Origin of the sequence: Streptomonospora salina, from assembly GCF_014204715.1 — a bacterium.
GTDB classification, from domain to species: Bacteria; Actinomycetota; Actinomycetes; order Streptosporangiales; family Streptosporangiaceae; genus Streptomonospora; species Streptomonospora salina.
Window position 1 is genome coordinate 564,872 of sequence record NZ_JACHLY010000001.1, and the last position, 57,671, is coordinate 622,542.

A 57,671-nucleotide genomic window follows, 5' to 3' on the forward strand; every position below is an offset into this window, starting at 1 on the left:
TCGGCTTCGTGCGGAAGCGGCAGGTTTCCGCGCCGACCGCGCGTCACCGCCCGGAGCCGGGTTCTTCGGCTTCACCGCGGGTGCGCAGGAGCAGCCGGAAGTCGTCCAGGGCCCTGCGGGCGCGCTCGCCGTCACTGCTCTGGACACCCATGACCGCCAGGGTGGAGCCGTCGGCGAGGTCGACGGTGGGCCAGGGCTCGCCCACCGGCATGCGGGCGTCGATGATCTCGGGCCACTCCAGCACATAGGTGCGGACGCTGTTGACCACGGTCACGCGGGTTTCGGTGGCCTGCAGGCGCGGTCGGGCCAGCAGGTGCAGCACGGCGGCGCCGACGGCCCCGATGGCGACCAGGCCCAGCCGGTCCGAGAGCCGCCAGTCGGGCGGCAGCACGGCGGCCAGCGCCGCCATCGTCACCACGACGAGCACGGCCAGCGTGTAGCCGACGATGCGGATGTTGCGCGGCCGCCAGGTCACCGGCAGCGGGGGCGGCTGCCGGTGCGGCGCGTCGTCGTCCACGGTGTCTGCGTCTCCTCGCGTCACGTCGTCGGTTCCGGCCCGGGCCGCGGTGCGGCGCCCGCCGCGCGGCCGCTACGCCCGAACCCGCCGGTCGGCGGCGCGCAGGTCGCGCAGGACGGCTGCGGTGTCGGCGGCCGCGGTGGCGGCCTCCCAGCCCTTGTCCTCGCGGCTGCCGGGCAGACCGGCGCGGTCGCGGGCCTGCTCTTGGGTATCACAGGTGAGTACGCCGTTGGCGACGGGGGTGGATTCCGCCAGCGCCACCTCGGTCAGGCCCTGGGTCAGCGACTGGCAGACGTAGTCGAAGTGCGGTGTGCCGCCGCGGATCACCGCGCCCAGTGCCACGACGGCGTCGTGGGTGCGGGCGAACTGCTGGGCGACGACGGCGAGCTCGATCGCCCCGGCCACGTGCACGACGTCGGGCTCCTCGGCGCCCCAGTGCGCCAGGGCCTCGCGGGCGCGCGCCAGCATGGGGTCGACGACGTCGGCGTTCCAGCGGGTGGCGACGACGCCCACGCGCATACCGGCGGCGTCGACGGGGTGGTCGTCGGGACGTCCTGTTCCGCTCATCGGGTTCGGGTTCCTTCCTGCTGCGGCGGTGCGGCGGGTCCGGGGGCCGCGCCGGGAGCGGGGCGCGGCCCGCCCGGCGCTTCGGGGCGGCCGTTCAGGTGACGGCGACGATGCCCGGCAGGTCGTGGCCCATCCGGTCGCGCTTGGTCTGCAGGTAGTGCAGGTTGTCGGTGGTGACGGCGCTGGGCATGGGGATGCGCTCGGTGACGGCGATGCCGTGCTCGCTGAGGCCGTCGGTCTTTTTCGGGTTGTTGCTGAGCAGCCGCACCGCAGAGGTTCCCAGGTCGGCGAGGATGGCCGCACCGGCGCTGAAGTCGCGGGCGTCGGCGGGCAGGCCCAGTTCCAGGTTCGCGTCGACGGTGTCGGCGCCGGAGTCCTGCAGCCGGTAGGCCTGCAGCTTGTGCAGCAGCCCGATTCCGCGGCCCTCGTGGCCGCGCAGGTAGACGATGACACCGTGTCCTTCGGCGGCGACGGCGGCCATGGCGGCCTCCAGTTGGGCGCCGCAGTCGCAGCGGTGGGAGCCGAAGGCGTCGCCGGTCAGGCACTCCGAGTGCAGGCGCACCAGCGGGTGCGGGGCTTGGGCGGGGTCCCCGAGGACGAGGGCGACGTGCTCGGCACCGTCGGCGGCGCGGTAGCCCACGGCCCGCCATTGGCCGTGGCTGTTGGGGATGCGGGTCTCGACCACGCGTTCGACCGGCGCGGGCCGGCCGGCGGCGGGCGCGGGCGCGGGCGCGGCGCCGGACGTCCCGACCGCCTCGACGCGGTGCACGAGCTGGTCGATGGAGACCACGCGCAGACCGTGCTCGTCGGCGAACGCGCGCAGCCGCGGCAGTCGGGCCATGGTGCCGTCGTCCTCGACGACCTCGGCGATGACGGCGGCGGGCCGCATCCCCGCCATCCGGGCCAGGTCCACCGAGGCCTCGGTGTGGCCGCGGCGGGTGAGCACGCCGCCCGGCCGGTAGCGCAGCGGCAGGACGTGGCCGGGCCGCGCGAGGTCGCCGGGCACGGTGCGGTCGCCGGCCAGCAGGCCGATGGTGCGGGCCCGGTCGGCGGCGGAGATGCCGGTGGTGACGCCGGTACGCGCGTCCACGGTGACGGTGTAGGCCGTGCCCAGGCCGTCCTGGTTTTCGGCCGTCATCATCGGGAGGCCGAGCCGGTCCAAGTCCTCGCCGAGCATGGGCACGCAGACCAGCCCCGAGGTGTGGCGGACGGTGAACGCCAGCAGCTCGGGGGTGGCGGCCTCGGCCGCGAAGACGAGGTCGCCTTCGTTCTCGCGGTCCTCGTCGTCGACGACGATCACCGGGCGCCCGGCGGCGATGTCGGCGACGGCTCCGGCGACGTCGTCCAGCGGCGAAGCGCCGGCGCCGGGCGCGGCTGCGGGGTCCGGTGCGGATACGGGCTGCTCTGTGGTGATTCCGGTCATCGCTGCGGGAACTCCTCGACCGTTGCCTGCGGAGCGGGTGGCGGCTGCGGGATCGGGCGGAGGGGGCGCCGCGCCCTGCGCGGGCCCGGCGCCGGCCGGCCCGCGCATCAGGCACCCGCCTGTGCGTGGGTCACCAGGCGCTCGACGTACTTGGCGATGACGTCGGCCTCCAGGTTCACGGGCGCCCCGATGCCCTTGGCGCCCAGCGTGGTGAGGTCGAGCGTGGTGGGGACGAGGCCGACGGTGAAACTGTCGGCGCTCACCGAGGCGACCGTGAGGCTGACGCCGTCGACGGTGATGGACCCCTTCTCCACGACGTAGCGCGCCAGGTCGGCCGGCAGCGAGAACCGCACCGTTTCCCAGCGGGATCCGCTGACGCGCTCGACGACCTCGGCTTTGGCGTCGACGTGTCCCTGCACGATGTGGCCGCCCAAGCGGTCGGAGACCTTCGCGGCACGCTCCAGATTGACCGGCGATCCGACGGTGAGTGCGCCGAGACCGGAACGGTCCAGCGTCTCCTTCATCACATCGGCGTCGAAGCTGTCGCCGGAGACGGCGGTGACGGTCAGGCAGACCCCGTTGACGGCGACGGAGTCGCCGCGGTCCGCGTCGGCGGTGACGACCGGGCCCCGCACGGTCAGCCGCGCGGCGTCGCCCGCGAAGTCGCCCGCCTGCTCGATCCCGGTGACTTCACCGAGTTCCTCGACGATTCCGGTGAACACGTCCCATCCATCCCCTTACCCGGATCAAGGCTCCGGGGATGGTCTTCAGGCGGTCAGCTCCGCCCGGGGAGAACCGGGTACGCGGGCGCGGGGCCCGCGGTCCGATCGATCCCACGCGTACTGCCTCCCATCCGGACTCTCACCGTCGGCACCGGAATTCCACCGGTTCAACCGGCCGATGGCATCGGTCGGGTCGCGGACTGTCACCGCCGGTTCGGACTTTCACCGACCCCGGAGCACGCGTTGTGTCAACGTTTCTGTCTAACAGTGTGCCACGCCCGCTCATTCCCGGGCGGCAGAGGGGCCCTCCGACGGCGCGCCCGCGGAGCGGCCGTCGCCGGTGCGGCCCTGCGCGGCGGGCCGGTCGGCCAGCCCCATCCGCACGAACAGCTCGGGCGCGCCCAGCGCCGACCAGGCGCCCAGCAGCGCGAAGACCGCGTACTCGCGCACCGCGCCCGCGGCGCCGGCGGCCTGGGGAACGGCCACGTCCGCTGCGGCGAGGATCAGGAAGATCCCCGAGATTCCGATCACATAGCGCGCCGCGCGGGACACCACCGGGCCCGCGGCGCTGTACCAGCCGCGCGCGGCCAGCGCGGAGAGACCGGCCACACCGCCGAACAGGCCGCCGGCGACACCGGCCGCATGCGCCAGCGACGCGCCTTGCACACCGGGCGGCACCGACCCGGTCCACTCCTCGGGCGGGTTCCAGCCGGAGTGCAGGAGTGCTTGGAGGCCGGCGGCGAGCAGCACCGGAAGCGCGGAGGCGGCCAGCGCCAGGCCCGCCTGCGCCGGCAGGCCCAAGCGGCGCCAGCGCACCAGCACCGCGTCCTCATACCGCAGGGCCGCCCACAGCAGCGCGGCGGCGACGAGCCAGCCGGCCACCAGGTCGGTGACGAAGTGCGCGCCGAGGTAGAGGCGCGAAACACCCACCGCGACGACGATCGCCGCGCAGGCGCCCCACACCTGCCGCCGGCGGAACCGCAGCGCGGCGTAGCCCCACAGCACCAGGGAGGTGACGGAGTGGGCGGACGGGCCGCCGAAGGTCGCCGGGGCGACGAGCGGGCGCGCGGAGTGGTGGTACCACGAGGGCCGCGGGGCGTGCAGGACGGTTCTGAGCAGGTCGGTGACCACGCCGGCGCCGGCGGCGAGCACGAACAAGCGTGCGCCGATCCCCGCGTGCAGGCTCCAGAAGACGAGCGTGACCAGAACCGGCAGCACCGCCTGGGAGCCCAGGAAGCCGATCGCCTCCATCCCGGGCGCGATCCACCCGCCCAGGCTCTGGAGCCACTCCACGACGCCGATCTCGACGTCCCACACCGCGTCCATGCACACCTCGCCCGGATCCAGAGCCTGGAGCGCGCCTTACCGGTGCGTTCCGACACCGAATTCCAGACCTCGGTTAGGGGTGATCGTAGACGCCCGACCGGCCCGATCCCAACCCGAGGCCGCCCGCCTCCCCGGAGACGATTCGGGCCGGGTGCGGATCCCGTGCCTCCGGGCGGATCCCGAGGTCCGCCCGCCCGACACCCGGGAGGGTGCCTGCGGCGCGGCCGGCGCCGCAGCTCCGCGGCCGCCGCGCGGGCGACCGCGGGACGGTCACCCCGCGGCCTTCTCGGCCTGCGTGCGCAGCGCCCGCACCGCCGCCGCGGGGTCGTCCGCCGTGTACACCGCCGAACCGGCGACGAAGACGTCGGCTCCGGCTTCGGCGGCGCGCTCCACCGTCTCTTCGGTGATGCCGCCGTCCACTTGGAGCCAGACCGACCCGCCGCGGGCCCCGGCCAGTTCGCGAGCGCGGCGGATCTTCGGCAGCACGAGGTCGAGGAACCGCTGACCGCCGAATCCGGGCTCGACGGTCATCATCAGCAGCATGTCGACCTCGGGAAGCAGGTCGGCGTAGGAGTCCAGCGCGGTGGCGGGGTTCAGCGCCAGCCCGGCCCGCGCGCCCTGCCCGCGGATCTCGCGCAGGGTGCGCACCGGGGAGCGGGCCGCCTCGGCGTGCACGGTGACGCTGCCGGCCCCGGCTTCGGCGTAGGCGGGCGCCCACCGGTCGGGGTCCTCGATCATCAGGTGGCAGTCCATCGGCACGGGCACCGACCTGAGCAGCGATTCCACAACCGGCAGGCCCAGGGTCAGGTTGGGCACGAAGTGGTTGTCCATCACGTCGACGTGCAGCCAGTCGGCCGCGCCGGAGACCGCAGCGGCTTCGTCGGCCAGGCGAGCGAAGTCGGCGGAGAGGATGCTGGGTGAGATTTGGATGGCCACGCCGCCGATTCTATTAGCGGGCCGGAGCCCGGCACGGCACCGCTCCGCCCTGCGGGGCGGGGGTGCCGGGGCCGCGGCGGTCCCCGGCGGTCCCCGGAACGGGAGTCAGCGTTTGCGCACCAGCGCCAGGAACATCGCGTCGGTGCCGTGGCGGTGCGGCCAGAACTGCACGTATTCGCCGGAAGGGCCCGCCGCGACGTCGGGCACGCCGTCGAGGTAGTCGGCGGCGCGCAGCACCTCGGCGTCGCCGCGTTCGGCCAGGACCGCCTCGACGACACCGCGTGTCTCGTCCGGGTGCGGCGAGCAGGTCACGTAGGCGGCCACACCGCCGGCGCGGGTCGAATCCAGCGCGCTGCGCAACAGGTCGCGCTGGAGCGGCGCCAGCGCCTCCGCGGTCTCGGGGGTGCGCCGCCAGCGCGCCTCCGGCCGGCGCCGGAGCGCGCCGAGACCGGTGCAGGGAGCGTCGACGACCACCCGGTCGAACACGCCCGCGCCCCAGGGTGGGCGGGTGGCGTCGGCGACGACGGTGCGGGCCGCGTCCCGCGGCGAGCGCTCCACCGCACCGGCGACGAGCCCGGCGCGTGCGGGCTGGGCTTCGGCCGCCAGCAGGCGGGCGTCGCGCGCGCCGGCGAGGCCGGCCAGCAGAGCGGCCTTGCCGCCGGGTCCCGCGCATGCGTCGAGCCAGCGGGCGTCGGGGCCGTCGACACCGACACGGGTCAGCGCCAGCGCGACGAGTTGGCTCGCTTCGTCCTGGACGGCGGCGCGGCGCTGGCGCACTTCGCGCAGCAGCGCCGGATCGCCTTCGGGCAGGTAGGCGGCGTAGGGCGAGAACCGGGCCGCAGTGGCGCCGCCGGCGAGGAGGTCGTCGACGGCGGCGCGCCCGGGCTTGGCGACCAGCGTGACCCGCGGCCGCTCGTTGTCGGCGGCCAGCAGCCGCTCGGTCTCGGCGAGGGGCGCGCCGGGGTCGGCTCCGGCGGCGCCGGCCGCCGCTTCAGGCTCCGGGGCTCCGCCGTGCGCGGGGGCCTCGCCCAGGGCCGCCGCGAAAGCGTCGACGATCCAGCGCGGGTGGCTGTGGACCACGCTGAGGTGGCCGGCGGGATCGGCGGCGCGGTCGGGGGCCACGACCGCGGTCCACTCGTCCAGGCTGCGGCGGCCGACCTTGCGCAGCACGGCGTTGGCGAACCGCCCGCGGTGGTGGCCGACCACCCGCCGGGCCAGGTCGACCGTGGCGCTGACGGCGGCGTGCGGCGGGATCGCCGTAGCCAGCAACTGGTGGGCGCCCAGCCGCAGGACGGGCAGCACCTCGCTGTCGACCGACTCCAGGGAGCGGTCGATGCAGGCGTCGAGGATCGCGTCGTAGGTGCCCTGGCGGCGCAGCGCACCGTAGGTGAGTTCGGTCGCCAGCGCGGCGTCGCGCCCGTGGACGGAGCGCTCCCGCAGCAGCGACGGCAGGAGAAGGTTGGCGTAGGCGTCGCGGTCCTGCACCGCCCGCAGTACGTCATAGGCGGCCCGGCGCGCGGGGTCCTTGGGCGCGGGCGGCGTGTTCCTGCCGCTTTTCTCCCCGTTCTTGCGGGGCGCGCGGGAGGACGGACGGGAGCGGTCACTCACAGGGATCTGCCTTCAGCCTCGCCGGAGGGGTCTGGGACCGGCCCGCGCGCTGCGCCCCCGGACACGACGGCGCAATCGCCGGTCTGGCGCAGGAAGCGGGAACGGGCCGGACTCCGAGGATACTCACTGTGCGTACCCGGCGGCGGGCGTACTCCTCTGCGCCGGGCGTCCGGTGCGCGGGCGGGTCGGATCAGCTGCGGGTCACGTGGCGCCCAGCACGTCCTCGTCGGTGGGGCGCACGCCGCGTGCCCAATCGACGGCCGCCATGCTGCGCTTGCCCTGGGGCTGGACTTCGCCCAGTTCCACCGGGTGGGTAGCGGTACCGGCGAACACGCGGTCCTTGGCGACGCCGAGGCGGCCGGGCGGCAGGGCGTCGGCGTCGGTGACCGGGCGGACGGGGCCGAACTTCAGGCGCTCGCCGCGGAAGGTCGACCACGCGCCGGGGGCGGGTGTGCAGGCGCGGATCAGCCGGTCGACGTGCATGGCCGGAGCGGTGAAGTCGACCTCGGCGTCGGCGGGGACGAGTTTGGGCGCGAAGGAGGCGGCGTCCGCTCCTTGGGGGCGCGGCTCCAGCTCACCGGCCTCGATTCCGTCCAGCGTCCGCAGCAGCAGGCCCGCTCCCGACTCGGCCAGCCGGGCGAGCAGATCGCCGCCGGTGTCGCGCGGGCCGACGGGTTCGACCACGGTGCCGAACACCGGACCGGAGTCCAGGTCGGGCTCGATGCGGAAGGTCGCCGCACCGGTGAGGTCGTCGCCGTGCAGCACCGCGTGCTGGACCGGCGCCGCGCCCCGCCACTGCGGCAGCAGCGAGAAGTGCAGGTTCACCCAGCCGTGCCGCGGGATGTCGAGCGCGTCCTGGCGCAGTAGCGCGCCGTAGGCCACCACGGGGCAGCAGTCGGGCGCGATCGCCCGCAGCCGGTCGAGGAACTCGGGGTCGCTCGCCTTCTCCGGTTTGAGCACCTCGGCACCCGCGTCCTCGGCCACCCGGGCGACCGGGCTCGGCGCGAGGCGACGCCCCCGCCCGGCGCGGGCGTCGGGCCGGGTCACGACCGCCGCCACCTCGTGGCGGGACTCCAGCAGCGCCTTGAGCGAGGGCACCGCCGCGTCGGGGGTTCCCGCGAAGACCAGTTTCATCCGACCGCTCTTCCTCACCTGGTTGTCTTCCACCTGCCGCGTGCCACCTTGTCTACCAGCCTGCCCGCGGCCGCGGGCGTGGCGCGCCGATCCCGGCGGGTCCGGCGCAGCACCGCAGGGGTGTCGCCGGGCTCTGGTAGACCTGTTGTCCGATGACTCCGCTGCCCGACCCCGACGACGGGGCCCTGTTCGACGTGTCGCCCTCCGGCGCGGGATCCGGGCCGGCCGACGCGGGCGAGGCGGGTACGGAGGACACCGGTCGGCCCGCGAAACGGGCTCCCGGGGGCACCGCGGCCGCCGCGAAGGCCAAGCGGCCCCAACCCCGGCGCCCCGCCGAGCGCGACCCGATCGCCCGCGTCGCGGTCGACACCCCGCTCCCCCATCTCGACCGGCTGTTCGACTACCGGGTTCCCGCGAGCATGGACGCCGACGCGGTGCCGGGCTGCCGGGTGCGCGTGCGCTTCAACGGGCAACTGCTCTCCGGCTTCCTGATCGAGCGGTGCGCCGCGTCCGAGTTCCAGGGCAGGTTGGCCTACCTGCACCAGGTGGTCTCGCCCGAGCCGGTCCTCACCCCCGAGATCGGCGGGCTCGCCCGCGCGGTGGCCGACCGCTACGCGGGCACCCTCAGCGACGTACTCCGGTTGGCGGTACCGCCGCGGCACGCCCGCGTGGAGAAGGAGGGCGGCCCGGATGCGGGCGGGGACGCGGGCGGCGCCGGGGAGGCCGCAGGGCAGGAGCCCGCGGACGGCGCGGCCCCGGCGCCTGCCCCGGCCGGTGCCGGAGCCGCCCCTCCCGTCCCCGGACCGGGCCCCTGGGCGGACTACCCCGCAGGCCGCTCCTTCCTCGCCGCGCTGCACTCGGGCCAGGCCCCGCGCGCGGTGTGGAACGCGCTTCCCGGCCCCGACTGGGCCGACGCGATCGCCGTGGCCGCCGCCACCGCCCGCGCGGCGGGGCGGGGCGCGGTCGTGGTCGTCCCCGACGGCCGCGACGTCGAGGCCGTCGACGCGGCCCTGGCCCGGCGCCTGGGCGAGGGCCGCCACGTCGCGCTGACGGCCGGTCTGGGCCCGGCCGAGCGCTACCGCCGGTGGTTGTCGGTGCTGCGCGGCCGCACCCGCGTCGTCGTGGGCACCCGCGCCGCCGCGTTCGCTCCGGTTCCCGACGTGGGTCTGGTCGTCCTGTGGGACGACGGCGACGACGTCCACGCCGATCCGCACGCGCCCTACCCGCACGCGCGCACGGTTCTGGCCATGCGCGCGCACCGGGCGGGGGCGGCGGCGCTGATCGGCGGCTTCACCCGCACGAGCGAGGCCGCGCAGCTCGCCGAGTCCGGCTGGGCGCACCCGCTCGCGGCCGACCGCGCCGCGGTGCGCGAGCGGGCTCCGCGGGTGCAGGCCTCGGGCGACGACAGCGAGATGGCGCGCGACGAGGCGGCCCGCTCCGCGCGGATCCCCAGCCTCGCGCTGCGCGTCGCCCGCGAGGCCGCCCACAGCGGTCCGGTGCTGATCCAGGTGCCCCGGCGGGGCTATCTGGCCTCCCTTGCCTGCGCGTCGTGCCGCACCCCGGCGCGGTGCGGCTCCTGCCGGGGCCCGCTGGCCGTGCGCGGGGCCCATGCGATGCCCTACTGCCGCTGGTGCGGCCGGATCACGGGCGAGTGGAGCTGCGGTGCGTGCGGCGGCACCCGCCTGCGCGCCACGGTGGTGGGCGCCCGGCGGACCGCCGAAGAGATGGGTCGTGCGTTTCCCGCCCTGACCGTGCGCACCTCCGGGCGCGAGGACGTACTGACCGAGGTCGGCGAGGGCCCCGCGCTGGTGGTGGCCACACCCGGCGCCGAACCCGCGGCCAAGGGCGGCTATGCGGCTGCGGTGCTGCTGGACGGCTGGGCCCTGCTGGGCCGCGCGGACCTGCGCGCCTCCGAGGAGGCGCTGCGGCGCTGGTGCAACGCCGCGGCGCTGGTGCGCCCGGCGGCCGAGGACGGCCGGGTGGTGGTGGTCGCCGACGCCCAGCTGGCGGCCACCCAGGCGCTGGTGCGCTGGGATCCCGCCGGCTTCGCCGAGCGGGAGCTGGCCGAGCGGCGGGAACTGGGATTCCCGCCCGCGGTGACGATGGCCGCGGTCACCGGCGCCCCCGCGCACGTGCGCGAACTGCTGGACCGGGTCGAACAGCCCGGGTCCGCCGAACTCCTGGGGCCGGTTCCGGTGGGCGGCGCCGGCGGCGACTCCGGCGACACGGCCACCGAGCGCGCCCTGCTGCGCGTGCCGCGCACCGACACCCTCGCCTTGGCCGCCGCCCTCAAGGCCGCGGCCGCGGCCCGCAGCGCCCGCAAGGACGAGCACCACGCACAGATCCGCATGGACCCGCTGCAGGTGGTGTAGGAAACTCCAGCCCGCCGAGCGGATTCTCCGGGCCGATCGCCGTATTCGGGATCATCCGCATCGGCGGAATTTCCCGTACTCATCCGTAACCGGACACGGATCCGAATACTGGTCCCCATGAACGCGAGGAGGCATGATGGTCGTCATGAGCATCGGCGAAACGGATCCGCATCCGCGCCCCCTGACGGTGGAGGACCTGGAGCGCATGCCGGAGGACGGCAGCCGCTACGAGCTGGTCGACGGGCGGCTTGACGTGTCGCCTTCTCCGACGTCGCCGCATTCGCTGATCGACACGAGGCTGAGTCACGTACTTACCGGCCAGGCCCCCGAGGACTACATCGTCCTTTCCGGCCCGGGCATCAACTTCGATGCGGACCGTACACACCACCGCATTCCCGACCTGGCAGTCATTCGCTACGAGGACTACGAGGCGCCGTACCTGACACGGCCGCCGGTTCTCGCCGTCGAGATCGTCTCGCCGAGCAGCGTGTTCCGCGATCACCACACCAAACGCGTGGAGTACGCGAAATTCGGCATCGAGTCCTACTGGATCGTCAGCCCCGACGCCGACGATCCCGGCGTACTCGAACTCCGCCTGAAGGACGGCCAGTACCGCGAAACCGCACAGGTATTCGGCGAAGCGGTGTTCGAGACCGACGCTCCGTTCCCTGCCGCATTCGTTCCGCACTGGCTGATGGCGCCGGACCGCACCTGGCGCCGACACGTCTACGGCGGTGATGCCGGGGGCCGCTCTTGACCGATGCCTCCTGGGATCCGTGCCGCCCCCGCTGCGCGCCGGCTCAGCCGCGCCGGCCCAGCCCCGCGAGCACGCCGGTGGGCTCCCCGCTCACCTCCTCGTCGGGGTAGGGCCACCAGGCTATGTCGGCGAGCCCGGGCTCGATGAGGGTGAAGGGGTCGAACGCCGCGGCGGCGAACTCCCGGCAGTGCGGGTCGCGCGCGTCGGGCACCGGCTGGGCGACGGCGATGTGCCCGCCGGGGCCCAGCCGCGGGTGCAGGGCGCGGACCAGGTCCTGGATGAGGACTCCGTCGCGGCGCAGCGCCGTGGTGTCGGTGAGCAGCACCCCCAGCGGCTCTGCGACGTCGACCAGGCCGCAGCCGGCGATCCGGTCGATCAGCGTGTCGGGGTCCATACGCTCTACGGGGAGCACGGCCGCCGACGTGTCGGCGTCGCCGGCGCGGCCGCCCCGCAGGGCCGCCGAAGACTCGGCGTCGACGTAGACGACCCGGGAACCGGGGGCGTACTCGCGCGCCGCCCGGCCGATCCCCGCGCCCGCGGGCAGGCGCGATCCCAGGTCGACGAACTGGCGGACGCCGGCGTCGGCCGCCAGATAGCCCACGGCCCGGCGCAGGAACCCGCGCCGGGCCTCGATCCGCGATCCGCCGACCTGCGTCGGCACGCTCGCGTACGGATGCGCCGCACCCGGATCGCCGGATGCCCCCGCCTCGTCCGAGCCGTCCGGATCGCCGGGGGTCCGGGCGGGCTGCGCGGAGGAGCGGCCCCGGCGCCGGCCGATATGCACGACGCGCTGATCGGGGACCTCGGCCACGGGCCGGTCGTCGTCGATGTGCACCGCTCGCCAGTGGTCAGTCACGATCGCGCTCCCCCGAGCCGTCGGCCCCTTCGTTAGCGATCGATGTTACCGGTTGTGAGTCACATCATTCACCCGTGGAAAACTTCACTGATCTTTTCCCACTCGCCAGCGGGACGGCGGGGGCGCCGGTGCGTCATCCTCGGCGGCGGAACCGGCTGCCGGGCAACCGCGCCGAGCCAAGCGGCGGCGACCGGTACCGGGCGGCACTCCGTCCGCCCGTCCGGCCGGCCGGGAACGCTCCGGCTTCCTCCCTGCGCCCGGCCCCGGGCAGGACCGCAGATCCGCGGTCCGCTCCGCCCCGGTCGGCAGCGCGCCGGTCCGCTCACCGGAGACGGCCTCACCCTGCCGACGACCGGCGGCGGGGCGCTGTGCGGGGGCGGTGCTCGCCCGCCGGACCGGGGAAGGACCACCGGGAGCGGCCTCCCGGGACCGCGGTGAGATCGTTGGCCGTGAGCGGCTCCGCCGCAGCGGGGCGTCCGCCGGCGTGCCGCGCCCCCGGCGCCGGGGGCGCGGCCGGGGCGAGCGAACACGGGATCGGGAAGGGAGCGGACGTGACCGAGAAGGCCCACAGCGGAGAGCGCGCACAGACCGGTGCCGGCGCCGCGTCCGGTGCGGCGCCCGGCACGTCCGGCCGCCCCCTGGAAGGGGTGCGGGTGGCGGACCTGTCACGGGTCCTGGCCGGCCCCTACGCCACGATGCTGCTGGCCGACATGGGCGCCGACGTGGTCAAGGTCGAGCACCCCGGCCACGGCGACGACACCCGCTCCTGGGGCCCGCCGTGGGCGGGCGAAGAAGCGAGTTACTTCCTGTCGGTCAACCGCGGCAAGCGCAGCCTGGCGGTGGACCTGAAAGATCCCGAAGGGCTGGCGGCCGTCCAGGACATCTGCGCGAGCGCCGACATCGTGGTGCAGAATTTCCGGCCCGGCGTGATCGACCGCCTGGGCCTGGGATACGGCGACGTCAGCGCACGCAACCCCGCCGTCGTCTACTGTTCGATCAGCGGTTTCGGCCCCGAGCACGAGCCCGCCGAGCGCCCGGGCTTCGACCTGATCGTCCAGGCCGAGAGCGGGTTCATGGCCGCCACCGGGGATCCCGACGGCCCGCCGGCCAAAGCCGGGGTGGCCATCACCGACGTACTGACCGGTCTCAACGCGGCGGTGTCGGTGCTGGGCGCGCTCGTACGGGCGCGCGTAGCCGGGCGGGGCGAGCACGTCAGCGTGTCCCTGGTCAACTCGGCGCTGTCGGGCCTGGCCAACGTCACCCAACAGGCGCTGGTCACCGGCGCCGAACCCGAGCGGGTGGGCAACACCCACGGTTCGATCGTCCCGTACCAGGCGTTTCCCACCGCAGATTCCGACATCGTGGTCGCGGCCGGCAACGACGCGCTCTACCGGAAGCTGTGCGCGGTGCTGGGGCGCGACGACCTCGCGTCCCACCCGCGGTTCGCGACCAACCCGGACCGGGTGGCCCACCGCAGGGAACTGGTCGGCGAGATCTCGGCGGAGCTGCGCACCCGCCCGGCCGGGGAGTGGCTGGAGCTGCTGCTGGATGCGGGCGTCCCGGTCGGCCGGGTCCGCGGGGTCCTCGACGCCGTACGCAGCGCCGAGCGGGCCGGCGACGACGTGCTGCTCGGCGCCGAGCATCCCACCGCCGGACCGCTGAACCTCGTACGCGCCGGATTCCGGCTGGACTCCGCGGCCGCGGACGGCGACCGCTCCACCGCCCCTCCCCCGCTGCTGGGCGAGCACTCCGCGCGTGTGCTGAACGAGTCCGGCGTGCCTTCCGACCGCGTCGCCCGGCTCATCGAGCGCGGCGCGGTGCACCAGGCGCCCCGGGACGGCGACGGGACCGGGCAGGCTGCGCCCGCCGGCTGACCGCATCCGCTTCCCGACCGCCCGCCCCGTCCGCACCCTGTATCCGCTCCCTGTCCGCGACCCGAAGGAGACACCCGGCGATGAGCGACCAGCACCGGCCCGACGCGCCCGACCCGCAGGACTTCCTCGCCCTGGACGCCACGCTGTCGGCGGAGGAGGCCGACATCCGCGACACCGTCCGCGCATTCGCCGACCGGGAGCTGCGCCCCGGCGTGGCCGACTGGTTCGATGCGGGCACCCTGCCGGACCCGCGGGGGCTGGCCCGCTCCTTCGGCAAGCTGGGCGTTCTGGGCATGCACCTGGAGGGGTACGGGTGCGCCGGGGTCGGTTCCGTCTCCTACGGCCTGGCCTGCCGTGAGCTCGAAGCGGTCGACTCGGGGCTGCGCAGCTTCGTATCCGTGCAGGGATCACTGGCCATGTTCGCCATCCACAGGTTCGGCTCCGAGGAGCAGAAGAACGCGTGGCTGCCGCGGATGGCCTCCGGCGACGCGATCGGCTGCTTCGGGCTGACCGAGCCCGACTCCGGCAGCGATCCGGGGTCGATGCGCACGCGCGCCCGGCGCGACGGTTCCGACTGGGTGCTGGACGGCACCAAAATGTGGATCACCAACGGCTCGGTCGCCGACGTGGCGGTGGTGTGGGCGGTCACCGAGGACGGTGTCCGGGGGTTCGTCGTGCCCACCGACACGCCCGGTTTCACCGCCAACACCGTGCACCGCAAACTGTCGTTGCGCGCCTCGATCACCTCCGAGCTGGTGCTGGAGGGGGTGCGGCTGCCCGGCGACGCGGTGCTGCCCGATTCGTCGGGCCTGGGGTCGCCGCTGTCGTGCCTCAACGAGGCCCGCTACGGCATCGTGTGGGGTGCGGCGGGCGCGGCGCGTGCCTGCTACACCGCCGCTCTGGACTACGCCACCAGCCGCGAGCAGTTCGGCGGCCCCATCGCCGGATTCCAGCTCACCCAGCGCAAGCTCGCCGACATGGTGCTGGACGTGAACCACGCGGGGATGACGGCGATGCGGATCGGCCGGCTCAAGGAGAACGGCGCCTGCCACCGCAACCACATCAGCTTCGGCAAGTTCGGCAACGTCGCCGCCGCCCAGCGCGTGGCGCGCTCCGCCCGATCGATGCACGGAGCCAACGGCATCACACTGGAGTACCCGGTGATGCGGCACATGGTGAACCTGGAGACGGTGGCCACCTACGAGGGCACCGAGGAGATCCATGCGCTGAGCATCGGCCAGGCGGTGACCGGTGTCTCGGCGTTCCGCTGACTGAGGCGCTGCGGGGTGCGGGCCACTGCGCCGAGGCACCACAATGGAGGCAATCGAGTGAGGGAGACGTCGATGCCAGACGAGGCCGGCCGCTTTCCCCGTACACGGCTGGGGCGCACCGCCAACGCCGTCATCGCGGGCTTCATCAGGTACGGAATCAGCCCCGGCGACATGCGGCTGCTCACCACGCGCGGCCACCGGTCGGGATTCCTTCGCACCACCCCCGTCAGCCTGCTGGAGAACGAGCTGGGCAGGTTCCTCGTCGGCGCCTACGGCGAGACGGGCTGGGTGCGCAACATCCGGTGCGACGGGTTCGGGACGCTGCGCCACGGCGGATGGATCGAGCTGATCAGCGTCGTGGAGACCGGCCCGGACCGTGCGGCGCCCGTGCTCAAGGCGTACCTGGACCATCCGCGGGCGAGGGTGGTGGCCGACCGGTTCACCGCCGCTGCGGACGCGCCGGTCGCGGCGTTCGAACAGGACGCGGCCACGCACCCGGTCTTCGAGATCGTCCGCAGTACCACGGTGCGGCTCTAACCTCGGGCGTGTCCGCACGCCCCATCCGCACATGCGCGACGCCGTTCCGAACCGGGCCACGAGGGGTGCTCTGGCCCCTGGTCTTCGGGAACAGCGGGGCCCGAGAGCACGGAGGCGCCTCTGCGGCGAGGGCCGCTGAGGCGTGCCCGCGGTGCGGGCCGCCGGGGCCGGCGGTTCGCCGCCGGCCGGGACCCGCTCGCCGACTCCCCGGGCCCGGGGCGCCCTCCCTTGCGGAAGGGCACCCCGCCGGGGGCGGCGGACCGTACAAGAGCGGGGTTCGCGCGGTCCGCCGACACTACCGGGGGTGATCCGCACCGTCTGCGGTCCCGGTTACACCGCTCTTACCAGAGTTCGTCCACGATGGTCATGGCGTCCGCGGACATGGGCTGGTAGCGGTCGGGGTAGGCCGAGCGCTGCACGCCCTGGCTGACGATGCCGATCTGGTTGTCCTTCCAGCCCTCTCCCGGGTAAAGGCGCACCATCTCGTCGAGGAAGGCGTTGGTGGCCCATTCGGGGTCCAACCGGTCGGAGCCCGATCCCCAGTGGGCGCGCTGCTGGAACAGGCCGAGGCTGTCGTGGTCCACTTCGACGTTGATGTTCTGCAGGTGCGTTTCGACGATGGTCGTCGTGACGGCGATGTCGGCGACGCGGTTTCCCATGCCGCGGTCCTGCACGGCGTCGACCACAGCGCGGGCGCAGGAGACGCGGTAGCCGTCCATCTGCCCCTTCAGATCGTCCTCCAGCGTGTCGTTGAGCCGGTCGGCCAGCTTCTCGTCCTTCTTGGTGGGGCCGTCCTCGGCACACGGGTTCACCGAGTACTGGGTGGTCGCGGCTTCGGCGGGAGCGGCGCCGACGGTCGTGACTGCGGCGCTCAGCGGAACCGCGGCTGCGGCGATGAGGGTTTTGTACAGCTTGCGCATGGGTATGTCCTTGCTTGAAGTGAAAAAGGAGTGCGGGGCGCAGTCGGCACGGGTATACGACGTGCTCTGATGACAACCGGGCAGCGGTTCTCGTCGGAGCGGTGCCGACGCGCATCGTTGTAGTAGCGAGGGACACCGGTGGCGGGCGGAAGGGTTCCGCGTCAGTGGTGTGACCGAGAACCGGTGGGGTGCTCGGCACCGCTTACATGCCTTTTCCGCTCACTACGGCGGATCGGCCGGTTCCGGCGCTGGTTTTCGCCGGTACGGGCGTGGTGGGGGTGCCCCCGTTCGCGTGGGCGGTGCGGCTCCATTGCCGCCCGCGTCCGCGGCGCCGCCCAAGACGCTGTGCCTTGAAGGTCGGCGATATCGGCCACCGTAACCGACACGTTACCTGGTTTGCCAGGACGTGAAAGTACTCCGTCGCAGGCCACAGGGTGGACAAGCCCCGGGCGGCGGCAGCGCGAGCGACCGCACGGGCCCGATGCGCAGGTGTCCGAATCCGGCATGAGTGCGGCGTTTCAGGTGACTCGCCGAACCCCTTTCCCTTCCCGCAATCGCGGTGGAAACCTCCCTCTTTACTCCAGTAAAGAGCAGTTATATGACATAAGTCTCACTTGGGGTTACCTTGCCGCGCAGTTGACCCTTCTGGCGGTTTCGCGGCCGTGGCTGCGGTCCGGTTCCGGGTCGAGCCGCCGACGGGCGCAACCGCTCCGCCGGTCGCTTCCGCGCCGGGCACACGCCACAGCGCCCCTCGCGGTGCGGGTCGCAGGTGGACCGGAGCCCGCATTCGCCGACCGCGCGCCGGGGCGGTTTCAGCTCCGGCAGGTCCGGCTGCGCAAACGGGTCGGCGGCTCGTCGGCGCCCGGGCGAGGGAGCGGGCGCGGGCGCGGATCACGGTTCGATGCCGCCCATGGGCAACCACGCCGGCCGTATGGCCGCGCTGGGGCGGGTGCCGGGGCCGCCTGCGGGCACCGCGGGTACCGGATCCGCTCCGCACCGCGACGAACGCCCAGTGGGGTCCGCCACGGAACGAGGGGCTCCGCGTCGGTGTCCGCCGGTATGCGGCAGCGAATCCGTCGTAGGGGAACGCCCCCGATCCCTCCGTGCTCATCGATCGTCGAGGCGCATTCGCAGCGCGTCACCGACAACTCGCGGCCCGGTCTACCGACGTTTCCGTGACCGTCGCCACGGTCGTCGCAGAATGCTCACCGGAGAGCCGCGTCTCCAACCGCCGCACGACTCCGACGGGTGCTGAGAACGTGCTTCAGCACGGATACCGCGATCGCGTGAACGCGTCCGCGGAGAATCTCGGCTTTCGGGACTTCGGGAAGGTCCATCTACTCGGCCGTCTCGCGAACCGGATCCACGCCGCCCTTCTGCGGACCCCCGCATCGTTCCACGGGCGCAGAAATTCCCGTCTCGGCTCCCCTCACTCCGGCGAAGCGGACCGATCACCCTCGACCGCGCGGAGCTTCCGATACGGATACGGCGAAATTCCGCGTTCCTCCGGCGCGGCGCCTGCGATCGTGCGAGCAGCCCGGCCGTCCGGCGGCCCGGCACCGGACCTCGGGCGGTTCGGCGGACATGCGAACGCGCCCGGCCGCGACCCCTCGCAGGGCCGCGGCCGGGCGCACTTCACTGCCGGGCGCCCGGGTCAAGGGCGCTCGCGCCGATCAGGGGATCAGGCGCCGGCGGCGGCCTTCAGGGCGGCGGCGCGGTCGGTCTGCTCCCAGGTGAACTTCGCGTCCTGGCGGCCGAAGTGGCCGTAGGCCGCGGTCTCGGAGTAGATCGGGCGCAGCAGGTTCAGGTCGCGCACGATCGCGGCGGGACGCAGGTCGAAGACCTCGTGGACGGCCTTCTCGATGACCTCGGGGGCGACCTTCTCGGTGCCGAAGGTCTCGATGAAGACGCCCACCGGGTGCGCCTTGCCGATCGCGTAGGCGGTCTGCACCTCGGCGCGGTCGGCCAGGCCGGCCGCCACGATGTTCTTGGCGACCCAGCGCGTGGCGTAGGCGGCCGAACGGTCCACCTTGGACGGGTCCTTGCCGGAGAAGGCACCGCCGCCGTGGCGGGCGTAGCCGCCGTAGGTGTCGACGATGATCTTGCGGCCGGTCAGACCGGCGTCGCCCATCGGGCCGCCGATCTCGAAGCGGCCGGTCGGGTTGACCAGCAGCCGGTAGTCGTCGGACTCGAGCCCGTAGCTCGCGACGACCGGGGCGATGACGTGCTCCTTGATGTCCGGCGTGAGGAGCTCGTCGATGTCGATGTCGGGCGCGTGCTGGCTGGAAACGACGACCGTGTCCAGACGCACCGGCTTCTGGCCCTCGTACTCGACGGTGACCTGGGTCTTGCCGTCGGGACGGAGGTAGGGAACCGTGCCGTTGTGGCGGACCTCGGAGAGGCGCTCCGCCAGGGCGTGGGCCAGCTTGATCGGCAGCGGCATGAGCTCGGGGGTCTCGTTGCACGCGTAGCCGAACATCAGGCCCTGGTCGCCGGCGCCCTGCTTGTCGAGGGCGTCGTCCTCGTTCTCGACACGCGCCTCGTAGGCGGTGTCGACGCCCTGGGCGATGTCGGGCGACTGGGCGTCCAGGGAGACCGAAACGCCGCAGGACTGACCGTCGAAGCCCTTGGCGGAGGAGTCGTAACCGATCTCCAGAATCTTGTTGCGGACGATCTCCTGGATGTCGACGTAGGTCTGAGTGGTGACCTCACCGGCCACGTGTACCTGTCCGGTGGTGATCAGGGTCTCAGCGGCGACCCGGCTGGCCGGGTCGTCCTTGAGCATCGCGTCGAGGATCGCGTCACTGATCTGGTCGGCCATCTTGTCGGGGTGGCCTTCGGTGACCGACTCGGAGGTGAAAAGGCGACGGGACACGTTGAGTGACTCCTTGCAGCGGCTGCTGGCTGACAGTTGTCGGCTCGGCTCGGCCATCACGGAGAGAAACGGGGGGCTTCTCCGCGAAACCGACCGACGCGGTTGGTTTCTGAGGACCACTGTAGTGGGGCGCCGCTCGGCACGCTCGGGCGGCCTCGCCGCTTCGGCCGTTCGGCGGCGGCTGTGAAGGTGGCCCGGCGGCGGCCTCTGAGCGCGGAATGCCTACTCAAGCGGCAACCTGCGGACTGTGACGCACGACACAGGAGAATTTCCGGTACCGCCCTGATCGTACCCATGTGCTGGGAATTTCTGTAGCGCAAAGCGGAACACGAAGCTGGACACGCAACAGCGGCGTCGGCGGAATCGGTCCGTGGAACGGCCGGCACGCGCCGGACAGGATCACGCGGGGTAGTCGGTCGCCGCTACGGCGCGGCGCCGCCTTCGGGAATCCGCTGCGCCACCAGGTCCCAGACCCGGTCGGCCAGATCCTCCTTGGGACCGCGCGGGATCTCGGTGGCCGAACCGTCGGCGCCCAGGACCACCGCCTGGTTGTCCTCGGTACCGAAAGCGCGCCCGTCGCCCACCTCGTTGACCACGAGCAGGTCGCAGCCCTTGCGGTCGAGCTTGGCGCGGCCGTTGGCCAGGACGTCGTCGGTCTCGGCGGCGAAACCCACGACCACCTGGCCGGGACGGGCCCGCTCGGCGCTCAGCTCACGCAGGATGTCGGGATTCTCGGCGAGTTCGACGGGCTCCGGTCCCGCCCCCGTCTTCTTGATCTTTCCAGCCGCGGTTTCGGCCGGCCGGAAGTCGGCGACTGCCGCGGCCATGACGACGGCGTCGGCCGCGGCGCTGTGGGCGAGAACGGCCTCACGCATCTCCCGGGCCGATCCCACGGGCACGACCTCGGCGCCGGCGGGCGGCGGAACGGAGACCTCACCCGAGACGAGGGTCACTCGGGCGCCGCGGGCCAGCGCCGTGGCGGCCAGCGCACTGCCCTGGCGCCCCGAGGAGCGGTTGCCGATGAATCGGACGGGGTCGATGGGCTCGCGGGTGCCGCCCGCGGTGATCAGGACACGGTGTCCGGCCAGGTCGGCGGGCAGGTCTCCGCGGGCGAGCACGCGCCGCGCCGCGGCGAAGACGTCGTCGGGTTCGGGAAGGCGGCCCGGTCCGGTGTCGGCGCCGGTGAGCCGGCCCACGGCCGGATCGAGCACCACGGCTCCGCGCGAGCGCAGCGTGGCGACGTTGGCCTGCGTGGCCGGGTGCTCCCACATCTCGGTGTGCATGGCCGGGGCGAAGACCACCGGACAGCGCGCGGTGAGCAGCGTATTGGTGAGCAGGTCGTCGGCCAGGCCGTTGGCGGCTTTGGCCAGCAGGTCGGCGGTCGCGGGCGCGACGAGGACGAGGTCGGCGCGGCGGCCGGTGCGCACGTGCGGGACCTCGTGCACGGATTCCCACACCCCGGTGGCCACCGGGCGGCCGGACAGGGCGGCCCAGGTGGGCTCGCCCACGAACCGCAGGGCGTCGGCGGTGGGGACGACTTGGACACTGTGCCCGGACTCGGTCAGGCGGCGCAGCAGCTCGCACACCTTGTAGGCGGCGATGCCTGCCCCGACGCCCAGGACGACCTCGGGCCGGTTATCGGTATTCACCACAGGATCTCAGCGGATGCGGCCGCGCCGGGCGCGGCGCCCCGGCCGGACGGTGTTCCGCGGGCCGCCGACGCGGGCGGCCGACGGCGGAACACGCCCGGGACGGGCTCAGGCGCCCTCGTAGGGCTCGGCGGTGAGCAGGCCGCTCTTGACCTCGCGCAGCGCGATGGACAGGGCCTTCTCCTGGACCTGGGTCTCGACGAGCGGACCCACGTACTCCAGCAGGCCTTCGCCCAGCTGGGCGTAGTAGGCGTTGATCTGCCGGGCGCGCTTGGCGCTCATGGCGACCAGGCTGTACTTGCTTTCGACGCATTCGAGGAGGTCGTCGATCGGCGGGTTGGTGATGCCTTCGGCGACGGGCTCGGTGCCTGCCACGTGCGTCCCCCTGGACGGTCGGACGGCCCCGGCGGGGCCTGCGGACGGTGATCGTGCTATCAGGATAGTCGACCCGCTCCCCCGCTCCGGCCGTCACAGCGCACCGGATCCGGACGGATCGCGGAAGCCGGTCCGGGGACGCTGCGGGTCGCGTTCCCCGCCGGGTGCCGCCGGCCGGGGCCGTGTCCCCGCCCGGGCGGGGACACGGCCCCGGCCGGCACCGCAGCCGCTCAGCCGCCGTCGAGGCCGAGCAGGGCGAGCAGCCGCTCGCGGACCTCGTCCACGGACGTGTTGACGAGCGTGGCGTCGAACTCCTTCTCCGCCGTGAGTTCGACGCCGGCGGTGTCCAGGCGGCGCTGGATCACCTCGGGCGGCTCGGTGCCGCGCCCGGTGAGCCGGCGCACCAGCTCGTCCCAGGAGGGCGGGGCCAGAAACACCTGCAGGGCCTCGGGCATCGTCTCGCGCACCTGCCGGGCCCCTTGCAGGTCGATCTCCAGCAGCACCGGCTGCCCGCTGCGCAAACGCTCTTCGACGGGCGCGCGGGGGGTGCCGTAGCGGTTGCCCGCGAACCGGGCCCACTCCAGCAGCTCGCCCCGGGCGATCATGCTGTCGAAACCCGCGTCGTCGGTGAAGCGGTACTCGACGCCGTCGGTCTCGCCGGGCCGCGGTGGGCGGGTCGTCACCGACACCGACAGCCACACCTCGGGGTGCCGGGCACGGATCTCGCGCACCACGGTGCTCTTGCCGACCCCGGAGGGTCCGGACAGGACGGCCAGCCGCTGCGCCGGGCCGGGGCCCCGGCCTCCTGCGGCGGAGGCGGAGGCGGAGTCGTTGGACACGTGCGGATCTAACTCTCGAGCAGACGGCCGGCCGCGCCGCGGCCGGCGGCGCCCCCAGCGGGGAGGCGGGCGGATTCGGCACTCTCGCCGCCGGCCACCGCACCCGTCCCGCACCCCGGCTCGGGATGCGGACGCGGGCGGGAACTCCGTTCTGCGGCGCCCCGGCGATTGGTCTTTTATACCACCGCGCCGCCCACGATCCGTCCGGTGCGCTGGGGCGACCGATGCGGATCGCGGCGCGTCGCGACCGCCGTGAGCCCGGTGCGCCGCCGGTACCGGCCCTCCGCGGGGCTGCGCAGGGCACGGCACCGGCGGTCGCTCGGATCAGCCCGCCGCCGGGCGGGAGACCCTAAGCCGTGAATAACGGCACATCCGCCTTCGAGCGCTACTCGGCTCCGCCGAATTCACGCTCCAGCGCCGAGCGCTGGTTGGCGCCCAGCCCACGGACTCGGCGGGACTCGGCGATGTTCAACCGCTCCATGATCTGCTTGGCGCGGACTTTGCCGACACCGGGGAGGGATTCCAGTAGTGCCGAGACCTTCATCTTGCCGATGACGTCGTCGGTCTGTCCGTCCGTGAGGACCTCGGACAGCGAGACGCCGCCGTGCTTCAGGCGGTTCTTGACTTCTGCGCGCTCTTTTCTGGCCTTCGCGGCTTTCTCCAGAGCCGCGGCGCGCTGTTCGGGTGTGAGGGGAGGAAGGGCCACGCCGGGTCACCTCGGTTTTCTCTCGTTTGTAGAGGGCGGACGCCTGCGCAAGTTAGTAGGTTCTGCCCCCGTTCGGCAACGCAAAGTTGCCTTTCAAGCGCCATTTCACCAAAGTAATTACTCTTTGTAATTGATCGATTGCAAAGAGACACGAAAATCAGGACTTTCGGCCCGGTTCGAGTTCGGTCCAACCGTACCCCGACCGAGCCGACCCCCGGACCGCGCAGGTCACGGCGACACCGCAACCGCGCGGTTCCGGACCTGGAAATTCTCCTGTCACGAAGTGACCGCAACCGGTCATCCCGCGGTCCGCCGGGGCACCGGAATCACACCGGGGGCGTCTCCACCCTCCGCAGCGCGGCCGCGATCGAGGCCGCGGCCGCCCCGGGATCGGACGCCCGTGTGATGGGCCGACCGATCACCAGCAGATCGGCCCCGGCCTCGTAGGCCGCCTCGGGCGTGGCCACCCGCGCCTGGTCGCCGTGGTCGGATCCCAGCGGCCGCACCCCCGGGGTGATCAGGGTCACGTCGGGTCCGACCTCGGCGCGCAGCGCAGGCACCTCGTGCGGCGAGCACACCAGCGCCGCAGCGCCGGCCTCCACCGCCATCACCGCCAGGCGCCGCGTCGCGTCGCTCACCGGACCGCTCATCCCGATGTCGTTCAGCGACGCGTCGTCCAGCGACGTAAGGATCGTCACAGCCGCGATGGAGGTCCGGGGCGCCGCGTCGACCGCGGCACGGACCATCTCGCGCCCCCCGGCCGCGTGCACCGTCAGGATCGAGGGCTTGAACCGTGCGAGGTTGCGCACCGCCCCGGCCACGGTGGCCGGAATGTCGTGGAGTTTCAGGTCGAGGAAGACCGAGGTCCTGTTCCCTCCCCTCAGCGTGCCCACGACCTCGGGGCCGTAGCGCAGGTAGAGCTCCAGCCCCACCTTCACCGTGCTGACATGGGGAGAGACCTCGGAGGCCCAGCGTGCGGCGGTCTCGATGTCGGGTGCGTCGATGGCGACGGCGATGGGCGCTGCCACGGTGGTTCTCCTTCGGCTCATCGGGGCGGGCAGAACGGTTCGGATCGTGGAATCGGGCGGCGGTCGGGTGCGGCCGGCCCGCACGCCGGGTCGACGCGGGCGGGCGCCGGACCGATCAGTCCGGCGCTGTCCCGAGCGGTTCCCCCGTGCGGCCGGTTCATGCATACCGGCGACGGTCGGCGACAGCCGGCGGATCCGGTCGGTGGCGGGCACGCGGGCGGGCACGCGGCGCGCAGCGCCTCCACTCGGGGCGGTGGCGGGCACGCGGCGCGCAGCGCCTCCACTCGGGGCGGTGGCGGGCACGCGGCGCGCAGCGCCTCCACTCGGGGCGGTGGCGGGCACGCGGGCGGGCAGCGCCTCCCCCGGCCGCTGAACGGCCGCAGAGACGGTTTCCGCCCCCCGAGGGCGTTCCGGTGTGTACCCGCCTGATTCGGGCACCGAGAGGCGATCTGAGCGGTTCGTCGGTCACCGTCCCGGCACCGCCGCGCCCGTCGGCCGGTGCGCGGCGCCGACGACGTCGCCGACCCGGTCCACGCCGCGCTCTTCCAGCAGCTGCTGCAGCTCCCGCAGAATGCGCACGCACGCCGACGGGTCGGCGAAGTTCATCGTGCCCACCGCCACCGCCGAGGCGCCCGCCGCGAGGAACTCCAGCGCGTCGGCGCCGGTCTGCACACCGCCCATCCCGATGAGCGGAACCTCCGGCAGCGCCGCGCGGGTGCGGTACACGCAGCCCACCGCGATCGGGCGGATCGCCGGCCCCGACACCCCGCCGACGCCGCCGGCCGGCGCGGGCCGCAGCGTCACCGGGTCGACGGCCATACCCCGCAGGCAGTTGACCATGCTCAGCCCGTCGGCGCCCGCTTCGACGCAGGCCTCGGCCAGCGCCACCGGGTCGGCCGCATCGGCGGCCAGCTTAGCGAAGACGGGGACGCCGTCCTCGGCCGCGCCGCGCACGGCGCGCACCACGCGGGCGGCCTCGGCCGGCACGTCGGCGAAGTCCCGCCCCTGGGCCGCGGGATCGGGGCAGGAGAGATTGACCTCGATCATCGCCGCACCGGCCGCGGCGGTCAGGCGCCGGGCCACGTCGGCGTACTCGTCGGGGCCGGATCCGGCCACCGAGACGACCGCGGTGCCGCCCTGCGACTGCAGCCAGGGCAGGTCGCGCTGGAGGAACACCTCGATGCCCGGCCCTTGCAGGCCGACCGCACCGACCATTCCCGACGGGCTTTCGGACATCCGGGGCGCGGGCCGCCCGGCGCGCGGCTCCAGCGTCACCGACTTGGTCGCCACGGCGCCCAGCCGCGCGATGTCGAAGAAGCGGGCCAGTTCCCGTCCGGTACCGGCGCATCCGGCCGCGGCCATGATCGGGTTGTCCAGCTCCAGCCCGGCCAGGCGGGTGCGCATGTCGGGGATCGGGCTCAACCGGCCTCCCGCTCGGGGGCGCCCTCCGCGCCCGGATCGTCGGACCAGGGCTTCCAGCCGGGCGCGCCCAGCGCGTCGAAGGGGATCGTGCCCACGTCGTCGAAGCGGACCCGCTCGGCGCGGAAGACGGGCCCGTCGACGCAGGCGCGCGCCATGCGGGTGAATCCGTCCTCGCCCACGACCGGGACGACGCAGCTCATGCACAGTCCCGTGCCGCATCCCATCGCCTCCTCCACCGCGACCTGGGCGGGCAGGTCGAGCCGTCCGGCCGCGCCGGCCACCCGGCCCAGCATCGGCATGGGGCCGCAGGCGTAGACGACGTCGGAACGCGCGTCGGCCGCGACCCGCTCCAGGGCGTCGGTGACGCGCCCGCGCACCCCGAACGACCCGTCGTCGGTGGTGAAGGTCGCGGTCTCGGCGATGCGGCGAGCGCTGATCGCGCTGAAGACGCGGTCGGCGGAGGAGGCGCCGAGCACGAAGTCCACCCGGCACCCCCGCCGCCGGAGCGCGTGGGCCAGGGGGAACAGCGGGGCCGCTCCCGAACCGCCGCCCACGAGCAGGCAGTTGACCGGGTCGCGCGGCAACGGGAAGGGCCGGCCCAGCGGCCCCACGACGTCGAGCAGGTCCTGCGAGCGCCGCTCGGCCAGCCACGCCGTTCCGGGGCCGCGCACGGCGAACAGGAATTCCACCGTGCCCCCGTAGTCGGGCTTGACGTCGTGGATGGCGAAGGGGCGGCGCAGCAGCATCCCGGAGTGCTCGCCGCCCACCCCCACCGACAGGAACTGGCCCGAGCGGAACCGCTCGGCGATCTGCGGCGCGACGACCGTGATGGCGTGGTACGCGTCGACCCGGCGCACGGTCAGCACAGGGCTGCGTGTCTGGACCGGCCCGTTGTCACTCACTCGTGCTGCCCCTGCCTCGATCCGCTCCGCGGCCCGGTGCCCCGCACCGCCCGGCCCTGCCGGCCGCCTCGGCGCCCGCTCCCGCGCACGCTCAGTCCGAGTCGGAGGATCCGTGCAGCGCCGCGGCGTGCTCCTGCAGGGAGCGCACTCCGATGTCGCCGCGCACCATCGCCTCGATGCCCTGGACGGCCGCGGCCAGCCCCTGCACCGTGGTGACGCTGGGAACCTCGCGTACGACCGCGGCGGTGCGGATCTCGTAGCCGTCCAGGCGCGGACCGGACTGCCCGGCGCCGCCGAACGGCGTGTTGACGATGAGGTCCACGTCGCCGCGGTGGATGAGTTGCACGATAGTGGGTTCGCCGTCCGGTCCGGGACCGTCGCTGTGCTTGCGCACGATCCGGGCGGTCACGCCGTGGCGCCGCAGCACCCCCGCGGTGCCCTCGGTCGCCAGGATCGCGAAGCCCAGATCGGCCAGCCGCTTGACCGGGAACACCAGGTTGCGCTTGTCGCGGTTGGCCACCGACACGAACACCGAACCCGAGGTCGGCAGGGAGCCGTAGGCGGCCAGCTGGGACTTGGCGTACGCCGTTCCGAAGTCGGCGTCCAGGCCCATGACCTCGCCGGTGGATCGCATCTCCGGGCCCAGCACGGTGTCGACGCCCTCGCCTTGGCGGTCGATGAAGCGGTTGAAGGGCAGCACGGCCTCCTTGACCGCCACTGGCGCGTCCACGGGCAGCGTGCCGCCGTCGCCCTCGGCGGGCAGCACCCCTTCGGCGCGCAGCTCGCGCACGGTGGCGCCCAGCATCACCCGCGCGGCCGCCTTGGCCAGCGGCACCGCGGTGGCCTTGGATACGAAGGGCACGGTACGCGAGGCGCGCGGGTTGGCCTCCAGCACGTACAGCACCCCGGAGGCCAGCGCGTACTGGACGTTGAGCAGCCCGCGCACGCCCGTTCCGCGGGCGATGGCCTCGGTGGAGTGGCGGATGCGCTGGACGTCCTCCCGGCCCAGCGTCACCGCCGGCAGCGCGCAGGCGGAGTCGCCGGAGTGGATGCCGGCTTCCTCGATGTGCTCCATGATGCCGCCGAGGTAGAGGTCGGTGCCGTCGTAGACGGCGTCGACGTCGATCTCGATGGCGTCGTCGAGGAACCGGTCGATCAGCACCGGATACTCCGGGCTGACTTCGGCGTTGCGCTCGATGTAGGCGGCCAGCATCCGCTCGTCGTAGACGATCTCCATGCCGCGCCCGCCCAGCACGTAGGAAGGGCGCACCATCACGGGGTAGCCGATCTCGGCGGCGACGTCGCGGGCGCCGCCGAAGGAGTGGGCCGTGCCGTGCTTGGGCGCCGGGAGTCCGGCGTCGGCCAGCACCTTGCCGAACTCGCCGCGGTCCTCGGCCAGGTCGATGGCTTCGGGGGTGGTGCCGACGACGGGGACGCCGGCGGCCTTGAGCCCCCGTGCCAGGCCCAGCGGGGTCTGCCCGCCGAGCTGGACGACCACGCCGGCCACCTCGCCGGTGGCGCGTTCGGCGCGCACGACCTCCAGCACGTCCTCCAGGGTCAGCGGCTCGAAGTAGAGCCGGTCGCTGGTGTCGTAGTCGGTGGAGACGGTTTCGGGGTTGCAGTTGACCATCACGGTCTCGTAGCCGGCCGCCGACAGCGCCATGGAGGCGTGCACGCAGCTGTAGTCGAACTCCACCCCCTGGCCGATGCGGTTGGGGCCCGACCCCAGGATGATCACCTTGGGGCGGGTGCCCTGAGGGACCTCGGTCTCCTCGTCGTAGCTGGAGTAGAGGTAGGGGGTCTTGGCGGAGAACTCGGCGGCGCAGGTGTCCACGGTCAGGTAGACGGGGTGGATGCCCAGCGCGTAGCGCAGCTCCCGCACGACCTCCTCGGTCTTGCCGGTGATCTCGCCGATCTGGGCGTCGGAGAATCCGGTGCGCTTGGCGGCACGCAGCCGCCGGCTGTCCAACCGGCCGCGTTCCAGGTCGCGGGCGGTCTCCTCCAGCAGCAGCAGCTGGTCCAGGAACCACGGGTCGATTCCGGTGGCCGTGTGCAGCTCCGCCACGCCGGCGCCGGCGCGCAGCGCCTGCTGGATCCGGCGCAGCCGCAGCTCGCCCGGAACGGCGGCCGACCGCACGAGTCCGTCCTTGTCACCGGGATCGCCGGCCCAGGTCAGGCCGACACCGTCCTTCTCCACCGAGCGCATCGCCTTCTGCAGCGACTCGGCGAAGGACCGCCCGATGGCCATGGCTTCGCCGACGGACTTCATCGTCGTGGTCAGCGCGGGGTCGGCGCCGGGGAACTTCTCGAAGGCGAAGCGGGGGACCTTGACCACGACGTAGTCCAGGCTCGGCTCGAAGCTGGCCGGGGTCTCGGCGGTGATGTCGTTGGGGATCTCGTCGAGGGTGTAGCCCACGGCGAGCTTGGCGGCGATCTTGGCGATGGGGAAACCGGTCGCCTTGGACGCCAGCGCCGACGACCGAGAGACCCGCGGGTTCATCTCGATGACGATGATGCGCCCGGATTCGGGGTGAACGGCGAACTGGATGTTGCAGCCGCCGGTGTCGACGCCGACTTCGCGGATGACCGAGATGCCGATGTCGCGCATGCGCTGGTATTCGCGGTCCGTCAGCGTCATGGAGGGGGCGACGGTGATGGAGTCGCCGGTGTGCACGCCCATCGGGTCGAAGTTCTCGATGGAGCAGACGACGACCACGTTGTCGTTGCCGTCGCGCATCAGCTCCAGCTCGTACTCCTTCCAGCCGAGGATCGACTCTTCCAGCAGGACCTCGGTGACCGGCGAGAGCGCGAGCCCCTGGCCGGCGATGCGGCGCAGGTCGGCCTCGTCGTGGGCGAAGCCCGAACCCGATCCGCCCATGGTGAAGGAGGGCCGGACCACAACGGGGTAACCGAGCTCCTCGGCGGCCTCCAGGCACTCGTCGAGCGTGTGGCAGATGCGCGAGCGGGCGGAGGAGCCGCCGATGCGCCCGACGATGCCCTTGAAGGTCTCGCGGTCCTCGCCGGACTGGATCGCCTCGACGTTGGCGCCGATCAGCTCGACGTTGTACTTGGCGAGCACCCCGGAATCGTGCAGGGCCACGGCGGTGTTGAGCGCGGTCTGGCCTCCCAGGGTCGGCAGGAGCGCGTCGGGGCGCTCTTTGGCGACGATCTTCTCGACCATTTCGGCGGTGATCGGCTCGACGTAGGTGGCGTCGGCGATCTCGGGGTCGGTCATGATCGTGGCCGGGTTGGAGTTGACCAGGATGACGCGCAGGCCTTCGGCCTTGAGCACGCGGCACGCCTGGGTCCCGGAGTAGTCGAACTCCGCGGCCTGCCCGATCACGATCGGCCCGGATCCGATCACGAGGACGGACTTCAGGTCATTACGGCGCGGCATGTGTGTCCCCTGGCTTACGACTGGGCGGGCTCGGCCGGCCGGCCGGAGCTGCTGGACGGATCGGTGGAGGCGGCCATCAGGTCGCAGAACGCGTCGAAGTGCTCGGCGGCGTCGTGCGGGCCGGCGGCGGCCTCGGGGTGGTACTGGACGCTGAACGCGGGGCGGTCGAGCAGCCGCAGCCCTTCGACGACGCCGTCGTTGAGGTCGACGTGGCTGACTTCGGCGCGCCCGTAGGGGGTCTCGAAGGGCCCGTCGACGGGTGCGTCGACGGCGAATCCGTGGTTGTGGCTGGAGATGTAGACCCGCTTGGTGTGCACGTCCTGGACCGGCTGGTTCACTCCGCGGTGGCCGAAGCGCAGCTTGAAGGTGCCCAGGTCCAGCGCGCGTCCCAGGATCTGGTTGCCGAAGCAGATGCCGAACAGCGGCGTGCGCGACTCCAGTACGGCGCGCATCACGGCCACCGGCGCGTCGGCGGTGGCCGGGTCGCCGGGCCCGTTGCTGAAGAACACGCCGTCGGGCCGCAGGTCCAGAATCTGCTCGGCGGTGGCGCCGGCGGGCAGCACGGTGACCTCGCAGCCGCGCTCGGCCAGGCGCTGCGGGGTCATCGCCTTGATGCCCAGGTCCACCGCGGCGACGCGGAAACGGGTGGCGACGCCCTCGGGCGGGCGCACGGTGTAGGGCTCGGCGGTGGAGACCTCGCTCGCCAGGTCGGCGCCGGCCATCTGCGGGCTGGCCAGCACGCGCTCGCGCAGCCGCTCGGGGTCGGTCTCGACGGTGCTGACGATCGCGCGCATGGCGCCGCGGTCGCGCAGGTGGCGGGTCAGGGCGCGGGTGCCTTCCAGTGCGATGCCCACGATGTTCTGGCGCACCAGTTCCTCGTCCAGGGTGCGCCGGGCGCGCCAGTTGGAGGAGACGCGGGCGGGTTCGCGCACCACGTAGCCGCGGACCCAGATGTCGCCGGATTCGGGGTCGTCGTCGTTGACGCCGGTGTTGCCGATGTGCGGAGCCGTCATCACGACGATCTGGCGGTGGTAGGAGGGGTCGGTGAGGGTCTCCTGGTAACCGGTCATGCCGGTGTTGAAGACGACCTCGCCGAGGGTCTCCCCCTGCGCTCCGAAGGATCTGCCGTGGAAGGCGCGCCCGTCCTCGAGGACGAGGACGGCGGGGACTGCGCCGCCGGATGCTGCTTGTGGAGTCACTGAATCTTCCCATCGAGGACCGTGGGGACGCCGCGCAGGAACGTCGCCTGAATGCGGCCGGGCAGGCGCATGCCCCGGAAAGGGGTGTTCGCGCTCTTGGAAGCCAGGGCCGCCGGGTCGATGTCCGCGGCGGTGTCCGCGTCATACAGCGTAACGTTGGCCGGCTCGCCTGGGGCGATCGGACGACCGTGACCTGCGAGACGTCCGATGCGGGCCGGAACGGCCGACATCCGGTCGACGATCCCGGCCCAGTCGAGCAGCCCGGTGTCGACCATGGTGTGCTGCACCACCGACAGGGCGGTCTCCAGGCCGAGCATGCCCATGGCGGCCGTGGCCCACTCGGTCTCCTTGGCCTCGGCCGGGTGGGGCGCGTGGTCGGTGGCCACGCAGTCGACGGTGCCGTCGGCCAGGCCCTCGCGCAGCGCGTGCACGTCCTCGGCGGTGCGCAGCGGCGGGTTGACCTTGTAGACGGGGTCGTAGCTCTCGGCCAGGTCGTCGGTGAGCAGCAGGTGGTGCGGGGTGACCTCGGCTGTGACGTTGCAGCCGCGGCTCTTGGCCCAGCGCAGAATCTGCACCGAGCCCTTGGTGGAGACGTGGCAGACGTGCAGCCGCGAGCCGACGTGCTCGGTGAGCAGGCAGTCGCGGGCGATGATCGCCTCCTCGGCCACGGAGGGCCACCCGGACAGGCCCAGCCGGTCGGAGACCACGCCCTCGTTCAGCTGGGCGTCCTCGGTCAGCCGGGGTTCCTGGGCGTGCTGGGCGACGACCCCGTCGAAGGCTTTGACGTACTCCAGGGCGCGGCGCATCAGCAGCGCGTCGGATACGCACCTGCCGTCGTCGCTGAAGACCCGCACGCCGGCCGCGGAGTCGGCCATGGCGCCGAGTTCGGCGAGCTGGGCGCCGCCCAGTCCGCGGGTCACCGCGCCGACGGGGCGGACGTCGCAGTGCCCGGACTCCCGGCCCAGGCGCCAGACCTGCTCGACGACGCCGGCCGTGTCGGCGACGGGGTCGGTGTTGGCCATGGCGTGCACGGCCGTGTAACCGCCGGCCGCGGCGGAGCGGGCGCCTCCGGCGACGGTCTCGGCGTCTTCCCGGCCGGGCTCGCGCAGGTGGGTGTGCAGGTCGACCAGGCCGGGCAGGGCGACGAGGCCGTCGGCGTCGACGGTCACGGCACCGGCGGTGTCGATACCGGTGCCGACTTCGGCGATCGCGCCGTCGCGGACGAGGATGTCGGCGGCATCGCCCCCGGCGATGCGGGCGCCGCGGATGAGATAGGCGGCGCTGCTTGAGGTCATAACGTCCATCGCTTCTGTGTCCGTGGTTGCGGGTGGGGCGGGCTCGCTGCGGCCGCCGCCGGTGCGCGTCGGGCGGGCGGGGCCGTGGAACGGGGGCGCTACGACCCGCCCAGGAGCAGGTAGAGCACGGCCATGCGCACGCTGACGCCGTTGGCGACCTGCTCGTTGACGGTGGTGCGGGCGGAGTCGGCGACCTCGGCGGAGATCTCCATGCCGCGGACCATGGGTCCGGGGTGCATGACGATGGCGTCGTCCTGCATACGCGCGAAGCGCTCGGCGTCGAGCCCGTAGCGGCGGCTGTACTCGCGCGCAGTGGGGAAGAACGCATCGTGCATGCGCTCGGCCTGGACCCGCAGCAGCATGACCACGTCGCTCTTGGGCAGCACGGCGTCGAGGTCGTAGGAGACCGAGCAGGGCCAGGTGTGCACCGAGACCGGAACCAGGGTGGGCGGCGCGACCAGGGTGACCTCGGCGCCCAGGGTGTGCAGCAGCAGCACGTTGGACCTGGCCACGCGGCTGTGCAGCACGTCGCCGACGATGGCCACGCGCAGTCCTTCGAGGCGGCCCAGCCGCTCGCGCATGGTGAAGACGTCCAGCAGCGCCTGGGTGGGGTGCTCGTGGGTGCCGTCGCCGGCGTTGAGCACGGCGCCGTCGACCCACTCGGAGAGCCGGTGGGCGGCACCGGAGGCGCTGTGGCGCACCACCACGCTGTCGGCGCCCATGGCCTGGAGCGTCAGCGCGGTGTCCTTGAGGCTCTCGCCTTTGGCGACGCTGGAGCCCTTGGCGGAGAAGTTGACGACGTCGGCCGACAGGCGCTTGGCGGCCAGCTCGAAGGAGGTGCGGGTGCGGGTGGAGTCCTCGTAGAAGAGGTTGACCACGGTGCGTCCGCGCAGGGTGGGCAGTTTCTTCACGGAGCGGTCGCCGACCTGGGCGAGTTCGGCGGCGGTGTCGAGCACCAGCAGCGCCTCGTCTCGGGAGAGGTCGCCGGTGGACAGCAGGTGGCGCATCATCCCTCCTCTCCGGGGCGCGGTTTGGCCGGGCCCAGCAGGACGGCGTCGTGGCCGTCGGGCTCGCTCAGCTGCACGGTGACGGTCTCGCGCAGCGAGGTCGGCAGGTTCTTGCCCACGTAGTCGGCGCGGACGGGAAGTTCGCGGTGGCCGCGGTCGACCAGGACGGCCAGCTGCACGGTGCGGGGCCGGCCGATGTCGTTGAGGGCGTCCAGTGCGGCACGCACGGTCCGGCCGGAGAACAGGACGTCGTCGACGAGGACCACGAGGCGGCCGTCGATCCCCTCGGGCGGTATGTCGGTGCGGCCCAGCGCGCGGGCGGGGGCCAGCCGCAGGTCGTCGCGGTACATCGTGATGTCCAGCGACCCCCGGGGGACGGCGCGCCCTTCGACGCGCTCGATGCGCTCGGCCAGGCGCTCGGCCAGCGGCACGCCGCGGGAGGGGATGCCCAGCAGGGTGACGTCGCCGCCGCCCTTGCTGCGTTCCAGGATCTCGTGGGCGATACGGGTCAGCGCCCGGTCGATCTCGGGGCCGTCGAGGACGGTCCGCGCCGTCGCCGCGGCGCGCGGATCGGCGGAGCCGTCCGCATACACGTGCGAATCACGTTCGGCGCGCGGTTGCGCACACACAGTAGTGACCCCCTTCCCTGCCTCACTGGACAGGCTGTTAAAGGATGTCGAACGGCTTCACGCTACCAGCGGCCGACAGGGCGCCGTTCGCGCCGGTCAGCGGAGGCGACGACAAGTATGACTCTCGTCACACCTCATGTTATTGACATATCGCCCATCAATCCGTGAAGCGGACGCCACGTGCGGTGCACGCACTGGACGGATACCACGGAATCCCCGTGTCAGCGGGCTTTCTGTACACCATGCCCCGTTGGCATGTCCGCATCGATGCCGAAATGAGAGCCCTCTCACTTACACACGGTTTGGCCACTGAATCGTCGCTTTTCGCCCCAACGGCTTGACCTGGCAACCGAACAGCCCTACCGTCACTGTCCGTAACCAATCTCGGGCGGGGCCGCTCCGTCCGGGCCCGGCGGCGGGAGCCCCATCGGAGGCCGTCGGCCGGGCACGGCGATCCACGGCGGACTCGGGGCCCCTCCGCCCACACCAGCCACCTTCACGGCCGGGGAGCGACGAAGAAGATGCCATCCGAATACGCCAAGTCCCTCGGTGCGCGACTGCGCGCCATCCGCACCCAGCAAGGGCTTTCCCTGCACGGAGTGGAGGAGAAGTCCCACGGCCGCTGGAAGGCCGTCGTCGTCGGCTCCTACGAGCGCGGCGACCGCGCGGTGACCGTCCAGAAACTCGCCGAGCTCGCCGACTTCTACGGCGTTCCCATGTCGGAGCTGCTGCCCGGCGGCGCGGCCCCGACCCCGCTGGGCCCCACACCCAAACTCGTCATCGACCTGGAGCGCATGCAGCAGCTGCCCCAGGAGAAGGCCGGCCCGCTCGCCCGCTACGTCGCCACCATTCAGAGCCAGCGCGGCGACTACAACGGCCGCGTGCTGTCCATCCGCCAGGAGGACCTGCGCTCGCTGGCGGTCATCTACGACCGCTCGCCCGGCGACCTCACCGAAGAGCTGATCAACTGGGGGGTCCTCGACCCCGAGGCGCGCCGCGCCGTCGACGCCTTCTAGCCGGAGGCGTTCCGCGGAGCGCCGGCTGCCCGCGCTGCCGCGAGGGACCCGCCGGGAACCGCCGGCGGCCGCAACCTCTGCGGTGCCCCGCCCCGGGGGGCCCGCGGAGGGGTCCTCGGGTTCCGGGCCGCCCCCTCAGCGGGCGACGCCCCTTCGAGCTACCTCCCTTCGGAGGGCGCACGCACGCGGACCGGCGCGGCCGGGCAAGAGGCTTCCCCTCCCCCCGCCCGGCCGCGCTTGCGCGCCCGCGCACCCGCCCCGGAGGGCGGAAGCGGACGCGTCGGGAACGCACTCGCCAACGGCCCCAGCAGTTCACGTACCCACGGGGATTCGAACACGAGTACGAACATCAACAGTTAAGCGCACCCCGGCCGATCGCGTCAACAGCGCCGCGCGCGGGCGGCCCGGCCGCCTCCTCGTCTACCGTGGCGGTGTGCGCACCAGTGAGATCGAACTGTGGGAGCTGGCCGCCCCGGCGTTCCTGCACGCCCTGCCGGCCCTGCTCGAGATCTACACCGCCGCTATGGAGCCGCCCGCCGAACAGATCCCCGGGCGGTGCTCCATCATGCGCGAGCACGCCCGCCAACCGCGCTTCGGCTCGGTGGTCGCCCTACCCCGGGGCGGCGGGGACGCCGCCGGGTTCGCCTACGGCTTCCACGGCGCCGGCGGGCAGTGGTGGCACGACGTGATCACCGCCGAGCTGGACCGGCGCGGCCCCGGAGCCGGACGGCACTGGTTCGCCGACTCGTTCGAGGTCGCCGAGCTGCACGTGCTGCCCGGCCGCCAGGGGCGCGGCACCGGCCGCAGCCTCCTGGAAGCACTGACGGCGGTGCGCAAGGAGCGCACCGCCGTCCTGTCGACCCCGGCCGGCCCTACGGCCGCCCGCGGCCTCTACCGCTCGTGCGGATTCGTCGACGTACTACCGGAGTTCCGCTTCCCCGGCAGTCCTCACCGGCCCTTCACCATCATGGCCGCGCCGCTGCCATTGCCGGCAGGCGGTCCGCGGCGACCTGCTGGTAGATCTCGCGCGTGGCTGTGGACTGGTTGAACGTGATGAAGTGGATCCCGGGTGCGCCCTCGTCCAGCAGCCGCTCGCACATGCGCTGGCCCTGCTCGATCCCCAGCTTGCGCACCGACTCGGGATCGTCCTTGACCTTCTCGAACTCCTCCGCGAGGTGGCGCGGGAACGGCGCACCCGACAGCTTCTCGGACATCTCGATGGTGGAGTACTTCACCACCGGCATGACCTCGGGGATGATCGGAGTGTCACAGCCCGCGGCCTCCACGCGGTCGCGCAGCCGCAGATAGTCCTCGGGGTCGAAGAACATCTGGGTGACGGCGTAGTCGGCGCCCGCACGGCACTTCTGCACCAGGTACTTCGTGTCCGACTCGATGTCGGGCGAGCGGGGGTGCTTGTAGGGGAAGGCGGCGACGCCGACGCTGAAGTCGCCGAGCTCCTTGATCAGGCGCACCAGATCCTCCGCGTACTCCAGCCCCTCGGGGTGCTTGACCCACTCCCCGAGCGGATCGCCCGGAGGGTCGCCGCGCAGAGCGAGGATGTTGTTCACGCCCACACTGGCGAAGCGCCCGATGAGGTGGCGCAGCTCGCTCACGGAGTGGTCCACGGCGCAGAAGTGGGCGACGGGCAGCAGCGTCGTGTCAGTGGCGACCTGCTCGGTGATCTCGACGGTGAGATCCCGTGTCCCGCCACCGGCTCCGTAGGTGACGGAGATGAACGACGGCGCCAGCGCCTCGATGTCGCGGATGACCCGCCAAAGCTTGGTAAGCCCTTCGTCGGTCTTCGGCGGGAAGAACTCGAAAGAGAATGTCGGTTCGCCGGTCTTTAGCAGCTCGCGGATGTCGCGCGACCGCGACGCTGCGACCGGCGCGCTTCCGTTGCGTGTCGATGACCCAACCATGTCCTCCACCCTAGGCGACGCCCTGTCCAGCACCGGGAGGGTGGGTACCGACTACCCGATAATGTGCAGCCCATGACCTTTTCCGCGTCCTCTCCGGTCTCGTTCGTGCGCACGGCCGTCGACACCGAGATCGCCCGGTTCATCGAGCGCCGGCGCACCCAGCTGCTGGAGATCGGCTCCGAGCTCGCGCCGGCCGTCGACGCGCTGGAGGCCATGCTCTCCGGCGGCAAGCGGCTGCGCCCGGCGTTCTGCTACTGGGGCTGGCGCGGGGCGGGCGGCGACGACGTCGCCGAGATCCACCGGGCCGCCGCCTCGCTGGAGTTCCTGCAGGCCTGCGCTCTGATCCACGACGACGTGATCGACAACAGCGACACCCGCCGCGGCCTGCCGGCGGCCCACAAGCGGCTGGCGGACCTGCACGCGGCCGAGGGCTGGCGCGGGGCCCCCGAGGCGTTCGGGCGCGGCGCGGCGATCCTCATCGGCGACCTGTGCCTGGCCTGGAGCGAAGACCTGTACCAGGCCAGCGGCCTGGAGCTGGAAGCGCTGCACGCCGGACGCACGCCCTTCGACGCGATGCGCACCGAGGTCATGGCCGGGCAGTACCTGGACATGCTGGAGCAGGTGCGCGAAGGCGGCGACGTCGAGGCGACGCTGCGTGTGATGCATTACAAAGCCGCCAAGTACACCGTCGAGCGTCCGCTGCATATGGGAGCGGCGCTGGCGGGCCGCTTCGACGACCTCGCCGGCGTCTACACCGCCTACGGCCTGCCCCTGGGGGTGGCCTTCCAGCTGCGCGACGACGTCCTGGGCGTCTTCGGTGACCCCGAGCAGACGGGCAAGCCGGCCGGCGACGACCTGCGCGAGGGAAAGCGCACACTGATCGTGGCCGAGACCCTGGAGCGCTCCGGCGCCGCCGCCCGCGCGCGGTTCCTGCGCCACCTGGGCGATCCCGCCCTCGACGGCGACGCGGTGGCGTGGATGCGCGGCGTGGCCGAAGAGTCCGGCGCCCTGGCCGCCTGCGAGCGCCGCATCGACGACTACGTGGGAAAGGCCACGGCGGCGCTGGAGAGCGGCCTGCTCGACGACGCGGCGCGTTCTCCGCTGGCCGACCTCGTCGTGGCCGCCACCGACCGCAAGTACTGAGTCCCCGCAGCGGGGCTCGGACGCCGCCGGCCCGGACCGGGCCGGGCGCACCCGGCCTCCTGCCCGAGGAGGCCGCACTTCCACCCGCAGGAGGAAGCGCTTCCCGCCGCCCGGTCGATACGGTCGGCCCAGAGCGCGGACCGGGATGAGAGAAAGCCCGCTCCGCGGAGTTCGACGGCTACCGGAAGGCATCACCGTGGACGGTACACCGGCCCCTGTGCGCGGCCCGGTGCGCCCGGGCGAACGAGCTCCGGGGCCCGACCTCGCACGCGGGCTCATGCTGCTGCTGATCGCGCTGGCCAACACGCCGTGGTACCTCTACGGCGCCCGGCAGTCGGACCTCGGCGGCCATCCCGTCGACGGGTCGGCCCTCGACCGCGCCGTGCAGTTCGCCATGCTGACGGCCGTGGACGGGCGCATCTATCCGATGTTCGCGTGCCTGTTCGGCTACGGGCTGATCCGCATCTACGACCGCCAGCTGGAGTCCGGCGCGGCGCCGCGGGCCGCCGCCGCGGTGGTGCGCCGACGCAACCTGTGGCTGCTGGTGTTCGGCTTCGTGCACGGGGCGCTGCTGTTCTTCGGCGACATCCTGGGGGCCTACGGCCTGCTCGGCCTCGTCCTGGGCTGGCTGCTGCTGCGCCGCAGCGGGCGCACCATGCAGGTGACCGCGGCGGTGCTGGTCGGGTTCTCGCTCGTGCTGTGGCTGTTCAGCGCGCTGGGCGCCGTCCTGGCCTCCCTGGCCCCCGCGGACGCGTCCGGCGGCGGGGCGCCTTCCGGGGTATCCGGCTTCCTGCGGACCTCCTTCGGCGAAGAGGATTACCTCGCCTCCGCCGGGGACCGGATCGCCGCCTGGTCGGTCATGGTCCCCCTCCAGGCCTTCGCCGTGGTGATGCCCGCCATGATGGTGCTGGGCATGGCGCTCGGCCGACACCGGGTACTGGAGCGCACGGACCGCTACCTCCGCCTGCTGACCTGGACCGCTGTGGTGGGGATCGGTGCCGCCTGGCTGTCGGGACTGCCCGAGGCGCTGGTCCACGTCGGGGCCGCCGGGGCGAGCACTCCCGTCGCGGGGGCGCTGAGCGGCGTGCGGCAGATGAGCGGCGTACTCGGGGGCGCCGGCTATGTCGCGCTGTTCGGACTGATCGGGCACGCCGTCGCACGCCGGGGCAGGCGCGGTCCGGGCACGGTCGCCGTCATCGCGGTCGGCAAGCGGTCGCTGTCCTGCTACCTGGCCCAGTCGGTGCTGTGCGCGCCGCTGCTGGCCGCGTGGGGACTGGGTCTGGGCGCGCACTTCGGCAGCGCGTCCACGGCACTGTTCGCCGTGGCGGTGTGGCTGGTCACCCTGGCGGGCGCCTACGCGCTGGAGCGGACCGACCGGAGCGGGCCGGCCGAAGTGCTGCTGCGCCGGCTGTCCTACCGCAGCGGGAGCGGCGGCAGGGGCGGTCCTGCCGCGGCCGGGACGGGTCCCAGCGGCGATCCGGGGCCCGCGACGCGCTGAGAGCCGCGCGAACGCCCGCAGCGGAGCGGTTGTGGAAGCGCTCGGCGCCGGGTCGGTGACCCGGAGGGGCGTTGTGCCGCAAAATGCCAGTCATGGGGGAAATCGATCGTAGATACGACGCCGGCGGCGGAATGCCGCCGACGGGCACGATCGGGGTAACAGGCGCCACCGGGGCCCTGGGCCGGCGGGTCGCCGCGCGGCTGTCCCGGCGCGGCCTGCCGCAGCGCCTGGTCGTCCGCGATCTCAACCGCGCGCCCGATCTGCCCGGCACAAGCGCGGCCATGGCCGCCTATGAGGACACCGACGCCTTCGAACGCGCGGTACGCGATGTGGACACGCTGCTGCTGATCCCGATCCCGGTCGGCGACAAGCGCATCGAGCGCCAACTGGGCGCCGTCGACGCGGCCCTGTCGGCGGGCGTGTCCCGCATCGTGTACGTGTCGTTCCTCTCCGCCGGCCCCGCCTGCGTCGACACCGCCGCGCGCGACCACTTCTACACCGAGGCCCACATCCGGGCGACGGGCGTCGCGCACACGTTCCTGCGGCCGAGCCTGTATCTGGACCTGCTGCCCGCCTGGGTCGACGCCCGGGGGCTGATCCGCGGCCCGGCCGGGCAGGGGCGCCTGGCGTGGGTCGCGCGCGAGGACGTGGCCGAGGCGGCGGTGGCCGTGCTCACCGGCGGCGGCGCGCATACGGGCCGCACCTACGACCTCACCGGCCCCGAAGCGGTCGGCCTCGGCGAGACGGCGCGCCGGCTGTCCGCGCTGACCGGGCGCACCGTCGCCTACGTACCCCAGAGCCGGCCGGAGGCCGATGTGCGGGCGCGTCCGGCGGACGCGCCGCAGGCGGGACCCGACTCGGCCGCCTGCGCCGCTATCGCGGCGGGCGAACTCGACGCGGTCTCGCCCGCCGTGCCCGAACTGACCGGGCGCCCCGCCCAGTCCATCGAGGGGTTCCTGCGCACCCGGCCCAGCGCTCTGCACCACGCGCCCGTGTGAGCCGCTCGGGTCAGCCGCGGGCGTCGACGACCGTGAGGGCGCCCGAAGCCTGCCTGCTGCGCAGGGACTTCTTGTCGAACTTGCCGACACTGGTCTTGGGAACCTCGTCGACGAACGTCCAGAACTCCGGCAGCTGCCAGCGCGCCATGCGACCGGACAGGAACGTGCGCAGCTCCGCGGCGTCGGCGGCGGCGCCCTCCTTGAGGACGACGGCGACCATGGGCCGCTCGTCCCACCGGGGGTCGGGCACGGCGACGACCGCGGCCTCGGCCACCGCCGGGTGGGCCATGACGGCGTTCTCCAGCTCGACCGAGGAGATCCACTCGCCGCCCGACTTGATGACGTCCTTGGCGCGGTCGGTGAGCCGCAGGAAGCCGTCCGGGGACAGGGTGCCGACGTCGCCGGTGCGCAGCCAGCCGTCGTGGAACTTCTCCGGGTCCTCGGCGCCGTAGTAGGAGCCGGTCACCCAGGGACCGCGCACCTCCAGCTCGCCGACGCCGGAGCCGTCGTGGGGCATCGGCGCGCCGTCGGGGCCGATGAGCCGGCCCTGCACCGCGGCCGGCAGGCGCCCCTGGCTGAGGCGGTAGGTCCAGCGGTCCTCGCCGGTGGCGGCGGCCGGGGGGCGGGCGAAACTCCCCAGCGGGGAAGTCTCGGTCATGCCCCAGGCGTGCAGGACCGGGACCCCGTAGAGTTCCTCGAACCGCTGCATCATCGCGGGCGGGCAGGCCGATCCGCCCACAACGACGCTGTGCAGCGACGAGACGTCGCGAGGCGCGGACTCCAGCTCCTCCAGCAGGCCCTGCCAGACGGTGGGCACGGCGGCGGCGACGGTGGGGCGCTCCGCCTGGACCATGTCGGCGAGCGCGCCCGGCTGCAGGAAGCGGTCGGGCAGCAGCATCGAGGCGCCGACCATGAGCGCGGCGAAGGGCAGGCCCCAGCTCATGGCGTGGAACATCGGCACGACCGCCAGCGCCGTGTCGCTCTGGGCGACGGCCTTGCCGTCGGTCATGCACACCTGCATGGAGTGCAGGTAGATGGACCGGTGGCTGTAGACCACGCCCTTGGGCGCCCCGGTGGTTCCGGATGTGTAGCACATGGCGGCGCCGTCGCGCTCGTCGGTCTCGGGCCAGTCGAAGGTCTCGGGGCGGTCGGCGATGAGGGCTTCGTAGGAGTGCACGCCGACACCGTCGGCGGCGGCCGGCAGGTCCCCGGGGTCGTCTCCGGTGACGATCACGTGGCGCACGGTGCGCAGCCGCGGCAGGATCGGCGCGAACAGCGGCACCAGGGAGGCGTCGACGATGACGACGTGGTCCTCGGCGTGGTCGGCGATGTAGGCGACCTGGTCGGAGTGCAGCCGGATGTTGAGCGTGTGCAGCACCGCACCCATGGCCGGGACGGCGAAGTAGGCCTCCAGGTGCTCCTGGTTGTTCCACTGGAAGGTGGCCACGCGCTCGTCGCCGGTGACACCCAGCTCGCGCAGCGCGTGGGCGAGCCGGGCGGCGCGGGCGCCGACCTCGCCGAGAGTGGAGCGGCGCGGTTCGCCGCCGGTCCAGGTGGTGATGCGGGCGTCGCCGTGCACCGATGTCCCGTAGCGGACGAGATTGCCGATGGACAGCGGGACGTCCTGCATGGTGCTGCGCATTCGCCCTCACCCTTCGCGCTGCGTGGATGTGACTGGTGCCACTGACGCTAGAAGGTGCGGGGCGCAGTGGGAAGCGCGCCCGCGGCATCGTTACCTAACATTGTTAGGCGAGCGGGCGGCCGCCGCACGGTGCGGGCGCGAACCCGGCGCACCGGCACACCGGGGCTCGGGGCCGGCGCGCTGCCGCCGTGGCGGATCCGCCGCCCCGGCGGCGGCCCCGGAACGACACACCGTGCGCCGGTCGGGTAACCGCGACGTCTCTCAGGCGTGCGCGGCAGCGAGCCTGCGCCGGAACTCCGCCGCGGCGGCGCGCGGGTCCGCGGCGTCGGCGACGGCGCGCACGACGACTACGCGGCGGGCACCGGCCCCGATCACGCGGTCGAGGTTGGCCAAGTCGATGCCGCCGATGGCGAACCACGGGCGGTCGGGGGCCATCGCGGCGGTGCGCTCCACCAGTTCCAGCCCGGCGGCCGAGCGGCCCGGCTTGGTGGGGGTCGACCAGGTGGGGCCGACGCAGAAGTAGTCGACGCCCTGCTCCTCGGCCGAGGCGGCCGCCAGCACCGCGTCGCGGTTGGAGCGGCCGATCAGCGGACCGGGGCCGAGGACGGCGCGCGCATCCGGCACCGGCAGGTCGCCCTGGCCCAGGTGGAGCACGTCGGCGCCCGCCGCCAGCGCGATGTCGGCACGGTCGTTGACCGCCATCAGGGCGCCGTGGCGCGCGCACGCCTCGCGCACGGTCTCCAGCGCGGCCAGCTCCCGGCGTGCCTCCAGGGACTTGTCGCGCAGCTGGACGATGTCGACGCCGCCGGCCAGCGCGGCGTCGAGGAACTCCGCCAGGTCGCCCCGGTCGGTGCGGGCGTCGGTGCACAGGTACAGGCGCGCCCGGTCCAGGCGCTCTCGCAGACTCGCGTTCACCGGGCCAGGGTAACCGGGGCCGCTACCCGGCCGACCGCCGCGACCGGTCGGGGGCCGTCAGAACGCCATGGCCTGGGCGCGGCGACGCACCTCGGTGCCGCGGTTCTCGATCAGCGCCTCGATGGGCGCGCCCGGAAGCGACTCGTCCGGGGTGAACATCCACTGCAGCGCTTCCTCGGTGCTGAAACCGGAGTCGGCGAGGACGGTGAGCGTGCCGGGCAGGCCCTTGACGACGTCGCCTGCGGAGATGAATGCGGCGGGGATGTGCAGTTCGCCCTTGCGCCGGACACCCAGCAGCTTGTGTTCGGAGATGAACTGCTTGACGCGGTTGGGGCTGACGTTCAGCTCCGTGGCCGCCTCTTTCAGCGTCATCCATTCGCCGATGAGGGCGTCGGTATCGCGGTCGTTCTCGTTCACCTTCCCAATGTCCCACACCCGGACCCGATACCGAACGCCTCCGCGCGCCGCTGCGTATCGCCGCTGCGGCGCCGTACCGCCCGCCCTCCGCGCGGCGGCGGACCGGCGATCGCCTTCCGCCGAGCGCGGCCCCTAGAATGGGCGGCGGACGAGATCACCCGCGGGAGCCGGGACGGGACCCGGCTGAGAGGGAGGCTGGCGGCCTCCGACCGCAAGAACCTGATCCGGGTCGTACCGGCGAAGGAAGTGGCAGCAGGGACGTGTCAGTGACAACCCCCTCCTCGCAGTCGCCCGCCGACGTGCTGGTGGTCGGTGCCGGGCTCATCGGACTGGCCACCGCATGGCGCGCCGCCCGCGCCGGGCTGAGCGTCACCGTCGTGGCCGAATCGTTCGGCGGCCCCTGCGCGTCGACCGTCGCCGCCGGGATGCTCACCCCCGCCACCGAGGCCTCCTTCGGCGAGGAGGAGCTGATGCGCCTGTGCGTGCGCTCCCGCGACCTCTTCCCCGGGTTCGTCGCCGAGCTGGAGCAGGACGGCGGATCGCCGGCCGGCTACCGCGCCGAGGGAACGCTTCAGGTCGCCTTCGACGCCGACGACATGGCCCGGCTGGGCCACCTCGGCGATCTGCGCACGCGGCTGGGGCTCGGCACCGAGCGGCTGACCGGGCGCGAATGCCGACGGCTGGAGCCGATGCTCGCGCCGTCGGTGCGGGGCGGCTACCTGGCCGCCGGCGACCACTCGGTCGACCCCCGCGCACTGCTGCAAGCGCTGCGGGCGGCCGCCGAGCGCTGCGGGGCCGTGGGGGTGCGCGACCGCGTCCGCCGGCTCGTCGTCGACGGCGACGGGCGCGCCCGCGGCGTCGCACTCGACTCCGGCGGCGAGATCGCCGCCGGGCAGGTGGTGCTCGCCGCCGGCGTGGACACCCCCTCCATCGCGGGGATCCCCGAAGGGGTCGTGCCGCCGCTGCGTCCCGTCAAGGGCCAGTTGCTGCGCCTGCGCACGCCCGAGGGCGAGCCGCCCCCGGTCACCCGCACGGTGCGGGGCCTGGTCAAGGGGTCGCCCGTCTATTTGGTGCCGCGCGAGACCGGGGAGATCGTGCTGGGCGCGACCCAGGAGGAACAGGGATTCGACACCCGGCTGACCGCCGGCGGGCTGTGGGAGGTGCTGCGCGACGCCCACGAGCTGGTGCCCGGAGTCAGCGAGCTGGAGGTCGCCGAGACCTGCGTGGGGCTGCGGCCCGGATCGCCCGACAATGAACCGCTGCTGGGACCGACCGCGGTACCCGGCTTGCAGCTGGCCGCCGGCCACTTCCGGCACGGGGTGCTGCTGGCCCCGGTCACCGGCGACGCCATGGCCCGGGCACTGACCACCGGCGCGCTCCCCGACTACGCGCGCAGGTTCGCCGCCACCCGCTCCACGGGCGGTCCCGGGGCCGCCGGCGCGGACGGCGGCCCCACCGAGGGAGGCGAGCAGTGAACGTGATCATCAACGGCGAGCGCCGCGCTGTGGAACCGCGCACAACGGTCGCAGACGTCGTGCGGTCGCTGACACAGGATTCCGGCGGCGTCGCCGTCGCGCTCAACGACGAGGTCGTACCCAAGGCCGGCTGGGCCGTCACGGAGGTCGGCGACAGCGACCGCGTCGACGTGCTCACCGCAGTCCAAGGCGGCTGATGCGGCCTCTCCCCCGACTGCGGCGGGCGGGTCCCACCGGATTCTCCCGATTCTCCCGTCGCCGGACGGGAGAGGAACGACGAGGAGGCACCATGCCCCACACGCACACCACGGCGGGCGCCGAGCCCGCCGACGCCCCGTCCGGCGCCCCGCAGGGGGCGGCACAGAGGCCCGGCGCGCACGCCGACGAGGACCCCCTGGTGATCGCCGGGCGACCGTTCGCGTCCCGGCTGATCACCGGCACCGGCGGCGCCCCGTCGCTGCGCGTGCTGGAGGACGCGCTCACCGCCTCGGGCACCGAACTGACCACCGTCGCGCTGCGCCGCGTCTCCCCCGACGCCGAGGGCTCGGTGTGGGACGTGCTGCACCGCAACGGGATCCGGCCGCTGCCCAACACCGCGGGCTGCTTCACCGCGGGCGACGCGCTGCGCACCGCGCGCCTGGCCCGCGAGGCGCTGGAGACCGACTGGATCAAGCTGGAAGTCGTCGCCGACGAGCGCACCCTGCTGCCCGACCCGGTCGAGCTGCTCGACGCGGCCGAGCGCCTGGTCGACGACGGATTCACCGTCCTGCCCTACACCAACGACGACCCGGTCCTGGCGCGGCGCCTGGAGCAGGTGGGCTGCACCGCGGTGATGCCGCTGGGCGCACCCATCGGCTCGGGGCTGGGGATCCGCAACCCGCACAACATCGAGTTGATCGTGGAGCAGGCGGGCGTCCCGGTGGTCGTCGACGCCGGCATCGGCACCGCGAGCGAAGCGGCGCTGGCCATGGAGCTGGGCTGCGACGCGGTGATGCTGGCCACCGCCGTCACCCGCGCCCGGGACCCGGTGCTGATGGCGGGAGCCATGCGCGACGCCGTCCACGCCGGCCGCGCCGCCTACCGCGCCGGGCGGGTCCCGGTCCGGCGCTACGCCCGGGCCTCCTCGCCGGCCGTGGACTGACCGCAGCGCCTGCCGCCGCACGCCGAAACGGCGGACACAACGGCGGACACGAGGAACCGACTTCCCTCCGGTCCGGTGCGTCGCCGCAGGCCGGGGGACGTGCCCCCGATCGTTCGCGTCCCGCGTCCCCGCTGGCACCACCCGCGGACGCGGGACGCCTTAGACTCCCGAGTGTGGACATGACGACTGCCGACCCTCTGGTGGGCACGACACTCGATCAGCGCTACCACGTCGAAGCGCGGGTGGCCAGTGGCGGTATGGCCACGGTCTATGTCGCTCGCGATCTTCGCTTGGACCGCCGCCTGGCCTGCAAGGTGATGCACGCTTCACTGGCCCAGGACCCGTCGTTCGTGCGCCGGTTCATCAACGAGGCGCACTCGGTGGCCAAGCTCTCCCACCCTAACGTGGTGCAGGTCTACGACCAGGGGACCGATCGCGGCCACGTGTACCTGGCCATGGAGTACGTGCCCGGCAGGACGCTGCGCGACATGCTCAACGAGCGCGGGCGCCTGTCTGCGGACGACGCGCTGGCCGTGATCTCGCCGGTGCTGGCGGCGCTGGGCGCCGCGCATCAGGCGGGGCTCGTCCACCGCGACGTCAAGCCCGAGAACGTGCTGCTCACCGAGGACGGCCGGGTCAAGGTCGCCGACTTCGGCCTCGCGCGGGCGGTGGAGTCCGCCCAGCAGGGCAACACCCGCACCGGCGCCGTGATGGGCACCGCCGCCTACCTGGCCCCCGAGCAGATCGAGCAGGGCACCGCCGACGCGCGCACCGACGTCTACGCGGCCGGGATCATGCTCTACGAGCTGCTGACCGGTTCCCAACCGCACACCGGCGACTCCCCCATCGCCATCGCCTACCAGCACGTCAACGAGGACGTTCCGCGCCCGTCGCGGACGGTGGCGGGCCTGCCGCCGGAGATCGACACGCTGGTCACCCGCGCCACCGAGCGCGATGCCGGCTACCGGCTGGGCGACGCCGGCCAGTATCTCGCGGCTGTGCTCAACGCCAAGTCGGCGCTGCCGGCCGGCGGTGCCGCTGCGGCCGATACGGCCCACGTGGGCGACGTCCGGGCGACGGGCGTCCTGCCGGCCTCCGACGGAGACACCAGCACCCTGGAGGTCGGGGTCGGCGGCCTGGCCGACGAGGAGCCGCCCGGCCCGGCGCGCGGCCGGCGCCGCGGGCCGGACCGCCGCACGTACCCGATGCTGCTGGTCGCCGGTGTGCTCGCGGTGGTGCTGCTGGGGTTCGGCTGGTGGTTCCTGCTGGGCCGCTACGAGCCCGTCCCCGACGTCGTCGGCATGCAGGAGCACGGTGCCCGCGCGGTTCTGGGCGGCGTGCCCGTGCAGATCGACGTGGGCGACGGCCGCGTCTACTCCGAGCAGGAGGCCGGATCCGTCGCCGAGGTCGAACCCGCCGTGGACGAGCGCGTCCTGCCCGGCGAGACCGTCACGATCCTCCTGTCCAAGGGGCCGCGCAGCGTGTCCATGCCCGACCTGGTGGGCCAGGACGTCGCCGACGCACGCTCGGCGCTGGAGGACGGCGGTTTCGCCGACATCGTGGAGGAGGAGACCTCCTCCCAGGAACACCCGGCCGGGGCGGTGATCAGCACCGACCCCGAGCCGGGCGCCGAGGCCGACCGGGAGGAGCCGGTCACCCTCACCGTCAGCGAGGGATTCGACGTCCCCGATGTCGCCGGCGTGCAGCAGGACCAGGCGCAGTCCACGCTTGAGGAGGCGGGGCTGCAGGTCTCGGTCTCCGAGGAGCCCAGCGAGGACGTCCCCGAAGGGGAGGTGATCTCGCAGGATCCCGCCGCGGGCGCGACCGTCAGCTCCGGCGACACCGTCACGATCACCGTCTCCTCGGGACCCGACCGGATCGAGATCCCGGACGTGACGGGGTGGAAGGTCGACGACGCCAAGAAGCGCCTGGAGGAGCTGGGCTTCAAGGTGAAGGTCACCCGCGTACTCGGGGGCGACAACGTCACCGGCTACAGCCCGCAGGGGGCGGCCGAAAAGGACACCGAGATCGAGCTGGTCGCCAGCCCGTTCCCGCCCGGCGGCGACGACGGCGGCGGCGACGACGGCGGCAACGGCAACGGCAACGGGGGCGGCAACGGGGGCGGCGACTGATCCGCACGCGCTCCGGGCCGCTCCGTCGCCCCGCCGCCGGTGCGGTGTTCGCTAGAGTCGCCCTATGGCAGAGGATGCGATCCGCGTCATGGTCGTCGACGACCACCCGATGTGGCGCGATGCGGTGGCGCGCGATCTCGCCGAGGCCGGCCTGGACGTGGTGGCCACCGCGGGCGAAGGCGCCAAGGCGGTGCGCGTAGCCCCGGCGGCGCGGCCCACGGTGGCCGTGATCGATCTCCAGCTGCCCGACATCGGGGGTGTGGAGGTGACCCGTCGGCTGTTGGACGGAGCCGAGCCGCCGCGGGTGCTGGTGCTGTCGGCCAGCGGCGAGCAGGCCGACGTTCTGGAGGCGGTCAAGGCCGGCGCCACCGGCTACCTGGTCAAATCGGCCGGGCGCGCGGAGCTGCTGGAAGCCGTGCGCGGGGTGCACGCCGGCGAGGCGGTCTACACGCCCGGGCTGGCGGGACTGGTGCTGGGCGAGTACCGGCGGATGGCCGCCGCCCCCGGGCACTCCGACGCGTCGGCCGCGCCGTCGCTGACGCCGCGCGAAACCGAGGTGCTGCGGCTGGTGGCCAAGGGGCTGGGCTACAAGCAGATCGCCGATCGGCTTTCGGTATCCCACCGCACCGTGCAGAACCACGTGCAGAACACGCTGAACAAGCTGCACCTGCACAATCGGGTCGAGTTGGCGCGCTACGCCATCGACCGGGGACTCGACGGCGAGGACTGAACCATGGTCCCTCCAGGGGCACCGGGTCCGGGAAAGCACGAAGAGGTTCCCGCTGATCTGGCCCCGGTCCCGACTATCGCGAGGTTTTCACCGGCATACCGCGCCGGAGAACGCTGACAACCACGCGCTCGTTCTCGGCGGACCCGACACGTACCAGCTCGCAACCGCAGCGTCGGCGTCGAGGGGCGGGCGGCCTCCGCCGCCCGCCCCGCGGCTCAGCCCAGTTCGGCCCAGCCCTTGGAGCGCTCGACGGCGGTGCGCCAGCGCCGGTGGGCGGCGTCGTCGCGCGCACCGGGCTCGAAGCGGCGGTCCAGCTTCCAGGTCCGGACCAGCTCGTCGGTGGAGGACCACACGCCGGTGCCCAGCCCGGCCAGGAACGCGGCGCCCAGCGCCGTGGTCTCCTGTACCTCGGGCCGGGCCACACCGACCTGCAGCTGGTCGGCCTGGATCCGGCAGAGCAGGTCGTTGGTGGAGGCTCCGCCGTCCACGCGCAGCTCGGGCATCGTGGTCCCGGACGCCGCGGCCATGGCCTCGGCGACGTCGCGCACCTCGAAGGCGATGGCGTCCAGGGTGGCGCGGGCGATGTGGGCCCGCTGAGTGGCGCGGGTGATGCCGAAGATCGTGCCGCGCGCATGGGGGTCCCAGTCGGGGGCTCCCATGCCCGTCAGGGCCGGGACGAACACGACGCCGCCGGAATCGGGAACGGTGGCGGCCAGGCCTTCGGACTGGGCTGCGCTGTCGATGAGCCCCAGCCCGTCGCGTAGCCACTGCACGGCCGCGCCGGTGACGAAGATCGATCCTTCCAGCGCGTAGTCCAGGCGGCCGTCGGGATGCTGCCACAGCACCGTGCTCAGCAGGCCGTATTCGGGGGCCACGGGCCGGTCTCCGGTGTTGACCAGCACGAAGGAGCCGGTGCCGTAGGTGCACTTGGAGGAGCCGGGCGTGTAGCAGTTCTGGCCGAACATGGCGGCCTGCTGGTCGCCGGCGATGCCCGCGATGGGCAGCCGCAGCCCCAGGAACTCTTCGGGTGCGGTCTCGCCGACGACGCCGTAGGAGGGCACCACTTCGGGCAGGGCGGACCGGGGCACGCCCAGCAGGTCGCACATCTCCTGCGACCATTCCCCCCGGTGGATGTCGTAGAGGAGGGTGCGCGAGGCGTTGGAGGCGTCGGTGACGTGCCGGGCGCCGGCGGTCATGCGGCTGATGACGTAGGAGTCGACGGTGCCGACGACGGTCTCGCCCGATTCCACACCGCTCCAGGCCCGCTGGTCGTTGCGGCGCATCCAGGTGAGTTTGGTGCCGGTGAAGTAGGGGTCGAGGCGCAGGCCGGTGACCGCGGTGACGCGGTCCTCGTGCCCGGCCTCGCGCAGCTCCGAGCAGATCCCGGCGGTGCGCCGGTCCTGCCAGACGATGGCTCTGCGCGGCGAACCGCCCCGCGTGCGGTTCCACAGCACCGCGGTCTCGCGCTGGTTGGTGATGCCGACGCAAGTGGGCTGGGAGTCGGTGGCGTCCAGGGCGGTCTGGCACGCCGCCAGGGTCGCCTGCCAGATCTCCTCGGGAATGTGCTCGACCCAGCCGTCTTCGGGGTAATGCTGGGCGAACTCCTGATAGCCGCGGGACAGGACACCACCGTTCTCGTCGACGACGAGGGCGGTGACGCCGGTCGTGCCGGCGTCGAGCGCAAGGACGGACATGGGTTGGCCTCCAGCACGTTGGGCGACTATGGTCTAGACCATGCAGACGGTGCGGGACTGAAGGCGCCGCCCCCAGCTCCGAACCGCCATCCAGGGGGTTTACCCCCGGGGTGCGGCTTCCAACGCCCGGCGGGCGCCTTCGGTGACACCGGCCACGATCGGGCCGCCTGTACCGCGGCACACGGCCGCTCCGCACCGCTTTGCACCGCCCGAAAGGCGCCCCCCGCGCCGACCGAGGCGGTCAGGATGTCCACAGGAATTCGAGGAGTGCACGCATGCGAGTCGGGGTGCTGACCGGTGGCGGCGACTGCCCGGGGCTGAACGCGGTCATCCGCGCAGTCGTCCGTAAGGGCATCAAGGACTACGGCTACGAGTTCGTCGGGTTCCGGGACGGCTGGCGCGGGCCGCTGGAAGGCGACACCATGCCCCTGGACCGGGCGGCCGTCAGCGGGATCCTGCCGCGCGGCGGAACGATCCTGGGGTCCTCGCGCACGAACCTGATGAAGATCGACGGCGGCGTCGAGCGCGTCAAGCAGAACATGAACGAGCAGGGCATCGACGCCCTGGTGGCCATCGGCGGCGAGGACACGCTGGGTGTGGCCACCCAGCTGACCGAGCAGGGCGTCAACGTCGTGGGTGTGCCCAAGACCATCGACAACGACCTCAACGCCACCGACTACACCTTCGGCTTCGACACGGCCGTCGGCATCGCCACCGACGCGATCGACCGGCTGCACACCACCGCCGAGTCGCACCACCGCGCACTGGTCGTGGAGGTCATGGGCCGCCACGCCGGCTGGATCGCGCTGCACTCGGGCATGGCCGCCGGAGCCAACGTGATCCTCATCCCCGAGCGCCCCTTCGACATCGGGGAGGTCGTGGAACACGTGGAGAGCCGGTTCCGCACCAACTACGCCCCGATCCTCGTCGTCGCCGAGGGCGCCCACCCCGAGGAAGGCCAGATGGAGCTGTCCGCCGGCGAGAAGGACGCCTTCGGCCACGTGCGGCTGGGCGGCATCGGTCAGCGCCTCTCCGAGGAGATCGAGTCGCGCACCGGCAAGGAGGCCCGCTCGGTGGTGCTGGGCCACGTGCAGCGCGGCGGCACCCCCTCGGCTTTCGACCGGGTGCTGGCCACGCGGCTGGGCGTCAACGCCATCGAGGCCGTGCACGACCAGGAGTACGGCAAGATGGTCGCGCTGCAGGGCACCGACATCAAGCGGGTGGACCTCTCGGCGGCCACCGACAAGCTCAAGACGGTGCCGGCCGAGCGCTTCGAGGAGGCCGAGGTCTTCTTCGGCTGAGTCCCGCCCGTACCGGGTCCGGCACCGCGCCCCCGGTCCGCCCGAACGCGGGCGGACCGGGGGCGCGTCGTGTCGCACGGTCGGGCTCGCGTCCGGTCCCCATGCGGGAATGCGTCCGTCGCGACCGGTCGTTGCGATGTTCGATACTGGAAGTGGCGGAGGGCGACGCCCTTCCGCCCTCCCCCGCATCCGTCGATTCATCAGGGAGCCGCTGTCATGGCCGTCATGTCCGAGCACGAGGCCGTCGGAGGACGCGAGGCCGAGGCCGCGGTCCGCGACCGGACCGAGTCCGGACCGCATGAGCTGTGCGTCCTGATGAAGCTCGGCGAGATCGTACTCAAAGGCAGCAACCGCAGCCTGTTCGAACGCCGCCTGCACAACAACATCCGGTCCGCCGCCCGCGGCCTGAACCCGATCAAGCTGACCCGGCGCGGATCGGGTGTGGTGATCGTCCGCATGCCCGACGCCTCCGACACCGAGGTCGCCGAACTCGCCCACCGGATGAGCGACGTCATGGGCGTGGTGTGGGTGCACCTGGTGCGCCGCGTGCCCAAGGAGCTCGACACCGTAACGCGGGCCGCGGTCGCGGAGATGGAGGGCCGCAGGGGCTCCTTCGCGGTGCGGGCCCGCCGCCGCGACAAGCGGTTCCCGCTGACCTCCTCGCAGCTGGCCGGGCACGTGGGCGCGGCCGTCGTCGACGCCTACGGGCTCCCGGTCGACCTCAAGCGCCCCGAGAACACCGTCCACGTCGAGGTCGACAAGGACGAGGTGTTCGTCTTCACCGACGGAATCCCCGGCCAGGGCGGCCTGCCGGTGGGGATGAGCGGCCGCGCGCTGGTGCTGATGTCGGGCGGGATCGACTCCCCCGTGGCGGCGCACCGGATGATGCGCCGCGGCCTGAAAGTCGACTTCCTGCACTTCTCCGGCATGCCGTTCACCGGTCCGGAGTCCGTCTACAAGGCCTACAGCCTCGTGCGCCAGCTCGACCGGTACCAGGTGGGCTCGCGGCTGTTCGTCGTCCCCTTCGGCAAGGCCCAGCAGCAGCTGAAATCCTCCGGCACCGAACGGCTGCAGGTCATCGCCCAGCGCCGGCTGATGCTCAAGACGGCCGAGGCGCTGGCCGACGACCTCAAGGCCGAGGCGCTGGTCACCGGCGACGCGCTGGGCCAGGTCTCCAGCCAGACCATGACCAACCTGAAGGCGCTGGACGACGCGGTCGACCTCCCGATCCTGCGGCCGCTGGTCGGCATGGACAAGACCGAGATCATGGACGAGGCACGGCGCATGGCCACGCTGTCGATTTCCGAGCTGCCCGACGAGGACTGCTGCACGCTGCTCACGCCGCGCCAGGCCGAGACCGCCGCGAAGATCCCCGACCTGCGCCGGATCGAGAAGCGGCTGGACGCCGAAGAGCTGGCCGAGCACCTGCTCGCGGGCAAGAAGCTGCACCGGCCCAGCTTCCTGGGCGACGAGGCCCCGGAAAAGGTCTGATCCCGCCGGGCCGCTCCCCGGCCGGGGAGCGGCCCGGCGGGCGCCGCGGGCGGCGCCCGCCCTCCGGTCCCGGAGGCGTCCGGCGCGTCCCCGCCCGTCAGGCTCCGGCACCGACCCGCGCGGGCGCGGCGGTGAGGGTGCGGCCCACCATGGGCGACAGCGTGGCGGCGGCGTCGGCCAACTGCCGGATGTCGTCGCCGACCAGCGCCTGCGGACCGTCGCACAGCGCGGTCTCGGGGGTGGGGTGCACGTCGACGATGACTCCGTCGGCGCCGGCCGCGATCGCCGACCGCGACAGCGGCAGCACCAGATCGCGCTTGCCGCCGGAGTGCGAGGGGTCCACGATCACCGGCAGGTGCGACAGACTCTGGGCCACCGGGACGGCGCTGATGTCGAGGGTGTTGCGCGTGGCCTTCTCGAACGTGCGGATCCCGCGCTCGCACAGCACGATGTCGAGGTTGCCGCGCTGGGCGATGTACTCGGCGGCCATCAGCCACTCCTCGATGGTGGCGTTCATGCCGCGCTTGAGCAGGACGGGGCGGCCCGCCTCGCCCGCCGCCTGCAGCAGGGCGAAGTTCTGCATGTTGCGCGTGCCGATCTGGAGCATGTCGGCGTATCCGGCGACCAGGTCCACGTCGGCGGCGTCGACCACCTCGGTGACGATCGGCAGTCCGGTCTCCGCCCGCACGTCGGCGAGGATCTTCAGGCCGGTCTCGCCCAGCCCCTGGAAGGCGTACGGGGAGGTGCGGGGCTTGTAGGCGCCGCCGCGCAGCAGCGATGCGCCGGCGTCGCGGGCCATGTGCGCGGCCTGCAGCGTCTGGTCGGGGGTCTCGACCGCGCAGGGGCCGGCGATGACGGTCATGTTGTCGCCGCCGACCGGAACGCCGGCGACGCGGACCGTGGAGCGTCCGGGCTGGTTCTCGCTACTGACGAGCTTGTAGGGCACGCTGATACGCAGAACGTCGCTGACGCCCGGCATCGCGCGCAGGTCCAGGGTCTCGAACTGGCGCACATCGCCGACCAGGCCGATGATCGTGCGGCTGACGCCGCGGGTCACGTACGCCTCGCCCCCCGCACTGGCGACGAGGTCGACGAGGGCGTCGGTATGTTCGCGGGTGGCCCCGGGCCCCATGACGATGACCATTGTGTGCTGTCCCTTCGGCACGTGGACGTCCGTTCGCGGACGCGGTGGAGGTGGTCTGCCGGCTGGACGGGAGCGGGACCGGGCGGCGGATCCGGCCGGGCAGCAAAAGAGCCCCGGGCCGTTTCCGGCCCGGGGCTCTCGAAGTCGTCCGTGTCAGCGCAGCGCTTGGCGGGCGACCGTCCTAGCCGTGGGCCGGTAGCCATAAAAGCGCCAAAAGCTCTGCTGCATGTCTGCGACTATAACCCATTCGCCGACCGTGCCGTACGGGAGGAGGGGCCACGGTGCCGCACGCGCGCCCCTGGCAGGATGGCGGACGAGGCGCACGAAGGAGAGCGATTGTCGGATCAACCGCTGCCGCCGGGGCAGCACGTGCCGCGCGAACGGCCCGCCTTGCACTACGGCCCCGTGCCGCGGTTCCGTGCGCACAGATGGGATCTGCGCGTCTACGGGTTCACCGCGTCGCTGGGCGAGTTCCGGTGGAGCTGGCCCGAGTTCGACGCCCTGCCGCGCGTGGGCGCCGTCGCCGACTTCCACTGCGTGACCAGGTTCACTCTGCCCGGCGAGCACTGGAGCGGGGTCTCCACCGAGACGCTGGTGGAGCTGGCGCCGCCCGATCCGTCGGTGACCCACGTGATGGTGTGGGCCGAGTACGGCTACAGCGCCAACATGCGCCTCGACGACTTCCTCACCCGCGACGTGGTGCTGGCCACGCACCGCGACGGCGCGCGCCTCGCCCCCGAGTACGGCTATCCGGTGCGCCTGGTGGTGCCGCACCTGTACGGCTGGAAGAGCGTGAAATGGGTCCGCGCGGTCGAGTACCTGACTGCGGACCGCCGCGGCTTCTGGGAGGAGCGCGGCTACCACAACCGCGCCGACGCCTGGAAGGAGCAGCGCTACTCCTACCAGGAGGTGCCGGGCGACGGGCCGCGACCGGGCTAGCCGCCGGACGGGCCGGCCGGCGGCGGGCCCGGGGACTATCGGCGCCGGGCGGGCACGCGCATCTCGATCTCGGTACCCTGCCCGCGGGCCGTGGTGATCTCGGTCGTGCCGCCGAGGTCGGCGATGCGGCCGCGGATGGACTGGGCCAGGCCCAGCCGGCCCTGAGCGGCGGCCTCGTCGAGGCGTTCGGGAGCGATGCCGGGGCCGTCGTCGCGGACCGTCACCACGACGGTCTCGCCCTCGTCCTCCACCAGCAGCCAGACGCGGGTCCGGGGTGGGCAGTGGCGTTCGACGTTGCCCAGCGCTTCGCGCACGGCCGCGTCGAGCTCGCGGGCCGTCCGCGACGCCACGGCGACCTCGGCCGCCGGGGCCGAGACCGTGACGCGGGCCCCGGCGTGCGCGTCGAGCAGGGCCGCCACGTCGGCGGCCGGTGCCGCATCCCCTGCGGCGGGTACGGCCGCGAGGGCGCCCGCCGGGCCCTCCTGCGCGGCCGCCCCCGCCCGTCCGGCGGCCGCCGTGCCGTAGCGCCCGCCGATCAGCGCCCGCAAGCGGGCCTCCTGCTCGCCGGCGAGCGCCCCGAGTTCGGCGGCCTCGCCGCCCGCCTCGGCACCGCGCCGCTGGACCATCGCCAGTACCTGCAGCACGGAGTCGTGGATCGATCGGCCGAGCCGCTCGCGTTCGCGGGTGCGCGCCTCCAGTTCGACGGCTTCGGCGAAGCGGCGCTCGGCCGCAGCGGCGTAGTTCGCGAGGTAGCCGAGCGAGTACCCGGCCAACAGCAGCAGCACCACGCCGCGCGGGACCGCGGCGGTGACGGTCAGGCCCAGGCCCGTCCGCACCGCGATGTCGACCACGCCGTGGGCGAGCGCCGCGGCCAGGGCGATGCGCCGCCCGCCGAGTACGGCGGCGGCCAGCACCGCGCCCGCGAACCAGGTGGTGGTCAGCGGCGGGGCCATGCGCAGGTAGCCGGGTTCGACCGCCACGGCCGTGGCGGCCAGGCAGCCGAATGCGACGGCGAGGTCGGCGGCGAGCAGGGTCCGCCTGCGGCGGTGCGGGCGGGCGTAGAGCGCGGCGGAGGCGGCGGTCCAGGCGGCCATGGCGGACAGCACCGCCCATGCGGCCCACGGGCGTGCCAGCAGGTCGAGGTGCTGGACCATGAGGAAGACGGCGTAAACCATCGACGCGGCGCGGAAGACGGCGATCGCGCGCCACAGGGGCGTGGACAACCCCGGCGGCGCGGTGGACGGCTCGGCGCCTGCGGAGGGGCCGGCGGGCTCCGACCCCGCGGGGGCGGAGTCGGCGCGCCCGGCAACCGGGTGGCCGGAAGCGGTCCCCGGACCGTACTCGGAAGCCGTGACGGGGGCGGAATCGGGTGATTCGGCGCTCATCTGCGAGGGTCCTGCCGGCTGGGGAACGGGCGGGCACCGCGCCGCGGAGGGGCCGCGGCCGCGGAAGGGCACGGCGCCGAGCGCGGCGGGTGTCAGACCACGGCGCCGCCGTCGGGTCCTTCGTCTCCCGGCGGGCGGTCGCCCATGCGCACCACGAGCACCACGAACCCGGCGATGAAGGCGGCCACGGCCAGGAACGCCAGCCAGCCCGGCAGCGACGTCCCCAGCAGCATGGACCCGAGCAGCAGCAGGGGGCCGCCGAACAGCCCGGCCCACGAGAGGCGGCTGGTGAGGTCGCCCCGGGGCAGGGGCGGCGGCGGAGGCGGGACGAAGTGCTCGTGGTCGTCGCCGGGCTCGGCCGGGCGGACCACGCGGGCCTGGGGGGAGTCGCCGGCGCCCGCCTCCCCGGCGTCGTCGGTGTCGGCGGTCTCGGGCCCGCTCCCCGGGCCGGAGGCGCGCTCCCCGGTCGTCAGGTTCTCGGCCTCCGGCCAGGAGGCCTCGTCGGCGTCGGGGGTGTCGTAGAAGCGTGCGACCAGATCGGCCCACAC

Annotated in this window: 49 protein-coding genes and 2 riboswitches (1 of these 51 cut by a window edge); of the genes, 18 read left to right on the forward strand and 31 right to left on the reverse strand. The window is 73.3% G+C overall.

Annotation, left to right across the window (positions count from 1 at the left end; all coding sequences use genetic code 11):
- Positions 1 to 43: 43 nt before the first annotated feature.
- The 8 genes from HNR25_RS02605 to fmt form a co-directional block, all read right to left on the reverse strand.
- Positions 44 to 517, reverse strand: a complete 474-nt coding sequence (locus HNR25_RS02605; protein WP_312862312.1) for a PH domain-containing protein — start codon at positions 515 to 517, stop codon at positions 44 to 46.
- A gap of 72 nt (positions 518 to 589) precedes the next feature.
- Positions 590 to 1,084, reverse strand: coding sequence for a 6,7-dimethyl-8-ribityllumazine synthase (ribH, locus tag HNR25_RS02610; RefSeq protein ID WP_184633153.1), 495 nt, complete (start codon positions 1,082 to 1,084; stop codon positions 590 to 592).
- Between the two features lie 94 nt (positions 1,085 to 1,178).
- Positions 1,179 to 2,507 (reverse strand): bifunctional 3,4-dihydroxy-2-butanone-4-phosphate synthase/GTP cyclohydrolase II, encoded by a 1,329-nt coding sequence (locus HNR25_RS02615; RefSeq protein WP_221457415.1) that lies wholly within the window; start codon positions 2,505 to 2,507, stop codon positions 1,179 to 1,181.
- 107 nt (positions 2,508 to 2,614) lie between these two features.
- Positions 2,615 to 3,229, reverse strand: a complete 615-nt coding sequence (locus tag HNR25_RS02620) for a riboflavin synthase (RefSeq protein WP_184633155.1) — start codon at positions 3,227 to 3,229, stop codon at positions 2,615 to 2,617.
- A gap of 113 nt (positions 3,230 to 3,342) precedes the next feature.
- A riboswitch (FMN riboswitch) is annotated at positions 3,343 to 3,473 on the reverse strand.
- A gap of 38 nt (positions 3,474 to 3,511) precedes the next feature.
- Positions 3,512 to 4,555: a phosphatase PAP2 family protein gene (locus HNR25_RS02625; protein ID WP_184633156.1), complete on the reverse strand. Its 1,044-nt coding sequence runs from the start codon at positions 4,553 to 4,555 to the stop codon at positions 3,512 to 3,514.
- 270 nt (positions 4,556 to 4,825) lie between these two features.
- Positions 4,826 to 5,491 carry a ribulose-phosphate 3-epimerase gene (gene rpe / locus HNR25_RS02630; RefSeq protein ID WP_184633157.1) on the reverse strand — a complete coding sequence of 222 codons (666 nt, stop codon included), beginning with the start codon at positions 5,489 to 5,491 and terminating at the stop codon, positions 4,826 to 4,828.
- Between the two features lie 105 nt (positions 5,492 to 5,596).
- Positions 5,597 to 7,099, reverse strand: coding sequence for an RsmB/NOP family class I SAM-dependent RNA methyltransferase (locus HNR25_RS02635; RefSeq protein WP_184633158.1), 1,503 nt, complete (start codon positions 7,097 to 7,099; stop codon positions 5,597 to 5,599).
- Positions 7,100 to 7,300: 201 nt separating this feature from the next.
- Positions 7,301 to 8,233, reverse strand: coding sequence for a methionyl-tRNA formyltransferase (gene fmt / locus HNR25_RS02640; protein ID WP_184633159.1), 933 nt, complete (start codon positions 8,231 to 8,233; stop codon positions 7,301 to 7,303).
- A gap of 152 nt (positions 8,234 to 8,385) precedes the next feature.
- On the opposite strand from fmt, the gene HNR25_RS02645 reads away from it, so the two are divergent.
- Together HNR25_RS02645 and HNR25_RS02650 are read left to right on the forward strand one after the other, a co-directional pair.
- Positions 8,386 to 10,605: a primosomal protein N' gene (locus tag HNR25_RS02645; protein ID WP_184633160.1), complete on the forward strand. Its 2,220-nt coding sequence runs from the start codon at positions 8,386 to 8,388 to the stop codon at positions 10,603 to 10,605.
- Positions 10,606 to 10,741: 136 nt separating this feature from the next.
- Positions 10,742 to 11,362 (forward strand): Uma2 family endonuclease, encoded by a 621-nt coding sequence (locus HNR25_RS02650; protein WP_184638725.1) that lies wholly within the window; start codon positions 10,742 to 10,744, stop codon positions 11,360 to 11,362.
- A gap of 43 nt (positions 11,363 to 11,405) precedes the next feature.
- On the opposite strand, the gene HNR25_RS02655 is transcribed toward HNR25_RS02650, so the two are convergent.
- On the reverse strand, positions 11,406 to 12,218 hold the full coding sequence (locus tag HNR25_RS02655) for an SAM-dependent methyltransferase (protein ID WP_312862313.1): 813 nt from the start codon (positions 12,216 to 12,218) through the stop codon (positions 11,406 to 11,408).
- A gap of 551 nt (positions 12,219 to 12,769) precedes the next feature.
- Between HNR25_RS02655 and HNR25_RS25605 the strand changes: the two genes are divergently transcribed.
- The 3 genes from HNR25_RS25605 to HNR25_RS02670 all read left to right on the forward strand — a co-directional run bounded on the left by HNR25_RS25605 (position 12,770) and on the right by HNR25_RS02670 (position 15,900).
- Positions 12,770 to 14,092: a CaiB/BaiF CoA transferase family protein gene (locus HNR25_RS25605; protein WP_376767426.1), complete on the forward strand. Its 1,323-nt coding sequence runs from the start codon at positions 12,770 to 12,772 to the stop codon at positions 14,090 to 14,092.
- An 80-nt stretch (positions 14,093 to 14,172) separates the two neighbouring features.
- Positions 14,173 to 15,363, forward strand: coding sequence for an acyl-CoA dehydrogenase family protein (locus HNR25_RS02665; RefSeq protein WP_184633163.1), 1,191 nt, complete (start codon positions 14,173 to 14,175; stop codon positions 15,361 to 15,363).
- A gap of 72 nt (positions 15,364 to 15,435) precedes the next feature.
- A complete protein-coding gene (locus tag HNR25_RS02670; protein ID WP_184633164.1) occupies positions 15,436 to 15,900 on the forward strand; it encodes a nitroreductase/quinone reductase family protein in 465 nt (154 codons plus the stop codon).
- A 341-nt stretch (positions 15,901 to 16,241) separates the two neighbouring features.
- Here the strand turns inward: HNR25_RS02670 and HNR25_RS02675 are convergent, their stop codons facing one another.
- From HNR25_RS02675 to pyrR, 14 genes are all read right to left on the reverse strand, one after another.
- Complete coding sequence (locus HNR25_RS02675; protein ID WP_184633165.1) at positions 16,242 to 16,820, reverse strand: hypothetical protein; 579 nt, start codon at positions 16,818 to 16,820, stop codon at positions 16,242 to 16,244.
- A gap of 1,681 nt (positions 16,821 to 18,501) precedes the next feature.
- On the reverse strand, positions 18,502 to 19,695 hold the full coding sequence (gene metK, locus HNR25_RS02680) for a methionine adenosyltransferase (protein ID WP_184633166.1): 1,194 nt from the start codon (positions 19,693 to 19,695) through the stop codon (positions 18,502 to 18,504).
- A gap of 422 nt (positions 19,696 to 20,117) precedes the next feature.
- Positions 20,118 to 21,344 (reverse strand): bifunctional phosphopantothenoylcysteine decarboxylase/phosphopantothenate--cysteine ligase CoaBC, encoded by a 1,227-nt coding sequence (gene coaBC, locus HNR25_RS02685; protein ID WP_376767428.1) that lies wholly within the window; start codon positions 21,342 to 21,344, stop codon positions 20,118 to 20,120.
- A gap of 108 nt (positions 21,345 to 21,452) precedes the next feature.
- Positions 21,453 to 21,719 carry a DNA-directed RNA polymerase subunit omega gene (gene rpoZ, locus HNR25_RS02690; protein WP_184633168.1) on the reverse strand — a complete coding sequence of 89 codons (267 nt, stop codon included), beginning with the start codon at positions 21,717 to 21,719 and terminating at the stop codon, positions 21,453 to 21,455.
- 230 nt (positions 21,720 to 21,949) lie between these two features.
- A complete protein-coding gene (gmk, locus tag HNR25_RS02695) occupies positions 21,950 to 22,558 on the reverse strand; it encodes a guanylate kinase (RefSeq protein WP_184633169.1) in 609 nt (202 codons plus the stop codon).
- A gap of 385 nt (positions 22,559 to 22,943) precedes the next feature.
- Complete coding sequence (mihF, locus tag HNR25_RS02700; protein ID WP_184633170.1) at positions 22,944 to 23,264, reverse strand: integration host factor, actinobacterial type; 321 nt, start codon at positions 23,262 to 23,264, stop codon at positions 22,944 to 22,946.
- A 326-nt stretch (positions 23,265 to 23,590) separates the two neighbouring features.
- Positions 23,591 to 24,292, reverse strand: coding sequence for an orotidine-5'-phosphate decarboxylase (gene pyrF, locus HNR25_RS02705; protein ID WP_184633171.1), 702 nt, complete (start codon positions 24,290 to 24,292; stop codon positions 23,591 to 23,593).
- A gap of 465 nt (positions 24,293 to 24,757) precedes the next feature.
- Positions 24,758 to 25,696 carry a dihydroorotate dehydrogenase gene (locus HNR25_RS02710; protein ID WP_184638727.1) on the reverse strand — a complete coding sequence of 313 codons (939 nt, stop codon included), beginning with the start codon at positions 25,694 to 25,696 and terminating at the stop codon, positions 24,758 to 24,760.
- Positions 25,697 to 25,710: 14 nt separating this feature from the next.
- Positions 25,711 to 26,616 carry a dihydroorotate dehydrogenase electron transfer subunit gene (locus HNR25_RS02715; protein WP_184633172.1) on the reverse strand — a complete coding sequence of 302 codons (906 nt, stop codon included), beginning with the start codon at positions 26,614 to 26,616 and terminating at the stop codon, positions 25,711 to 25,713.
- A gap of 91 nt (positions 26,617 to 26,707) precedes the next feature.
- Positions 26,708 to 30,013, reverse strand: a complete 3,306-nt coding sequence (gene carB, locus HNR25_RS02720) for a carbamoyl-phosphate synthase large subunit (protein WP_184633173.1) — start codon at positions 30,011 to 30,013, stop codon at positions 26,708 to 26,710.
- A 14-nt stretch (positions 30,014 to 30,027) separates the two neighbouring features.
- Positions 30,028 to 31,212, reverse strand: a complete 1,185-nt coding sequence (gene carA / locus HNR25_RS02725; protein WP_184633174.1) for a glutamine-hydrolyzing carbamoyl-phosphate synthase small subunit — start codon at positions 31,210 to 31,212, stop codon at positions 30,028 to 30,030.
- Positions 31,209 to 32,507 carry a dihydroorotase gene (locus tag HNR25_RS02730; protein WP_184633175.1) on the reverse strand — a complete coding sequence of 433 codons (1,299 nt, stop codon included), beginning with the start codon at positions 32,505 to 32,507 and terminating at the stop codon, positions 31,209 to 31,211. Before HNR25_RS02730 ends, carA begins: the two co-directional genes overlap by 4 nt.
- Before the next feature lie 98 nt (positions 32,508 to 32,605).
- A complete protein-coding gene (locus HNR25_RS02735) occupies positions 32,606 to 33,514 on the reverse strand; it encodes an aspartate carbamoyltransferase catalytic subunit (RefSeq protein WP_184638730.1) in 909 nt (302 codons plus the stop codon).
- Positions 33,514 to 34,107, reverse strand: coding sequence for a bifunctional pyr operon transcriptional regulator/uracil phosphoribosyltransferase PyrR (pyrR, locus tag HNR25_RS02740; RefSeq protein WP_184633176.1), 594 nt, complete (start codon positions 34,105 to 34,107; stop codon positions 33,514 to 33,516). Before pyrR ends, HNR25_RS02735 begins: the two co-directional genes overlap by 1 nt.
- A 557-nt stretch (positions 34,108 to 34,664) precedes the next feature.
- Here pyrR and bldD point away from each other — a divergent pair.
- On the forward strand, positions 34,665 to 35,159 hold the full coding sequence (gene bldD / locus HNR25_RS02745) for a transcriptional regulator BldD (RefSeq protein ID WP_017591133.1): 495 nt from the start codon (positions 34,665 to 34,667) through the stop codon (positions 35,157 to 35,159).
- A gap of 433 nt (positions 35,160 to 35,592) precedes the next feature.
- A complete protein-coding gene (locus HNR25_RS02750; protein ID WP_312862316.1) occupies positions 35,593 to 36,207 on the forward strand; it encodes a GNAT family N-acetyltransferase in 615 nt (204 codons plus the stop codon).
- Here the strand turns inward: HNR25_RS02750 and metF are convergent.
- On the reverse strand, positions 36,125 to 37,078 hold the full coding sequence (gene metF / locus HNR25_RS02755; RefSeq protein ID WP_184633177.1) for a methylenetetrahydrofolate reductase [NAD(P)H]: 954 nt from the start codon (positions 37,076 to 37,078) through the stop codon (positions 36,125 to 36,127). The two genes, HNR25_RS02750 and metF, sit on opposite strands and share 83 nt — an antisense overlap.
- Positions 37,079 to 37,150: 72 nt before the next feature.
- Between metF and HNR25_RS02760 the strand changes: the two genes are divergently transcribed.
- The 3 genes from HNR25_RS02760 to HNR25_RS02770 all read left to right on the forward strand — a co-directional run bounded on the left by HNR25_RS02760 (position 37,151) and on the right by HNR25_RS02770 (position 40,717).
- Positions 37,151 to 38,221, forward strand: a complete 1,071-nt coding sequence (locus HNR25_RS02760) for a polyprenyl synthetase family protein (protein WP_184633178.1) — start codon at positions 37,151 to 37,153, stop codon at positions 38,219 to 38,221.
- 196 nt (positions 38,222 to 38,417) lie between these two features.
- Positions 38,418 to 39,719 (forward strand): DUF418 domain-containing protein, encoded by a 1,302-nt coding sequence (locus tag HNR25_RS02765; RefSeq protein WP_312862317.1) that lies wholly within the window; start codon positions 38,418 to 38,420, stop codon positions 39,717 to 39,719.
- A gap of 131 nt (positions 39,720 to 39,850) precedes the next feature.
- Entirely contained in the window at positions 39,851 to 40,717 is an 867-nt protein-coding gene (locus HNR25_RS02770) for an SDR family oxidoreductase (RefSeq protein WP_184638733.1), read from the forward strand.
- A gap of 10 nt (positions 40,718 to 40,727) precedes the next feature.
- Here HNR25_RS02770 and HNR25_RS02775 read toward each other — a convergent pair whose 3' ends face one another.
- From HNR25_RS02775 to HNR25_RS02785, 3 genes are all read right to left on the reverse strand, one after another.
- Positions 40,728 to 42,359: a long-chain fatty acid--CoA ligase gene (locus tag HNR25_RS02775; RefSeq protein ID WP_184633180.1), complete on the reverse strand. Its 1,632-nt coding sequence runs from the start codon at positions 42,357 to 42,359 to the stop codon at positions 40,728 to 40,730.
- Between the two features lie 261 nt (positions 42,360 to 42,620).
- Complete coding sequence (thiE, locus tag HNR25_RS02780; protein ID WP_312862318.1) at positions 42,621 to 43,274, reverse strand: thiamine phosphate synthase; 654 nt, start codon at positions 43,272 to 43,274, stop codon at positions 42,621 to 42,623.
- 57 nt (positions 43,275 to 43,331) lie between these two features.
- Entirely contained in the window at positions 43,332 to 43,691 is a 360-nt protein-coding gene (locus HNR25_RS02785; protein ID WP_184633181.1) for an Rv2175c family DNA-binding protein, read from the reverse strand.
- A gap of 150 nt (positions 43,692 to 43,841) precedes the next feature.
- Positions 43,842 to 43,955: riboswitch (TPP riboswitch) on the forward strand.
- Between HNR25_RS02785 and thiO the strand changes: the two genes are divergently transcribed.
- The 5 genes from thiO to HNR25_RS02810 all read left to right on the forward strand — a co-directional run bounded on the left by thiO (position 43,952) and on the right by HNR25_RS02810 (position 49,169).
- Positions 43,952 to 45,166 (forward strand): glycine oxidase ThiO, encoded by a 1,215-nt coding sequence (gene thiO, locus HNR25_RS02790; RefSeq protein WP_312862319.1) that lies wholly within the window; start codon positions 43,952 to 43,954, stop codon positions 45,164 to 45,166. (Overlaps the previous riboswitch by 4 nt.)
- Complete coding sequence (gene thiS / locus HNR25_RS02795; RefSeq protein WP_184633182.1) at positions 45,163 to 45,363, forward strand: sulfur carrier protein ThiS; 201 nt, start codon at positions 45,163 to 45,165, stop codon at positions 45,361 to 45,363. The genes thiO and thiS overlap by 4 nt, the downstream gene beginning before the upstream one ends.
- Positions 45,364 to 45,455: 92 nt before the next feature.
- Complete coding sequence (locus HNR25_RS02800; RefSeq protein WP_184633183.1) at positions 45,456 to 46,307, forward strand: thiazole synthase; 852 nt, start codon at positions 45,456 to 45,458, stop codon at positions 46,305 to 46,307.
- Between the two features lie 173 nt (positions 46,308 to 46,480).
- Positions 46,481 to 48,439, forward strand: a complete 1,959-nt coding sequence (pknB, locus tag HNR25_RS02805) for a Stk1 family PASTA domain-containing Ser/Thr kinase (protein WP_184633184.1) — start codon at positions 46,481 to 46,483, stop codon at positions 48,437 to 48,439.
- A 64-nt stretch (positions 48,440 to 48,503) separates the two neighbouring features.
- Complete coding sequence (locus HNR25_RS02810) at positions 48,504 to 49,169, forward strand: response regulator (protein WP_184633185.1); 666 nt, start codon at positions 48,504 to 48,506, stop codon at positions 49,167 to 49,169.
- 215 nt (positions 49,170 to 49,384) lie between these two features.
- On the opposite strand, the gene glpK is transcribed toward HNR25_RS02810, so the two are convergent.
- Positions 49,385 to 50,863, reverse strand: coding sequence for a glycerol kinase GlpK (gene glpK, locus HNR25_RS02815; protein WP_184633186.1), 1,479 nt, complete (start codon positions 50,861 to 50,863; stop codon positions 49,385 to 49,387).
- 275 nt (positions 50,864 to 51,138) lie between these two features.
- Here glpK and HNR25_RS02820 point away from each other — a divergent pair, with 275 nt between their 5' ends.
- Positions 51,139 to 52,164 (forward strand): 6-phosphofructokinase, encoded by a 1,026-nt coding sequence (locus tag HNR25_RS02820; RefSeq protein WP_184633187.1) that lies wholly within the window; start codon positions 51,139 to 51,141, stop codon positions 52,162 to 52,164.
- A 225-nt stretch (positions 52,165 to 52,389) separates the two neighbouring features.
- Positions 52,390 to 53,655 carry a tRNA uracil 4-sulfurtransferase ThiI gene (thiI, locus tag HNR25_RS02825; RefSeq protein ID WP_246463940.1) on the forward strand — a complete coding sequence of 422 codons (1,266 nt, stop codon included), beginning with the start codon at positions 52,390 to 52,392 and terminating at the stop codon, positions 53,653 to 53,655.
- Positions 53,656 to 53,752: 97 nt separating this feature from the next.
- Here the strand turns inward: thiI and aroF are convergent, their stop codons facing one another.
- Complete coding sequence (gene aroF / locus HNR25_RS02830; RefSeq protein WP_184638739.1) at positions 53,753 to 54,799, reverse strand: 3-deoxy-7-phosphoheptulonate synthase; 1,047 nt, start codon at positions 54,797 to 54,799, stop codon at positions 53,753 to 53,755.
- A 306-nt stretch (positions 54,800 to 55,105) separates the two neighbouring features.
- Between aroF and HNR25_RS02835 the strand changes: the two genes are divergently transcribed.
- A complete protein-coding gene (locus HNR25_RS02835) occupies positions 55,106 to 55,738 on the forward strand; it encodes a molybdopterin-dependent oxidoreductase (protein ID WP_184633189.1) in 633 nt (210 codons plus the stop codon).
- Positions 55,739 to 55,773: 35 nt separating this feature from the next.
- Here the strand turns inward: HNR25_RS02835 and macS are convergent, their stop codons facing one another.
- Both macS and HNR25_RS02845 read right to left on the reverse strand, forming a co-directional pair.
- Positions 55,774 to 57,123, reverse strand: a complete 1,350-nt coding sequence (macS, locus tag HNR25_RS02840; RefSeq protein WP_221457418.1) for a MacS family sensor histidine kinase — start codon at positions 57,121 to 57,123, stop codon at positions 55,774 to 55,776.
- A 92-nt stretch (positions 57,124 to 57,215) separates the two neighbouring features.
- On the reverse strand, positions 57,216 to 57,671 hold the 3' portion of the coding sequence (locus tag HNR25_RS02845) for a hypothetical protein (RefSeq protein ID WP_184633190.1). It continues 357 nt past the right edge of the window; the window shows 456 of its 813 coding nt (coding positions 358–813); the start codon falls outside the window, past its right edge — the gene reads right to left on this strand; it ends in the stop codon at positions 57,216 to 57,218.

Coding starts and splice junctions, on each gene's coding strand:
- ribH (WP_184633153.1), bottom strand. CDS start 1,084: ATGAGCGGAACAGGACGTCCCGACGACCACCCCGTCGACGCCGCCGGT.
- HNR25_RS02615 (WP_221457415.1), bottom strand. CDS start 2,507: ATGACCGGAATCACCACAGAGCAGCCCGTATCCGCACCGGACCCCGCA.
- HNR25_RS02625 (WP_184633156.1), bottom strand. CDS start 4,555: ATGGACGCGGTGTGGGACGTCGAGATCGGCGTCGTGGAGTGGCTCCAG.
- fmt (WP_184633159.1), bottom strand. CDS start 8,233: ATGAAACTGGTCTTCGCGGGAACCCCCGACGCGGCGGTGCCCTCGCTC.
- HNR25_RS02645 (WP_184633160.1), top strand. CDS start 8,386: ATGACTCCGCTGCCCGACCCCGACGACGGGGCCCTGTTCGACGTGTCG.
- HNR25_RS02650 (WP_184638725.1), top strand. CDS start 10,742: ATGGTCGTCATGAGCATCGGCGAAACGGATCCGCATCCGCGCCCCCTG.
- HNR25_RS02665 (WP_184633163.1), top strand. CDS start 14,173: ATGAGCGACCAGCACCGGCCCGACGCGCCCGACCCGCAGGACTTCCTC.
- HNR25_RS02670 (WP_184633164.1), top strand. CDS start 15,436: ATGCCAGACGAGGCCGGCCGCTTTCCCCGTACACGGCTGGGGCGCACC.
- HNR25_RS02675 (WP_184633165.1), bottom strand. CDS start 16,820: ATGCGCAAGCTGTACAAAACCCTCATCGCCGCAGCCGCGGTTCCGCTG.
- HNR25_RS02710 (WP_184638727.1), bottom strand. CDS start 25,696: ATGCGCACCCGCCTGGCCGGGCTGGAGCTGGACAACCCGATCATGGCC.
- carB (WP_184633173.1), bottom strand. CDS start 30,013: ATGCCGCGCCGTAATGACCTGAAGTCCGTCCTCGTGATCGGATCCGGG.
- HNR25_RS02730 (WP_184633175.1), bottom strand. CDS start 32,507: ATGACCTCAAGCAGCGCCGCCTATCTCATCCGCGGCGCCCGCATCGCC.
- HNR25_RS02735 (WP_184638730.1), bottom strand. CDS start 33,514: ATGCGCCACCTGCTGTCCACCGGCGACCTCTCCCGAGACGAGGCGCTG.
- bldD (WP_017591133.1), top strand. CDS start 34,665: ATGCCATCCGAATACGCCAAGTCCCTCGGTGCGCGACTGCGCGCCATC.
- metF (WP_184633177.1), bottom strand. CDS start 37,078: ATGGTTGGGTCATCGACACGCAACGGAAGCGCGCCGGTCGCAGCGTCG.
- HNR25_RS02760 (WP_184633178.1), top strand. CDS start 37,151: ATGACCTTTTCCGCGTCCTCTCCGGTCTCGTTCGTGCGCACGGCCGTC.
- HNR25_RS02770 (WP_184638733.1), top strand. CDS start 39,851: ATGCCGCCGACGGGCACGATCGGGGTAACAGGCGCCACCGGGGCCCTG.
- HNR25_RS02775 (WP_184633180.1), bottom strand. CDS start 42,359: ATGCGCAGCACCATGCAGGACGTCCCGCTGTCCATCGGCAATCTCGTC.
- HNR25_RS02800 (WP_184633183.1), top strand. CDS start 45,456: ATGCCCCACACGCACACCACGGCGGGCGCCGAGCCCGCCGACGCCCCG.
- HNR25_RS02810 (WP_184633185.1), top strand. CDS start 48,504: ATGGCAGAGGATGCGATCCGCGTCATGGTCGTCGACGACCACCCGATG.
- glpK (WP_184633186.1), bottom strand. CDS start 50,863: ATGTCCGTCCTTGCGCTCGACGCCGGCACGACCGGCGTCACCGCCCTC.
- HNR25_RS02820 (WP_184633187.1), top strand. CDS start 51,139: ATGCGAGTCGGGGTGCTGACCGGTGGCGGCGACTGCCCGGGGCTGAAC.
- thiI (WP_246463940.1), top strand. CDS start 52,390: ATGTCCGAGCACGAGGCCGTCGGAGGACGCGAGGCCGAGGCCGCGGTC.
- aroF (WP_184638739.1), bottom strand. CDS start 54,799: ATGGTCATCGTCATGGGGCCCGGGGCCACCCGCGAACATACCGACGCC.
- HNR25_RS02835 (WP_184633189.1), top strand. CDS start 55,106: ATGGCGGACGAGGCGCACGAAGGAGAGCGATTGTCGGATCAACCGCTG.
- macS (WP_221457418.1), bottom strand. CDS start 57,123: ATGAGCGCCGAATCACCCGATTCCGCCCCCGTCACGGCTTCCGAGTAC.